At 52.4% G+C, this 57,671-nt stretch carries 43 protein-coding genes and 1 pseudogene (2 of these 44 only partly in view); 16 read left to right on the top strand and 28 right to left on the bottom strand.

The features are described from left to right. From silP to silC, 6 genes are all read right to left on the bottom strand, one after another. Positions 1-1,194 carry the 5' portion of an Ag(+)-translocating P-type ATPase SilP gene (silP, locus tag AM329_RS19515; RefSeq protein WP_001353604.1) on the bottom strand. The gene continues 1,254 nt to the left of window position 1, outside the view, so the window shows 1,194 of its 2,448 coding nt (coding positions 1-1,194); the start codon lies at positions 1,192-1,194; its stop codon lies beyond the left edge, outside the window. Positions 1,195-1,320: 126 nt separating this feature from the next. Beyond that, complete coding sequence (locus AM329_RS19510; protein ID WP_000758224.1) at positions 1,321-1,761, bottom strand: DUF411 domain-containing protein; 441 nt, start codon at positions 1,759-1,761, stop codon at positions 1,321-1,323. Between the two features lie 86 nt (positions 1,762-1,847). Then, positions 1,848-4,994 (bottom strand): Cu(+)/Ag(+) efflux RND transporter permease subunit SilA, encoded by a 3,147-nt coding sequence (silA, locus tag AM329_RS19505; RefSeq protein ID WP_000574029.1) that lies wholly within the window; start codon positions 4,992-4,994, stop codon positions 1,848-1,850. Between the two features lie 10 nt (positions 4,995-5,004). Continuing rightward, a complete protein-coding gene (gene silB, locus AM329_RS19500; RefSeq protein ID WP_000157620.1) occupies positions 5,005-6,297 on the bottom strand; it encodes a Cu(+)/Ag(+) efflux RND transporter periplasmic adaptor subunit SilB in 1,293 nt (430 codons plus the stop codon). Positions 6,298-6,410: 113 nt separating this feature from the next. Next, positions 6,411-6,764 carry a cation efflux system protein CusF gene (cusF, locus tag AM329_RS19495; protein WP_001246155.1) on the bottom strand — a complete coding sequence of 118 codons (354 nt, stop codon included), beginning with the start codon at positions 6,762-6,764 and terminating at the stop codon, positions 6,411-6,413. Between the two features lie 27 nt (positions 6,765-6,791). Next, a complete protein-coding gene (gene silC / locus AM329_RS19490; RefSeq protein WP_000475506.1) occupies positions 6,792-8,177 on the bottom strand; it encodes a Cu(+)/Ag(+) efflux RND transporter outer membrane channel SilC in 1,386 nt (461 codons plus the stop codon). Between the two features lie 189 nt (positions 8,178-8,366). On the opposite strand from silC, the gene silR reads away from it, so the two are divergent. The 4 genes from silR to AM329_RS19465 all read left to right on the top strand — a co-directional run bounded on the left by silR (position 8,367) and on the right by AM329_RS19465 (position 11,694). Next, a complete protein-coding gene (gene silR, locus AM329_RS19480) occupies positions 8,367-9,047 on the top strand; it encodes a copper/silver response regulator transcription factor SilR (RefSeq protein WP_000697968.1) in 681 nt (226 codons plus the stop codon). Beyond that, complete coding sequence (silS, locus tag AM329_RS19475; protein ID WP_001377740.1) at positions 9,040-10,521, top strand: copper/silver sensor histidine kinase SilS; 1,482 nt, start codon at positions 9,040-9,042, stop codon at positions 10,519-10,521. Before silR ends, silS begins: the two co-directional genes overlap by 8 nt. 244 nt (positions 10,522-10,765) lie before the next feature. After that, positions 10,766-11,197, top strand: a complete 432-nt coding sequence (gene silE / locus AM329_RS19470) for a silver-binding protein SilE (protein ID WP_000790485.1) — start codon at positions 10,766-10,768, stop codon at positions 11,195-11,197. 146 nt (positions 11,198-11,343) lie between these two features. Next, on the top strand, positions 11,344-11,694 hold the full coding sequence (locus AM329_RS19465; protein WP_000647571.1) for a DUF305 domain-containing protein: 351 nt from the start codon (positions 11,344-11,346) through the stop codon (positions 11,692-11,694). 168 nt (positions 11,695-11,862) lie between these two features. Here the strand turns inward: AM329_RS19465 and AM329_RS19460 are convergent. The 8 genes and pseudogenes from AM329_RS19460 to AM329_RS19415 all read right to left on the bottom strand — a co-directional run bounded on the left by AM329_RS19460 (position 11,863) and on the right by AM329_RS19415 (position 23,182). Further along, positions 11,863-13,686 (bottom strand): annotated as a pseudogene (locus tag AM329_RS19460) (AAA family ATPase). A gap of 563 nt (positions 13,687-14,249) precedes the next feature. Next, positions 14,250-14,549 (bottom strand): helix-turn-helix transcriptional regulator, encoded by a 300-nt coding sequence (locus AM329_RS19445; RefSeq protein ID WP_001097216.1) that lies wholly within the window; start codon positions 14,547-14,549, stop codon positions 14,250-14,252. 352 nt (positions 14,550-14,901) lie between these two features. Continuing rightward, the gene (locus AM329_RS19440) at positions 14,902-15,828 is read right to left on the bottom strand and encodes a hypothetical protein (RefSeq protein ID WP_000262420.1); all 927 of its coding nucleotides are present in this window, start codon (positions 15,826-15,828) and stop codon (positions 14,902-14,904) included. A gap of 11 nt (positions 15,829-15,839) precedes the next feature. Then, positions 15,840-17,396 (bottom strand): TnsD family Tn7-like transposition protein, encoded by a 1,557-nt coding sequence (locus tag AM329_RS19435; RefSeq protein ID WP_001324699.1) that lies wholly within the window; start codon positions 17,394-17,396, stop codon positions 15,840-15,842. A 40-nt stretch (positions 17,397-17,436) separates the two neighbouring features. Further along, positions 17,437-18,885 (bottom strand): ATP-binding protein, encoded by a 1,449-nt coding sequence (locus tag AM329_RS19430; RefSeq protein ID WP_001049180.1) that lies wholly within the window; start codon positions 18,883-18,885, stop codon positions 17,437-17,439. After that, complete coding sequence (locus tag AM329_RS19425) at positions 18,885-21,008, bottom strand: transposase (RefSeq protein WP_000351437.1); 2,124 nt, start codon at positions 21,006-21,008, stop codon at positions 18,885-18,887. The genes AM329_RS19430 and AM329_RS19425 overlap by 1 nt, the downstream gene beginning before the upstream one ends. Continuing rightward, positions 20,995-21,837: a TnsA endonuclease N-terminal domain-containing protein gene (locus AM329_RS19420; RefSeq protein WP_000090707.1), complete on the bottom strand. Its 843-nt coding sequence runs from the start codon at positions 21,835-21,837 to the stop codon at positions 20,995-20,997. The genes AM329_RS19425 and AM329_RS19420 overlap by 14 nt, the downstream gene beginning before the upstream one ends. Before the next feature lie 142 nt (positions 21,838-21,979). Next, positions 21,980-23,182 (bottom strand): NAD(P)/FAD-dependent oxidoreductase, encoded by a 1,203-nt coding sequence (locus AM329_RS19415; RefSeq protein ID WP_023304587.1) that lies wholly within the window; start codon positions 23,180-23,182, stop codon positions 21,980-21,982. 228 nt (positions 23,183-23,410) lie between these two features. Between AM329_RS19415 and pitA the strand changes: the two genes are divergently transcribed. Next, entirely contained in the window at positions 23,411-24,910 is a 1,500-nt protein-coding gene (gene pitA, locus AM329_RS19410) for an inorganic phosphate transporter PitA (protein ID WP_003861225.1), read from the top strand. A gap of 54 nt (positions 24,911-24,964) precedes the next feature. Here pitA and uspB read toward each other — a convergent pair whose 3' ends face one another. After that, complete coding sequence (gene uspB, locus AM329_RS19405) at positions 24,965-25,300, bottom strand: universal stress protein UspB (protein ID WP_003861224.1); 336 nt, start codon at positions 25,298-25,300, stop codon at positions 24,965-24,967. Between the two features lie 283 nt (positions 25,301-25,583). On the opposite strand from uspB, the gene uspA reads away from it, so the two are divergent. Continuing rightward, on the top strand, positions 25,584-26,021 hold the full coding sequence (gene uspA, locus AM329_RS19400) for a universal stress protein UspA (protein WP_003861223.1): 438 nt from the start codon (positions 25,584-25,586) through the stop codon (positions 26,019-26,021). Positions 26,022-26,116: 95 nt separating this feature from the next. On the opposite strand, the gene rsmJ is transcribed toward uspA, so the two are convergent. Further along, on the bottom strand, positions 26,117-26,869 hold the full coding sequence (rsmJ, locus tag AM329_RS19395) for a 16S rRNA (guanine(1516)-N(2))-methyltransferase RsmJ (RefSeq protein ID WP_032608084.1): 753 nt from the start codon (positions 26,867-26,869) through the stop codon (positions 26,117-26,119). A 7-nt stretch (positions 26,870-26,876) separates the two neighbouring features. After that, the gene (gene prlC, locus AM329_RS19390) at positions 26,877-28,919 is read right to left on the bottom strand and encodes an oligopeptidase A (protein ID WP_032608085.1); all 2,043 of its coding nucleotides are present in this window, start codon (positions 28,917-28,919) and stop codon (positions 26,877-26,879) included. A 206-nt stretch (positions 28,920-29,125) separates the two neighbouring features. Between prlC and AM329_RS19385 the strand changes: the two genes are divergently transcribed. From AM329_RS19385 to AM329_RS19370, 4 genes are all read left to right on the top strand, one after another. Continuing rightward, the gene (locus tag AM329_RS19385; RefSeq protein WP_003861217.1) at positions 29,126-29,968 is read left to right on the top strand and encodes a 23S rRNA (adenine(2030)-N(6))-methyltransferase RlmJ; all 843 of its coding nucleotides are present in this window, start codon (positions 29,126-29,128) and stop codon (positions 29,966-29,968) included. 70 nt (positions 29,969-30,038) lie between these two features. Continuing rightward, positions 30,039-31,391 (top strand): glutathione-disulfide reductase, encoded by a 1,353-nt coding sequence (gene gorA / locus AM329_RS19380; protein ID WP_003861215.1) that lies wholly within the window; start codon positions 30,039-30,041, stop codon positions 31,389-31,391. 171 nt (positions 31,392-31,562) lie between these two features. After that, positions 31,563-31,850, top strand: coding sequence for a hypothetical protein (locus tag AM329_RS19375; protein ID WP_003861213.1), 288 nt, complete (start codon positions 31,563-31,565; stop codon positions 31,848-31,850). A 241-nt stretch (positions 31,851-32,091) separates the two neighbouring features. Then, the gene (locus tag AM329_RS19370; RefSeq protein WP_003861211.1) at positions 32,092-33,741 is read left to right on the top strand and encodes an alpha,alpha-trehalase; all 1,650 of its coding nucleotides are present in this window, start codon (positions 32,092-32,094) and stop codon (positions 33,739-33,741) included. Positions 33,742-33,788: 47 nt separating this feature from the next. On the opposite strand, the gene AM329_RS19365 is transcribed toward AM329_RS19370, so the two are convergent. Continuing rightward, positions 33,789-35,375: an STY4199 family HEPN domain-containing protein gene (locus AM329_RS19365; protein WP_032608086.1), complete on the bottom strand. Its 1,587-nt coding sequence runs from the start codon at positions 35,373-35,375 to the stop codon at positions 33,789-33,791. Positions 35,376-35,521: 146 nt separating this feature from the next. On the opposite strand from AM329_RS19365, the gene AM329_RS19360 reads away from it, so the two are divergent. Both AM329_RS19360 and AM329_RS19355 read left to right on the top strand, forming a co-directional pair. Continuing rightward, complete coding sequence (locus AM329_RS19360; RefSeq protein WP_003861207.1) at positions 35,522-36,055, top strand: GNAT family N-acetyltransferase; 534 nt, start codon at positions 35,522-35,524, stop codon at positions 36,053-36,055. 77 nt (positions 36,056-36,132) lie between these two features. Next, positions 36,133-36,471: a lysozyme gene (locus AM329_RS19355; protein WP_003861206.1), complete on the top strand. Its 339-nt coding sequence runs from the start codon at positions 36,133-36,135 to the stop codon at positions 36,469-36,471. Here the strand turns inward: AM329_RS19355 and AM329_RS19350 are convergent. Both AM329_RS19350 and AM329_RS19345 read right to left on the bottom strand, forming a co-directional pair. Beyond that, positions 36,450-37,052, bottom strand: a complete 603-nt coding sequence (locus tag AM329_RS19350; protein ID WP_003861204.1) for a response regulator transcription factor — start codon at positions 37,050-37,052, stop codon at positions 36,450-36,452. The two genes, AM329_RS19355 and AM329_RS19350, sit on opposite strands and share 22 nt — an antisense overlap. Positions 37,053-37,226: 174 nt before the next feature. After that, complete coding sequence (locus AM329_RS19345; protein WP_032608088.1) at positions 37,227-37,985, bottom strand: SDR family NAD(P)-dependent oxidoreductase; 759 nt, start codon at positions 37,983-37,985, stop codon at positions 37,227-37,229. A 119-nt stretch (positions 37,986-38,104) separates the two neighbouring features. Here AM329_RS19345 and AM329_RS19340 point away from each other — a divergent pair, with 119 nt between their 5' ends. The 3 genes from AM329_RS19340 to AM329_RS19330 all read left to right on the top strand — a co-directional run bounded on the left by AM329_RS19340 (position 38,105) and on the right by AM329_RS19330 (position 41,663). Continuing rightward, positions 38,105-39,004, top strand: coding sequence for a LysR family transcriptional regulator (locus AM329_RS19340; RefSeq protein WP_032608090.1), 900 nt, complete (start codon positions 38,105-38,107; stop codon positions 39,002-39,004). Positions 39,005-39,054: 50 nt separating this feature from the next. After that, on the top strand, positions 39,055-40,080 hold the full coding sequence (yhjD, locus tag AM329_RS19335) for an inner membrane protein YhjD (RefSeq protein WP_003861199.1): 1,026 nt from the start codon (positions 39,055-39,057) through the stop codon (positions 40,078-40,080). A gap of 260 nt (positions 40,081-40,340) precedes the next feature. Further along, a complete protein-coding gene (locus tag AM329_RS19330) occupies positions 40,341-41,663 on the top strand; it encodes an MFS transporter (RefSeq protein WP_032608092.1) in 1,323 nt (440 codons plus the stop codon). A gap of 250 nt (positions 41,664-41,913) precedes the next feature. Here AM329_RS19330 and AM329_RS19325 read toward each other — a convergent pair whose 3' ends face one another. Then, positions 41,914-43,956 carry an AsmA family protein gene (locus tag AM329_RS19325; RefSeq protein ID WP_032608093.1) on the bottom strand — a complete coding sequence of 681 codons (2,043 nt, stop codon included), beginning with the start codon at positions 43,954-43,956 and terminating at the stop codon, positions 41,914-41,916. Positions 43,957-44,021: 65 nt separating this feature from the next. Beyond that, positions 44,022-44,795, bottom strand: a complete 774-nt coding sequence (gene pdeH / locus AM329_RS19320) for a cyclic-guanylate-specific phosphodiesterase (protein WP_003861193.1) — start codon at positions 44,793-44,795, stop codon at positions 44,022-44,024. Positions 44,796-45,025: 230 nt separating this feature from the next. Between pdeH and AM329_RS19315 the strand changes: the two genes are divergently transcribed. After that, positions 45,026-45,955 carry a sugar kinase gene (locus AM329_RS19315; protein WP_003861191.1) on the top strand — a complete coding sequence of 310 codons (930 nt, stop codon included), beginning with the start codon at positions 45,026-45,028 and terminating at the stop codon, positions 45,953-45,955. A 61-nt stretch (positions 45,956-46,016) separates the two neighbouring features. On the opposite strand, the gene AM329_RS19310 is transcribed toward AM329_RS19315, so the two are convergent. The 6 genes from AM329_RS19310 to bcsB form a co-directional block, all read right to left on the bottom strand. Next, positions 46,017-47,507, bottom strand: coding sequence for a pitrilysin family protein (locus tag AM329_RS19310; protein WP_003861190.1), 1,491 nt, complete (start codon positions 47,505-47,507; stop codon positions 46,017-46,019). Positions 47,508-47,729: 222 nt separating this feature from the next. Beyond that, positions 47,730-49,016, bottom strand: coding sequence for a C4-dicarboxylate transporter DctC (gene dctA, locus AM329_RS19305; protein ID WP_015571524.1), 1,287 nt, complete (start codon positions 49,014-49,016; stop codon positions 47,730-47,732). Positions 49,017-49,175: 159 nt separating this feature from the next. Beyond that, positions 49,176-51,182, bottom strand: a complete 2,007-nt coding sequence (gene hmsP / locus AM329_RS19300) for a biofilm formation regulator HmsP (protein ID WP_032608094.1) — start codon at positions 51,180-51,182, stop codon at positions 49,176-49,178. A gap of 120 nt (positions 51,183-51,302) precedes the next feature. Next, positions 51,303-54,785 carry a cellulose synthase complex outer membrane protein BcsC gene (gene bcsC / locus AM329_RS19295; protein WP_032608095.1) on the bottom strand — a complete coding sequence of 1,161 codons (3,483 nt, stop codon included), beginning with the start codon at positions 54,783-54,785 and terminating at the stop codon, positions 51,303-51,305. Beyond that, positions 54,767-55,873, bottom strand: coding sequence for a cellulose synthase complex periplasmic endoglucanase BcsZ (gene bcsZ, locus AM329_RS19290; protein ID WP_003861183.1), 1,107 nt, complete (start codon positions 55,871-55,873; stop codon positions 54,767-54,769). The genes bcsC and bcsZ overlap by 19 nt, the downstream gene beginning before the upstream one ends. A gap of 6 nt (positions 55,874-55,879) precedes the next feature. Then, a protein-coding gene (gene bcsB / locus AM329_RS19285) for a cellulose biosynthesis cyclic di-GMP-binding regulatory protein BcsB (protein WP_057979983.1) crosses the window boundary here: on the bottom strand, positions 55,880-57,671 show its 3' portion. It continues 632 nt past the right edge of the window; the window shows 1,792 of its 2,424 coding nt (coding positions 633-2,424); its start codon lies beyond the right edge, outside the window; its stop codon occupies positions 55,880-55,882.

The following is a 57,671-nucleotide window of genomic DNA, read 5'->3' as shown; positions in this document are numbered from 1 at the left end:
GACCATCTGAACAATTCGTGAGAGCATTGTTTCATCACCGACTTTCTCTGCACGGATGATGAGACTCCCTGTCTGATTAATGGTCCCCCCGATGACAGGGTCACCCTCCGTTTTGGTAACCGGCATAGATTCCCCGGTCACCATCGATTCATCAACGGTTGTTTTGCCTTCGATCACGATACCGTCGACCGGAATACTCTCTCCAGGTCTGATGCGGAGCTTATCGCCAGGCAGGACATCTTCCGCATTAATATCCGTTTCATGACCGTCATGATCCAGCCGTCTGGCGGTTTTGGGGGCAAGGTTCAGAAGCGCAGTAATGGCGCCTGAGGTTTGTTCCCGTGCCCGCAGCTCAAGAACCTGTCCCAGCAGAACAAGCACCGTAATAACTGCTGCGGCTTCAAAATAAACGGCCACCAGGCCATCCATGTTTCTGAACGATGCAGGAAACCAGGAGGGGAAGACGGTTGCAATGACGCTGTAAACCCAGGCTACGCCGGTCCCCATTGCAACAAGGGTAAACATATTCAGGGAGCGGTTACGTAACGACATTCCGGCCCGGGCGAAGAATGGCCAGCCACACCACAACACGACAGGGGAGGCCAGAAGCAGCTGCAGCCATGTGTTGTACTGTGGCGGTACTGTATTCCTCAACTCGGGAAACAGATGAGATCCCATTTCGAGTACCAGAACCGGAAACGCCAGCAACAACCCCAGCCAGAAGCGTCTTGTCATGTCGTGAAGTTCATCACTCGGCCCCGTGGATGCCGTAGCTACGAGCGGCTCCAGTGCCATTCCACAGACAGGACAGCTTCCGGGACCACTGCGGCGTATCTCCGGGTGCATCGGACATGTCCACACACCTTCAGAATTCTCTTTTTCCGCCTGGTGGTGAGGCTGTTTTATCTGATCAGGGCTGACTTCATGATGATCGTGGTGATGGTGATGGGAATGTTCACTGGCATCTTCGGTAAGATAACGATCGGGATGGGCTTTAAATTTACTCTCACAGCTGGCGGAGCAGAAATAAAGTTGATGGTCCTGGTATCGAATGCTGCTGTGCGCCCTGTCGGGCAGGATGGCCATCCCGCACACGGGATCTCTCACCTTATGCAATACGTGGCCCTCGTCCGGGGATAATGTCTGCTCAGAAGCAGTCTGGTTGTTGTGTTGCACTGCATTGTCATTTTTCACAGTAACTCTCCTTATGCATACCGAAGCATCTTCTGTCTTCAGGGTATGTCATGGATGCGATTACCACGAATATCGCCGGCACAGGAGTGCCTGCTACCGGCGTCCCGTTATCAGCCGTTCCGCTGACTATTCGATTCGCTGGAAGACTTTTTTACTTCCATCCGGTGAGAATGCGATAACATCGTAAGCCTCTTTTCGGGCTCCCATCTCCATTCCAGGACTTCCTGCTGGCATACCGGGGGTGGCGAGACCGTATATACCTGAACCAGACTGCATTGCCTTATGTATCGTTGTCGCAGGCACATGGCCTTCAATGATCAAATTACCGGCAACCGCGGTATGACAACTTCGCAGTCCTGCAGGAATAGCATGCTTTTCTTTCAGGGCTGACAGCGCCTGATCATTCATGACGTGAGTTCGTACTTCAAACCCGTCTTTTTCCATCGCCTTGCCCCACAGGGAACAACAGCCACAGTTGTCAGATTTGTACATATCAATCACTTTTTCACTCGCCATCGCGGGCAGTGAAAGGCCGAGAGCCAGCGCCATCAGAACCACTTTTTTCATACTCACCTCTGTATATTATCGATTTAAACCCTGACGTCAGGGTGAATCAGTAAAGAAGGACACCCACAGGGGGTGCCCTTTCAGGTTCAGGACACGCTTTTTTTATGTCTGCGCAGCCAGATTAATTTGTAGGCGGCAGGAATAATGAACAGGGACAGCAGCGGAGCCGTGATCATCCCACCAATCATGGGTGCCGCGATACGGCTCATGACTTCTGAACCTGCACCGGTTCCCCAGAGTATTGGCAGCAGACCCGCAATGATCACCGCCACGGTCATGGCTTTCGGCCGGACACGCAGTACGGCACCATGATAGAGGGCTTCATCAAGGCCTTCCGGTGTGAACGTCTCTTTACGGGACAATTCCGGGTGCGCTTCAATGGCATGACGCAGATACATCAGCATGACCACGCCAAACTCTGCTGCCACCCCGGCCAGAGCGATAAACCCCGTTCCGGTTGCGACAGACATATGGAAGCCCTGCCAGTACAGGAACCATATCCCGCCAACCAGGGCGAACGGCAGGCTCATCAGGATCAGCAGGGCTTCATCAACCCGGCGGAATGCCAGATACAACAGGATGAAGATGATCATCACCGTCATCGGCACCATCAGCTTCAGTTTCTTGTTGGCATGCTCAAGCAGTTCAAACTGTCCGGAGAATGACACGCTGGTACCCGGTCTCAGTTTCACTTTCTGACTGATCGCCGTTTTAATGTCATTAACCACCGACACCATATCCCTGCCGCGCGCGTCAATGTAAATCCAGCTGGCTGGACGGGCATTTTCCGTTTTCAGCATAGTCGGCCCGGAAACGACCTTAATATCCGCAACATCGCCCAGCGTGATCTGCTGCTTCATCGGGGTCAGGATCGGCATCTGTTTCAGGGCCTGCGGGCTGTTCCGGTAATCCTGCGGATAGCGGATATTAATCGGGTACCGGGCCACGCCTTCAACCGTTTCCCCTACCGTCGCGCCGCCGATGGCTGATGAGATGAACAGCTGCACATCGCCCACCGTCATTCCGTAGCGGGAGGCTTTTTCCCGGTTGATATCCACATCAATGTAGCGCCCGCCTTCCAGTCGCTCTGCGAGAGCAGACACTACGCCGGGTACGGTTTTGGCGACCGCTTCGATACTCTGCGCCGTTGCATCGATATCGGACAGAACCGTTCCGGACACCTTGATACCTATCGGGCTTTTGATCCCGGTTGAGAGCATATCAATACGGTTACGGATTGGCGGCACCCAGAGGTTTGCCAGCCCCGGTAAACGGACGGTCCTGTCGAGTTCTTCAATAATCTTGTCAATCGTCATGCCTGGACGCCACTGATCCTCAGGTTTGAGCTGGATCGTGGTTTCAACCATTTCGAGCGGTGCGGAATCCGTGGCGGTCTCTGCTTTACCGGTCTTGCCAAATACAGAGGCCACTTCAGGAACGCTTTTGATTAACTTGTCCGTCGTCTGCAGGAGCGCTGCAGCTTCAGCCGGAGAGACACCCGGCAGGGTCGACGGCATATACAACAGGTCGCCCTCGTTAATCTTCGGCAGAAACTCACCGCCCACCTGGCTCAGCGGCCAGATAACGGTGAAAATGGACAAGGCCGCAACCAGCAGGGTTGTTTTTGGCCAGTGGAGAACCCGCAACAGCAATGGATGATACGCTTTGATCAGTACCCGGTTCAGGGGGTTACTGGTCTCTGCAGGAATTTTCCCCCGGATCCAGAATCCCATCAGAATCGGAATGACGATGATGGCCAGCGCGGCCGCGCCCGCCATGGAGTACGTTTTCGTGAATGCCAGCGGGCCAAACAGACGTCCTTCCTGACCTTCCAGGGTAAAGATAGGAATAAAGGACAGGGTGATGATCAGCAGGCTGATAAACAGTGCGGGTCCCACTTCAACGGAGGCATCGGTAATCACCTTCCAGCGGGTGGCGTTGTCAATCTGCTCACCCGGATGCTGATGATCCCACTCCTCAAGCCGCTTATGCGCATTCTCAATCATCACAATGGCGGCATCCACCATCGCACCGACGGCAATCGCTATCCCTCCCAGCGACATGATATTGGCGTTCAGTCCCTGGAAGTGCATGACGATAAAGGCGATACACAGACCAAGCGGCAGAGAGATAATCGCCACCAGGGCAGAACGTACGTGCCACAGGAACAGGGCACAGACGATGGCCACCACGATAAACTCTTCCAGAAGTTTGGAACTGAGGTTATCAATCGCCCGGTCGATGAGCTGGCTGCGATCGTAGGTGGTCACGATTTCAACGCCTTCCGGCAGGCTGGCCTTCAGCGTCTCAAGTTTATCCCTCACTGCCGTGATAACGTCGCGTGCATTTTTACCCGACCGCAGGATCACCACGCCGCCAGCGACTTCGCCCTGGCCGTTCAGCTCGGCAATACCACGCCGCATTTCAGGCCCGGTCTGCACGCGGGCAACATCCCGCAGATAAACCGGCACGCCGTTCTCGCCTGTTTTCAGGACGATGTTATTAAAATCATCAATGCTCTGAAGATAACCGCTGGCACGGACCATATACTCAGCTTCGGCCATTTCAACGGATGAGCCACCGGCCTCCTGGTTAGACGATTCAAGGGCCTGTTTCACTTCGGGCAGGCTGATACCATACTGAGACAATTTTACCGGATTGACCTGAATCTGGTACTGTTTCACCACGCCGCCAACCGAAGCGACCTCAGCCACGTTCGGGATGGTTTTCAGCTCAAATTTCAGGAACCAGTCCTGCAGAGAACGCAGTTCTGAAAGGTCGTGTTTTCCGCTGCGATCGACAAGGGCATATTCAAATATCCAGCCCACCCCCGTGGCGTCCGGACCGATTTCAGAACTCACACCGGCGGGCAGTTTTCCCTGTACCTGGTTCAGGTACTCCAGCACGCGGGAACGGGCCCAGTACAGATCGGTGCCGTCTTCAAAAATGACATACACATACGAATCACCGAACTGTGAAAAACCACGCACGGTTTTTGCGCCAGGCACGGACAGCATGGTGGTGGTAAGTGGATAGGTGACCTGGTTTTCTACAATCTGCGGGGCCTGGCCGGGATAGCTGGTTTTGATAATGACCTGCACATCTGACAGGTCAGGCAAGGCATCGACAGGCGTGTTAATAATCGTCCATGTGCCCCAGATGCTGAGAAACAGGGCCCCCATCATGACCAGGAAACGGTTGGCGACAGAGCGCCGGATAATCCATTCAATCATCGTCGTCTCCTCAGTGCCCTGAATGCATATTTACAGGCTGGTCAGACATTGCTGGCATACTGCTTTCTGTTTTTTCAGGGTGGCGCATACGTTCCAGTGCGCCCGTAATATTGGCTTCAGAGTCAATGAGGAACAGGCCACTGACCACCACGGTATCGCCTTCATTCAGGCCGGAGCCGATGCCGGACTGTTGCTGTGACTCATGCAGAACGTGGATCTGTTTCGGCACAAACTTGCCTTCATCATCAACAGTAATCACGCGCTGTTCTTTGCCGGTATCGATAACGGCCTGGCTTGGTATCAGCAGCATCTCCTGGCTTCTGGTATTCAGTTTCAGATAGGCATTCATGCCCGGCTTGAGAAACTCATCCTTATTAGAAACCTGGAGACGGACCTGAAGCGTACGGGTTGTCTGATCCACGCTGGGAAGAATATTCCATTTTTCGACATGGAATGTTTTATCCGGATAAGCCGGTACCGAAATTTCAAACTGCGACGTATCTTTCAGCAGATAGGCGATAGATTCTGGCACTGCAGCGCTGATCCAGACCGGGTCCATTCCCTGAATCTGAGCCACCACCTTATCTTTCGAAATATTCATGCCGGTGCGCAGGTCAAATGCAGTAATGACACCATCAATAGGTGCTTTAATGGTAAAACGGGTCTGAATGCTCCGGGTAGAACGCAGTCTCTGAATATCCTCTTCCGGCATACCTGCCAGGCGAAGCCGTTCCAGAACGCCTTTAATTTGCGTGGAAGTACCACCGGTGCTGGATAACAGAAGGAATTCACTCTGTGCTTCCACCCAGTCCGGAATGGTAATATCGATAAGTGGCGTCCCCTTCTTCACATGATCGCCAATCGTCATGGGGTAGACTTTTTCGACAAACCCGTCAGAACGCGCCTGCACAATAACAAACTGATACTCGTTATAGCTGACATTAGCCGGGATTGTCTGAGAATAATTCAGCATTCCTCGCGTGACTTTTTGCGTTTTTAATCCCAGATTCTGAACCTGGGTTGGGTCGATACGGATCCCGCCACTGCTTTTATCGCCACTGTCATCAGCATATTTTGGCACCAGGTCCATATCCATAAAGGGCGATTTTCCGGGTTTATCAAATTTGGTATCCGGTTTCATTGGGTCATACCAGAAAAGCACCTTTCGTTCCGGTGCCTTTTGTTCTGTTTTTTCTGTCTTTTGTGCTGAGTTTACATACTGCCAGGCAGTAACCGATATCAGCCCCCCTGCTATGAGGCTGCTGATAATTATTGCAGCATATTTTATCTTTAAAGAAGCCATACAATTTTCCGCTAAAAAATCAAAACACCTGGCATATGCGCCTGACGGTTAACTCACACATATACCTATGTGAATGTACAGGCGCACAGGATGTAATCGCTCCGGACAGCCAATCAGGACTGCGTCACGTTAATGCTTTTGAGTAAGGAGATATTGCCCTGCTGAATAAACGAGAAATCGACATGGTTGCCTGTTTTCAGGGCATTAATAGCATCGTCTGCATTAACAAAAGTAAAGCGCATGGTCATTGCAGGCCAGCCCACCGCTGGAATTGCTTCATGCGAAATGGTGATTTTCTTAGTATTCATATCAATGTCTTTAACGACACCGGTGCCCTTGATAACTTGCTGTACCGAAGCATCACTGGCAGTATTCATATCGCCATGCTGATGTGTTTCAGCATGAAGACCGGCAGAAAACATGACAGAGAAGGCACCAAATAAAACGGCTTTAAGTGAATTACGCATTTTAATTTCCTGATTAATTAAATAAATTTACTCTACCCAACCGCCACCCAGCGCGGTAAACAGATTAATTTCGTTAACCTGCCGGGAATAGGTAAGATCGAGAATGGTTTGCTGGGTAGCGAAGAGGGAACGTTCTGCATCCAGCACTTCGATGTAACTGACAGCACCACTTGCATACAATCCTCTGGCACGCTGGAGAGTTATCTGAAGTGAATCAAGATAACGCTGCTGTGACTCAAGTTGCTGGCTAAGGCTGTCGCGCAGCGCAAGCGTGTCGGAAACATCCTTAAAGGCTGACTGAATTTTTTGTTCGTAATTAACCACCGACTGTTGCTGGCGAATTTCAGCCAGCTTCAGATTGGCTTTATTCCTGCCAGCATTAAATATAGGAATTTCAATTTTAGGGATAAAATTCCACATTCCACTTCCTGACGTAAACAGGCTGGACAGCTCCGTACTGCTTGCGGAAAGACCACTGGTCAGGGTAATTGAGGGGAAAAAGGCCGCTCGCGCTGCGCCAATATTGGCATCAGCCGCTTTCAGCTGATATTCCGCTTCCATAATATCCGGTCGCTGCAGCAAAATTTGTGAAGACAGATTTGGTGGCAATTTTACTGGGGCTATCTCCCCGCCTTTCATCCCTTTTTCTGACGGAAGTGCGCGGTACGTTCCCAGCACCAGTTGCAGGGCATTGTTTGCCTGAGCCAGATCGCCTTCTCGTTTGGCTATTTCGGCGCGGGTACTTTCGATTTGTCCTCGCGCCTGTTCAAGTGCCAGAACGTTCGTACTCCCGGTCACGAGCTGCTGCTCAACGAAAGCATAGGACTGTTGATAATTTTTCAGCGTTTCCCGCGCAATACGAAGTTGTTCGTACGCCAGTTGCTGGCTGAAATAGCTTTGTGAAACGTTGGATACCAGCAGGATGTGTACGGCCCGACGGGCTTCTTCGCTGGCAAAGTAGTTCTGGCGATCAGCATCACTCATGTTCTTAAGTTTGCCGAAAAAATCGAGCTCATAGCTGAGCTCCAGTCTCGCGTCGTACTCCTGTGTGGTCGGCTTGTCACCTTTCAGACCACCGCTGTATGTTATCCCGGATGAGGCATTCAGCTGGGGATAACGATCTGCATCCGTGACGTTGAACTGGGCTCGGGCCTCTTCAACCTTCAGGGCAGCCATTCTCAAATCACGGTTATTAGTCAGAGCTTCACCGATCAACCGGGTAACCTGGGGATCGACAAAAAAGTTACGCCAGCCCGTATCCTGATAGCCATTTACCGCTGGCGTCAGGCTGTTATGGGACAGTGAAAACTGCTGGGGTACCGGTGCTGCGGGCCGCTGATATTCAGGCGCAAGCGACACGCAGCCTGCCAGGATGAATATCGTGCTAATGCTGAGTAATTTTAATTTGAACATAACGCTTCTCGTCCAGGCAGACCTGGTAAATGGTTCAAATGAAGTCCAGAGTATTGATAGGGGTACTTTACCTAACGCTCTCTGTTTGCCGGGTGACAGGATAATGACAATGTTGTCATTTTTGCTGTAATCCGTTGATAACGATCGTGGGCGCAATAGAATGACATTAGCAGCCAGCCGGGGAGCAAGATGAAAATATTGATCGTCGAAGACGAAATTAAAACAGGTGAATATCTCAGCAAAGGGCTTACAGAGGCAGGGTTCGTAGTGGATCACGCTGATAATGGTCTTACCGGATATCATCTCGCCATGACAGCCGAGTATGATTTAGTCATTCTGGATATCATGCTACCTGATGTGAACGGCTGGGATATCATCCGCATGCTGCGCACTGCCGGAAAGGGTATGCCGGTCTTACTGCTGACAGCCCTCGGCACGATCGAACATAGGGTCAAAGGACTGGAACTGGGTGCGGACGATTATCTGGTTAAACCCTTTGCGTTTGCCGAACTGCTCGCCCGGGTGAGAACCCTTCTGAGGCGGGGAAACACGATGATCACGGAAAGCCAGTTTAAGGTGGCTGACCTCTCGATTGATCTCGTATCCAGAAAAGTCAGTCGCGCCGGAAACCGCATTGTGCTCACCAGTAAAGAGTTCAGCCTGCTGGAATTCTTCATTCGCCATCAGGGAGAGGTTCTTCCCCGCTCCCTGATTGCCTCTCAGGTCTGGGACATGAATTTTGACAGCGACACTAATGCGATCGATGTCGCAGTAAAGCGACTCCGCGCTAAAATAGACAACGATTACGAGACAAAGCTGATCCAGACAGTCCGGGGCGTGGGCTACATGCTGGAGGTCCCGGATGCATAGCAAACCTTCCAGACGCCCTTTCTCACTCGCTCTGCGGCTGACCTTTTTTATCAGCCTGTCCACGATACTGGCTTTTATCGCATTCACCTGGTTTATGCTGCATTCTGTTGAAAATCATTTTGCCGAGCAGGATGTCAGCGATCTTCAACAAATCAGCACCACACTGAACCGTATACTGCAGTCCCCGGTGGATCCGGATGATAAAAAAATAAGCAAAATAAAGGAATCAATTGCCAGCTACCGCAACGTTGCCCTTTTGCTCCTCAATCCCAGGGGGGAAGTGCTCTTTAGCTCAGCTCAGGGGGCGGCACTACGCCCGGCAGTGAATTCAGCAGATTTTAGCGAGCACAGCCGCGCACGGGATGTCTTTCTCTGGACGGTGGAGGATCCTGCGGGACCGATGGATACCGGGTCCAAAATGAAGATGGAAACATACAGGATTATCGCCTCCTCTGGTCAGGCGATATTTCAGGGCAAACAGCAGAACTATGTCATGCTGACTGGCCTATCCATTAATTTCCATCTCCATTACCTCGATGCGCTGAAAAAGAACCTGATTGCGATTGCCGTCGTGATAAGCCTGTTGATTGTTCTGATCATTCGAATCGCTGTCCGTCAGGGGCACCTGCCCCTTCGTAATGTCAGCAATGCCATTAAAAACATCACCTCCGAGAATCTTGATGCGCGACTGGAACCGACACGCGTTCCCATTGAGCTGGAGCAACTGGTTATCTCGTTCAATCATATGATTGGAAAGATTGAGGATGTCTTTACCCGCCAGGCCAATTTCTCTGCCGATATCGCGCATGAGATCAGAACGCCCATCACCAATCTGGTGACGCAGACTGAAATCGCACTGAGTCAGGATCGAACACAGAGGGAACTTGAGGATGTCCTCTATTCCAGTCTTGAAGAGTATAACCGGATGACCAAAATGGTCAGCGATATGCTGTTCCTGGCACAGGCAGATAATAATCAGCTGATACCTGACAGGGTCATGTTTGACCTCAGAGCGGAAGTCATGAAAGTCTTCGAGTTTTTCGAAGCCTGGGCCGAAGAACGCAATATCACGCTCAAATTTAACGGGATGCCCTGCCTGGTTGAGGGAGATCCACAAATGTTCAGAAGGGCGATCAATAATCTGTTATCCAATGCCCTGCGTTATACCCCGGAGGGACAGGCAATCACCGTCTCAATAAGAGAGCAGGAGAGCTTTTTTGACCTTGTGATTGAAAATCCGGGGAAACCAATCCCTGAAGAGCATTTATCAAGGTTGTTTGACCGTTTTTATCGGGTGGATCCGTCCAGACAACGAAAAGGAGAAGGCAGCGGCATCGGCCTTGCGATTGTGAAGTCAATCGTGGAAGCACATCACGGAAGAGTGCAGGTGGAATCGGACGTACACTCAACGCGTTTTATCTTATCCGTGCCCAGACTGGAGAAAATGATTCCGGACACCCAGTGCTGGGAATAAAGATTTAAATGACAAAGATGTCATTAGCCTGTCATGCAGCAAACAGAAGCCATTCGATATAATTAGTGCAACTTATCAGGAAGGCTGGATTGCTTTATCAATATCCGGCGTCAGTGGACGCCAGGAAATGAATATCCAGTCCCCTCCCGGAGAAATAAACACTTCCGAACCTGTTTCAGTTATGGAACTGAAAACACCGGTTGTACTCCCCCGGACATCACTAATTAAGAAATGGAGAGTTATCATGAAAAATATCGTATTAGCATCCTTGCTGGGCTTTGGCTTAATTTCTTCGGCCTGGGCCACTGAAACCGTGAATATCCATGAGCGGGTCAACAATGCACAGGCACCTGCTCACCAGATGCAGTCTGCTGCGGCTCCTGTCGGGATCCAGGGGACTGCACCTCGTATGGCCGGTATGGACCAGCATGAACAGGCCATTATTGCTCATGAAACCATGACGAACGGGTCGGCGGATGCGCACCAGAAAATGGTGGAAAGTCATCAGAGGATGATGGGAAGTCAGACCGTTTCCCCTACCGGGCCGTCGAAGTCATTAGCGGCAATGAATGAGCATGAAAGAGCTGCAGTTGCCCATGAATTTATGAATAACGGTCAGTCTGGCCCACATCAGGCCATGGCCGAAGCGCATCGTCGCATGCTCAGTGCAGGCTGACGGCGAGGGAAGTATCTGTGCTGTCCTTATTTCCTTGATAGATTTTTCCGTAACCGGATATATGGCAACATCTTTGCCCCCTACAGGGGCATTTTTATCAGATTCTGCTACAGTTAACGGGCATCAACGCTAAAAGGATATTTTTTATGAAAGCCAGAAACACTTTATTTGCAGTATTAATGTTATCCCTGCCAGCGATTTCAGCAGAACATTCAGAAATGAAAATGACTGATATGTCTACCTCGGCTTCGTCACAGGAATATATGGCTGGCATGAAAGACATGCATGACAAAATGATGGCTGCCGTAAATGAGTCCGATCCCGACAAGGCTTTTGCGAAAGGCATGGTAGCGCACCATGAAGGGGCAATAGCAATGGCTGAGACCGAGCTCAAATACGGAAAAGATCCGAAAATGAGAAAGCTCGCGCAGGACATCATTAAAGCTCAAAAAGGTGAAATTGAGCAGATGAATAAATGGCTTGATAGTCAAAAGTAAACATTGTAGAAATGTCACGACAAGCGTGATTTTACATCGTTCCTGGGCGCGGGAGTCGGTTAATCTTTATATAATTCAAACCCGATTAATTTCGGGTTTTTACTACTCTGTACTCCGGTCCTTTGTTGAGGACCGGAATATATGCACCTGAGATGCTTATTTAATACATTATCTCGTCATGGATACAATGTCGCTCAGGATCTCAACCAGCTCGCTTCTCTCCTGCGTTCCGTCATGATAGGTTGATCTTGAGATGATTCTTTCTGATGTCATCTGAGGCCAGAATTTATCTAGTACATTATCGGGTTTCATTCCCACAGCCCGGCCGATTATTTTTTTAGCGTCACAGGTGTCCGTAAACGTGACGGCTACACCAGTAATTTCCTCGATAAGATCCGGGCACAGATAGTTTTCTATCTCACGTTTGCGCGTAGCGAAAAATACCTTACCGGCCTCCTCTACTTCTTTTTTACGCTTCTGGATGGACAGAACCTGTGCAGGGTCTCCCCCAATATCGGAGTCCAGAAATACGCACCAGGGAAGCCCCAGATCTTTGGCCAGATTCAATGTAACCCAGTGTTTGACGCTACCACACCCTCCTATGAGGACTGGCACTATTTTCACGTCCTCCAGAGAGGCTGGCAGCGCACCTGACTGTTTTAATGAACTGGCCGCATGCCTCAGGAAAGTAACATCCGACTTTCCCTCTACCAGAACAATCCCCTGCGCCCTTTCCATACCGGTCTCTGGCAGCACCCCCAGGCTTTCAGTGGCTTCCTTCAGCACTGCGTCATCCGGCATTTTTACTACGGGTTCACCCGCCTCATTTCGGGTAACATAACGTACGCCTTCGACAGGGATTAATCCGGCCAGCGCCGGGACATGGGTGGTGACGATAATCTGACGGTGCGGCTGGCCTGCCAGTGCCAGTAACGCTTTCATCAGCATCATCTGATAGTTCGGATGCTGTGACGTTTCAGGCTCCTCTATGGCATAAATCACATTTCTGGGCGTCCCCGCGACATTCTTTTCAGCCTCAGCCCGAAAAAAATTCAACAGGATAAGCCTCCTTATCCCGCTGCCGCGCTTATTGATGGGGATGCCATTTTCCCCGTCCAGGGTGAAATTGAAGGTCCACTTGGGTTTCTCCTTAAATCGTGGAGTCAGTTCACTGGCGAGTTCGGGGGCCATTTCACGTAATTTATCCAGCGTTCTCTGTGCGACATCCAGGACGCTGTCCTGAATCTCATTTTCCAGCGCTGTAATTTTGTCCTGCAGCGCAGCCTGAGCGTCTTTTACGGCCTGCTGTAAGGGGTTTTTAGCTTCGGAATCCCCGTCGCTGCTTTCCCTGTCGGCTTTGAAAATCGCATACGTGGGCAGCAAATCGAGGATCTTACCCATAATGATTTTGTGTCGGTTCCGAACTCTTATCGACATCCAGCATAATTTCCGAACAGTATAGGGGGCTGCGGCTTCCTGATGGCCTGACGCCATAACGATGCAGTGCGTTTATCCGCCACATTTTTTTCAACTTCTTTTCCCACCGCCTTGAGCTCAGAAATTTTCATGCCCAGTAAATTTCTCAGGGGCTCCTCATCCGGGTGGATGCAGCGGATGCAGGTCTGCTCCGGTTTTCCTGAGGTCGTTGCTTTAAACGTTTTGACGATTTCAAAATTGCCGTCCTCATTCAGCAGATGTTCTGAGGCGAGCGTGGTCTGCACCCTGTCGTCGATCATGATAAAATCGGGCAGGTCATCAAATTCACAGGCTATTTCAAAACGGCCGTCCCCTTCTCTTAGGCTGAAACAGTTCATGTCATTCTTGTCAGCCTTCATTCCTTCTGTTTCAAAAAAAAATAGCCAGCGCTTCCAGAAGCGTTGATTTCCCAAAGTCATTACGACCGACAATACCCGTCATGCTTTCATCAATAATGATTTCAGTAGAGTTTCTGTAGCCTCTGAAGTTTTTCAGTTTTAATTTTCTGAGCCGCATATGAAGTCCTGTGTGTAAGAAAGCGTTTTGCTGCAACCTGAATACAAAATATATTTTCAAATGCCTGCCAACAAGCAGGGATAACCGTTATTCAGAATATCTTAACGACATTTCGGGATTATGATCTGGTCGCGCTTTCAGAACTTTACTGCCCCTCAAAACACCGGAAACTAACTTGTGGTTGGTTACATGGCAAAGTTAAAACTCCAGAATCACGGGTAATGATTTCAATGCTTATTATATTTTTTGGAATTGACTCATGAGCTTTATAATTTAAATGATAATAATAACCATTCTTTTATGCGTAATATTTGCTACTGACACTGATGAATTTAAAAGAAGATAGATTTTCATTTACGGATTATTTCCTAAATTCATCGATAATGTGATCGACATAAAATTTTCACTGAAGAATGAAGAGATAATTTAAGGCCGAGCGAAATAGCTCAAAATGGTGTATTTAACATAACAGAAGAAATGAAAGGCTCTATCGCAACCTGATACTTCAGGCCGCTAAGGGGTTAATCTTGTTGAAGAAAAATTAGACCGGGAAGCGCCAGGCGTCACCATTTCTCCCGCCTGGCTGGAAGTGAAGAATAATTGTGCATAGCTCCGTATTCGGGCTTTGCATCTGACAATGGTTCCCTGGATGAAAGTACGATCTCCACTCCAAGGACGCTGAACACCCTAAACAAACGCTCAAAACCCGCACTTGCAGGGTTGGCCTCTAGTCGGGCATAAGTTTGCTGTGTTATACCCAAACGTTCAGAAACATCTTTTTGCGTCAGTCCATTGGCTTTGCGAAAGCCGATTAAAACAGGACGTAACTGATTCAAAGTCTTCAAAGCGTATTGAGTGTTCATAAGTGACCTTCCGTATCGACGAGTTAACAAGCATAACGCAGGGATTTACAGCATATAGGCTGTAATGCTCATTAACAGACTATAGGCTGTAATACGAATCCTGCCAAGATGCGGCATCTTTCAAATACAAGGCCGTATTGGGTAAGCAGTACACCGTTATATAGCACCCCTTGCCCCTTTGCTGGAGAGGGACCCACGTGATCGCAGGTCTTTTAGACGTTGTTGCTAACCGGCATCATACACAGGTGGTAACCCCCAGGGAAACTCTATGAGTGATAATTTATTCCTGCCCCAGTCAAAATATAAAACCTTATCTAACTAGCTTTCTTAGTATTTTATAAATGAAGTGAAATTAGCGAAGAAGTTTTACATTGTAAAGTGAGCAAAAATATTTACCATTCAACTGGCAAAATTTACAATCTGCAGCCCTTAGCCTGAGAAAATGCACATTAACAGAATAATCATCAAGTCCGATAGAGGCATAACTTACGTCCTCAAAAATATCAGAAATAAATGAGTTGAAATTACAAAAATTAACTTCACTTAACATCTTGAACACCGCAGAAATATATCTATCATGCATTATCTTGACTTCGATAACCTTAGATAAACTTGAATGCGACTTACATTTGAAGAGATCAAAGAGAAAGTAAATCAGCATATTTTTATTGTCCGAAATCCATTTTAAAATTTTATTACGTGCACATGGTAATATATACACTGGATTTTTGAAAGGGTTTGAAACGTCAACCACAAGGGAACAATAACCATGAGGATTTATTCCACTTATAATTAAGTCACTAAGTCCTTTCACTGCATTCAAATAGTTATCAAAACAAACCTCATATAAACTGGTACTATGAACTGCACATTTAGATTCAAACAACCATCTATGACGCAGATAACCAATGCCTTTAGAGTGTATATCTTCAACAATACATTTGTGACAGTAACGAATGTTTGAGATGTTTACCAATGGATATGAATTAGTTATGTGAAAATTTTTCCGACAGGCATCTTCAATAGCGTTAAAATACCCGTAAACACCAGAAGATAACGACACTATATTGGAAGTTAGTATATAACCATTTCTAGTGGCAAGAATGTCATATATATCCTGCAAGCTATGCAATTTGTACATATCAATCAGTTCGAAACGAGGAAAGGCATCGTACCTTAGTGCGCCATGCTTTGATATTATGTTCCTGCAATTGGATAAGTTATACATTATCTGTGAACGCAGAAGAAAACTGTGCCACAATTCATTTTCGTAAACCATATAACTCCCTCTTATTTAATTAGTTCCATTTTTCTGAGAAGTATCATTGTCATTGGTAGTTTATCTCTGTATTTCAAAAGCCAGCCATGCCCTCCCAGTAAAGCATCTAGACTTGTAAGTGACATCGAGTACTGCCCCTGAGATAAAACATCATTTATTAATGATGATGAGATAATATCTCTCTCGCTCCAGTCTACTCTTTTATTTTTATAGCATCGTATTGTTTTAGGAAGACAGGAATTAAGCCAGTCACATTCATGTTTATTTAGCCAATAGAAACTTGCATAACAACTTTCTTTGACTAACTTTCGTGTTATAGAAACGGATTGATTATGTATAAATCTTAATATTTTCTGCTTATGACGCCGTCTTAAAGAATCTTTTTTACATTTTTTACGCCATGAGCATAAACCGTAACAAGATGAAATTACAGAGGATACAGCTCCTTCCGATAATGAGTTTTTCTCAGCTATGGATGCCAGACTAAACCCCCTTACAGCCATAGACTTGATAAGCAATTCAGTGAATATATTAATTTTTGTGTTTCGCTTAAACGCCCTCAGGTATTTTTTATAAATAAGTGTTTTAATGTAACATCTGCTGCGACTAAATTCCTTCCCAAGGTTGCTAACACTAGTATTATTTTCAACTATATGAAAACTGTATTTCTTATGACTTTTAAAGATTTCTTTCTTTTTATTAGTACGACTTCCTGCATACGTTGGCCAGCAAGTATTTAACAAACAATAACAAAGCAAAAGATGCTTTGTGGGATGCTGACAACATTTGTCTTTGAGTATAGGCTCCCAGTAATGATAATCAGTTAGGGATGTTGGTATAAGTCCCGATGAACCCTCCCCAAATAACTGGCACTTAGCATAAACATGTGCGTAGAATACATTTTTCTTTAAATTTCCATCCAATGATAATAAATTCAACTTTTTAAGTACATCCATGTAATTGGGGTGTGTAATATCTTTTCTTCTGATTATATTTAGGGACTCATAACAAAACTTAGCAAAATCGAAGTCTATCTCATTGCTAAGTTGTTCTGTATACGAAACAGGAGGCATCAGTCCAATACGTATGTGCGGTGAAGAAGGGACATGGATGCTTTCAAGCGCTACCGGATGCCGATGGCAGGTTGTAACCCCATGAAGCTGATGCGCCAGATGCCAATAAGTAACACCATAATGAAAAGTATCTTCACGAGCGCAAACCGGGCAAAACTTCAATAGTGTGCGCTGCCCTAGTGAAAAATTACTAAGGCGGCACAATCGATTAAGCCTGGCAGGGGTCGTGTTGAAATCCATAATTTCATTACGACTGATTGGTAGTGCCCAGGCAAAAAGAGGGAGTAAAGTCTGTTCATGCCAGAGCTGATCTGCACTTTCGGATGTATGAAGAGAAATAGCCTTTAATCCTGAATTGAGAATTGGATGGACGTTCATATCAGGTTTGTTGAAAATGATCGTTAACAGAGAAGATGGGGACATACCGTACACGGTAGTTGTCCGACAAAACCGGCTGAACAAGGATTCATCAGGCAAAACAGGCAACATTCTCATTTCCCACACCTCTCTTTGACCGTTACGAACTGTTACCTCATTACAATTTATTAAGTGGATCTATATTTATAAGCCCGCAACGCTGAAGAGCATCGTAGGTATTTTTCTTTTCAGCTGTTCTGTTGATAACAAGATCGTGGTCAAGAGACAGTATTTTCTCGTCGAAATTGCGCAAAACCTCGTCTATTTTTCCTACGAATTCCTTGTGCTGTGGCCTGTCTATATCCCCAGGGATCAAAGACTTTAGGGACTTCTCTGCCATGATTTTAGCCGAAGCATCACCCTCATTAGATGCAGAGAGCCATTTAGCTTCCTCATCTTCAGTCGCGGCCCCCGGGAGTGGAGTATCCTTATATTCCTCCGTATGACTCACGAGTACCGGTACAGAGGCCGACAAGACTGCGCCAGTGATGATTTCATTGCCGCTACCGATAACCTTTAATTGTGCCCCCCGATAAATCATCTGAGCCAATCCAATATTGCCTTTAGATAAAATGAATAATTTTTCGTTTAACTCATCATTTAATGGAGTTTCAACATTTGTCCATTGTAATGGCCATAAATAATGAATAAACGATTGCCAGTCTTGTGAATCGTATCTAACATTCTTAATTTTCATGTAACCACCAGACTCTGCCCGCCTGGCAATTCTCATTTTCTTTGTCAGCGTCTCGTCAAAAGGATGATTTCCACAAAAAACCATAGATACCCCCATGGAATCTACAATTTCATGTAAAAAATCAATCAACTTACTCTCACCCCCGGTTCTTGAAAATTTAAGCCTCTGCATTTCATCAATAACAAGGATACCCAAAAATGATGATTTAATTCTTTGTGCAATCTGGCGAGCCAGAGCACCATTTCTAATCTCAGGTGTAGTTCGTTCAATACCAATTGCATCATCTAATTTTTGTAAAATCTCTTCACAAAGGTCTCTCACACTTGAATTGTATGGACAATTAATCTTTACCCATACAATTTGCTTACTGAAGCCGGGAAAAACTCCTTTATAGCTGCTGTGTTCTATAATCTGAGGGAAATGATCCATGACTTGCTCAATCATGGTAGTTTTTCCAGAACCACTCATTCCAACTATCGTAATAGTTTCAGCCTGGGATTTAAAATATCCACTTTCTGGCTCAATATCAGGACGCTCATTTCCATAGTAATGAAGATATTGAATTGTTCCGCTTTTTAAAGGATTACGAGCTGCATAGCTTTCCCTAAGTGCCCGTAAGATCATCTTATAAGCCTGGATAAGATTGGTTTGAGGGCAACGGAATTTCTTTATACGTTCGACATACTGCTCTCTAACATTCGCCGGGGCAGTCCAGCGGATTTTTTCGTCAATTTCGGGGAAATAACTCATTTCCAGAAGTACTTCATCTTCCGTAAGCGCTTCAGGAAGTGCTTCAATTAAGGGATTGCCACGATACTCAGGTAACTCCTGTTCTTTATATATCGCTGAAACGCGCCGTATAAGATTCATTATTCTGCGTCCTCAGTCTTCTTCTTACCTTTTAACCATCTTTGTTTCTCCTCCCGGCCAGGCAAAAGCAGAACATTACTGGATGAAGGAAGTAGGGGTTCAGATCTTCCATTAGCAACATGAGTTCGTCCTAATGAATCAAGTTCATTTTTCCTGTTCTTTTTAATATCTTTACCATGTACCCGGCGAGATTCGTATATTTCATTTAATCTTTCGTTACCTTTCCTGTTAAATTCATCTTTATTATTGATATTGCTGAGCGAATCCAGAGTAAATAAATTAATTTCTTTTTGAGTATCTACCCAATCAGCCATTACATCTGTATCAAGATGAGCTTTCCCTTTAAATACATCTCTTTTCTTAAGTAGGTAATGTTTTTTGAAAATGCTATTTTTGTCAAATCTTACATATATATAATCTACGCAATTGTCATCTATTCTTGCTTCACAAGTGGTTCTTCCAAATACTCTGACACCTGATGCAATTTCAGGATCACATTCATAAAAAAGATTATTGTACTGAATCCCACCGGCGGTAATGTTAGCGTTCACAGGGATTAACAATCGTGCGATCACTTCGTCGGCCCCAACGGCTCTTGCGCTGAATCTCCCGTGCTTTAAGCTTATCATCCAACTATTTTTTGGTGATATTACGAGATCATTTTCAATCAGTAAGGGATTGATATAAGCCAGTTCCTCATACGTTCTCTGATTATGTGCAAGTATCTCCCGAATCAGTAAAGACGTGACCTCCTGAATCGTTAAACAAGCCCTGGATTGCGGTGTTGGCTCTCCTTTAACAATCTTTCCCCTTCGTGTTGTTCCAATAAGCCTATGAATAACCTCATCATTCAGAATGCCGAAACAGCGTTCAACAATGCTTTTTCTGTCGCCTCTACCGACTGGCGCAAACTCAAGTTTTGTCAGGGGGGTCATCTCTTCCTGAGGTTTAAGACCAATCATCTCCCCGTTGTCACACATCAATGTTAATGGAATGTGAGAACAAGGCCAATCATCATCAGTAATAGAGATTCCAAATAATCTACAATATTCTTTTTTTGGCATAAAGCAATTTGCTAACGCTTGTCGGGCGGCTCGCCATGAAGCATGGTATAAAGAAACATGAAGGCCAACAATCATTCTTGTTGCACGATCCACCACTGTATAAATAGTAGGACGCCCAATGACTTTTCGTCTGTTTAAACTCGAAATAAGATGTACATCAGCGACAGTTGAGTCTATTTCGAAAACATCACCCGGCAAAACAGTTGTATTAGCCACACTACCTAAAAGCGCCCGCATTTTGAGGTCTATTTCTTTTTTCGTGTTCTTCTTATTTATCGAGAAATCTTTAGTGAAGAGTTTTTTATTCCAGTATGAAAATTGTTTTAAAGAAGGAACATATGGAGCTCTATTTTCTAGGTTTGCTGTTTTAATTTCATCCCTAAAATACAAATCAATATGTCTCTCTAATGTTTTCTTTATCGTATCTCCGTTAACTTTATAATGATACGTAATGAGAGATTTTCTAATATTATTTATATCTCTTTCATTAAGAATGAAAACACGTGATCGTTCATTAGGTAATGCTCTGTTTTTTTTGGAATTCCCAAGTTTAATTTCATGTTTGATTCTACTTTTCCCAGCGGCGCCACAGTTCGAGAATGCGGGTAGCAATGCATAAATATCCTGCCCATGTCGCCAATACAACGCCAGAAGCGTTCTGATAGTATATTGTGATATTTTTTTATTTCTTGAGTAATCCATTAAAAGGTGCGACTTTTTATGTAATGCATAGTCGAACAGAAACATTCTGTCATCTACAAGATCTTTAATGATATTGTAATTTTCATCTCGCCTTCCTCTGTCTTTATCTGTTAATTCTTTCTCATCTACTAACATATATGAAGGATATATATAATCTTTACAAGTTATGCTATTTGATTCAATATAATATTTAAACATTGAAAATGAGAAAGGGATTGGCTTACCCGTTCTTTCTGATTTTATTTTAAACAAAATTAACAAATCGACCTTTCTGTCAAAATCCAAAACACGGTAAAGTCCCTCTGCAAGCAAATCAGTGCCTTGAGAGAGCCAGACTGAATTCCTAATAATATCCATTTGCGTTCAGTCCTATATAGTGGTCATTGGAAATTATCTTTATCAGACCGGTTTCGAGTATTGGATATGATAAATCAACATTTATCATTTTTAATCCAATCATTGCCTGCAATAACATCATCGCTTCTTGTGCATCTACCCCAAAGATTGATGAAATCATTGCACGTAGTCCTACTATGGGATAAACATCTGGTTTAAGCTTCCATAGGATTTTATCAAGAGGATATTTATCATAAAATTCAGAACCATCTCTTAATACAGAAGTAGCCCAGCAAATGTTTTTACCGACGACGTTATTGAGTTCCGAGCCAACATAAATTTGAAACTCAACATCAATCAACTGCCAAAACATCCTCTCTATTTCAAGTTTTTGGGCTTCGCGTTCAGGTATGCTCTCGTTATGTTTTACTGCTATAGCTTTGTATCGAAGTCCGCCTTCAGGAGTTCTCAAGGTCAGTAAAAAATCGGTTGTCATAACATTCAGAACTTCGACAGGTACTCCTCTTACTCCCCTCACCATAGGATGTTGAAAATGTAGATGATTTGCTATTTGTTGGGTAAGCCGGAGAGGAAAGAGTGGGAATTGTTCCCGGATATCAATCACCGAGTCATTAAACTCAGCCAGATAGAAAAAGTTACTTTCGACAGAAGAAAGGAGATGATGGTTTCGAAACGTCTTAAGGCCAAAGACTATCGAACGGTTTCCACGGGATTTAACGTCCTGAGCTCTAAGCCAGGGCTGATAACTTTGGCCATAGCCCACTCCTATGCCGTCACCTAGCGCATTTTCATAATCCAAATAGGATTTGAGACGCCTACCCCTAGCCATGATCGTACCCTAAAAACGACATTGATACGTACCTATATGTGTATTTTATAGTCTCCAACCCTATAACCACACATTCAGTAAGTATACAACATTAGCGTCGTTTTTTGAGAATGGTTACAACTTTAGTGCTTTGTGTACAACTTTATTGTCCTCGGACATCAGCCAGCGCTTGCGCGCATGCCCAGGCACTGGCCCACGCCCACTGGAAGTTATACCCGCCGAGCCAGCCGGTCACGTCCATCACTTCACCAATGAAATAAAGACCCGGCACGTTGCGGGCTTCCATCGTGCGGGATGAGAGTTCGTTTGTATCCACGCCGCCCAGCGTCACTTCCGCCGTGCGGTAGCCTTCGGTGCCGTTTGGCTGTACGCGCCAGTTCGTCAGCGTCTCCACCAGCGTTTCCTGCTCGCGGCTGTTGAGCTGCTTGAGCGCAACATCCGGAATTTGCCCTAACACCTGCAAGCACTCCACGAGACGCTTCGGCAACTGCATCGCCAGGGTATTTTTCAGGCTTTGATTCGGGTGCGCGGCGCGTTGCTCGTTGAGGAAGGCGTCCAGATCGCAGTCCGGCACCAGGTTTACGGAGACAAACTCCCCCGGCTGCCAGTAGCTGGAGATCTGCAATACCGCCGGCCCCGAGAGTCCACGATGGGTAAAGAGCAGGTTTTCGCGGAACACCGTGCCGTCTTCGGCCGTAATGACCGACGGTACAGACACGCCGGAGAGTGTCTGAAGCTGCTCCAGCAGCGGCTTATGCAGCGTGAACGGTACCAGCCCGGCGCGGGTGGGCAGTACCTTCAGGCCAAACTGCTCGGCAATTTTATAGCCGAACGGTGAGGCGCCCAGCCCCGGCATCGAGAGGCCGCCGCTGGCGATCACCAGGTTATCGGCGCTGACGGTCTCACCGTTGAGTTGCAGCGTGTAGCCCTGCTCGTCACGGGCGACGTCCAGCACTTCGGTGCGCAATCGCATTACTACGCCGCCTTTCTCGCACTCGGCCACCAGCATATCAACGATTTGTTGCGCGGAGTCGTCGCAGAACAGCTGTCCCAGCGTCTTCTCATGCCACGCGATACCGTGTTTACCCACCAGTTCGATAAAATCCCACTGGGTATAGCGCGCCAGCGCAGATTTGCAAAAATGGCGGTTCTGGCTCAAATAGGCCGCAGGCTCGACATAAAGATTAGTAAAGTTGCAGCGCCCACCGCCAGACATCAGGATCTTGCGGCCAGGCTTTTTTCCGTTATCCAGCAGCAGCACGCGACGACCCGCTTGTCCGGCCATCGCCGCACAAAACATACCCGCCGCACCGGCGCCAATAACTACGGCATCAAACCTTTCCACGTCAAAATCCTCTTCGTTAACTGCCGCGGATTGTAAAGTTTCCTCAGTGGTCGCACCAGCGTAAAAAGATATTACAAAGCCATTTCATTGATATTTAAAGATTATCCTTTCAGGCACATTTCTCAAATCAGGTGGTATGTCAAAAAAAGTCTATATTTCACTTTGCCCGTTGCGCATTTGTCCTGGATAATGCGCCGCGTTCATGTCCTCAAAATGGCGTAACGTCCTATGCTACATTTGTTTGCCGGCCTGGATTTACATACCGGGCTTTTATTATTGCTTGCTCTGGTTTTTGTGCTGTTTTACGAAGCGATCAACGGCTTCCACGACACTGCAAACGCAGTAGCAACGGTTATCTACACTCGCGCAATGCGATCGCAGCTTGCGGTTGTTATGGCGGCGGTATTTAACTTTTTTGGTGTCCTCCTGGGCGGACTGAGCGTTGCGTATGCCATTGTGCATATGCTGCCAACGGATCTGCTGCTTAACGTGAGTTCCGGTCATGGCCTGGCCATGGTGTTCTCTATGCTGCTTGCTGCGATTATCTGGAACCTCGGTACCTGGTATTTCGGCCTGCCGGCATCCAGCTCTCACACCCTCATCGGCGCGATTATCGGTATCGGGTTAACCAATGCCCTGATGACCGGGACCTCCGTCGTTGATGCGCTGAATATCCCGAAAGTTCTCGGCATTTTCGGCTCTCTGATCATCTCCCCTATCGTCGGTCTGGTGGTGGCGGGTGGCTTGATTTTCATCCTGCGTCGCTACTGGAGCAACACGAAAAAACGTGCGCGTATCCACCTGACGCCAGCAGAGCGTGAGAAGAAAGACGGCAAGAAAAAGCCGCCGTTCTGGACGCGTATCGCGCTGATCATTTCCGCTATCGGCGTCGCCTTCTCTCATGGCGCGAACGATGGTCAGAAAGGTATCGGCCTGGTGATGCTGGTTCTGATTGGCGTCGCACCGGCGGGCTTCGTGGTTAACATGAACGCCTCCGGTTACGAAATCACCCGTACCCGTGATGCGGTAAACAACGTTGAGACTTACTTCCAGCAGCATCCTGATTTGCTGAAGAAAGCGACCGGCGTGGACCAGCTGATTCCTTCTCCGGAGTCAGGCGCAACGACGGCACCGGGCGAGTTCCATTGCCATCCGGCAAACGCGATTAACGCGCTGGAACGTGCGAAAGGCATGCTGGCCGATATCGAAAGCTATGACAAACTGGCTGTTGAACAGCGTGGTCAGCTGCGTCGCATCATGCTCTGTATCTCCGACGTGACCGATAAAGTCGCGAAGCTGCCAGAGGTTAATGCTGACGACCAACGTCTGCTGAAGAAACTGAAAGGCGATATGCTCAATACCATTGAGTACGCGCCAATCTGGATCATCATGGCGGTCGCGCTGGCGCTGGGTATCGGTACGATGATTGGCTGGCGTCGTGTGGCGACCACCATCGGCGAGAAGATCGGTAAGAAAGGCATGACCTATGCGCAGGGTATGTCCGCGCAGATGACGGCAGCGGTATCTATCGGTCTGGCGAGTTACACCGGTATGCCAGTCTCCACCACCCACGTACTCTCTTCGTCCGTGGCAGGTACAATGATTGTTGACGGCGGCGGTTTGCAGCGTAAAACCGTGACCAACATCCTGATGGCCTGGGTGTTCACCCTCCCGGCGTCCATCCTGCTGTCTGGCGGTCTGTACTGGATTTCGCTGAAGCTGATTTAATCGGCTGAAGGCGACAAAAAAGCGGGTCAGGAAACTGGCCCGCTTTTTTTATGCTCAGTGCCAAATCATCAGCGCAATCATACTCACCACAACCAGACCACAGAGGGCGCTGGTCAAAATGAACTGACGACGCAGGCGCTCGCAGCGACGGATAAACTCTTCATCGTGGTGATCGCGGTAGCGTTGGTAGTAGATATACCCCACCAGACGCATCTGCTTGCTGGGCTGTCCGTGCGAGGTGAAGAACCCTCCACCGTCCACATACTGATAAAGCAACGGATCGCAACCACGAAGTACCACTAACAGCGCACGTAACGATGAGAAGTAGCGCGCCATATTCACTATGCAAACCACGCATAACGCCCAAAACAATGCGACGGTGCTAATCATACATCCTCCCCGGCGTCCGCCCACGAAGCAAGGCTCCTGAGCTACCGCACCCCAATGCCCTGACAGACAGTTCAGTGAAAGAATGACCAAAAGTCGATCCGGTTCGCGTTTTAATATCCGAACGGCTCATTAAATAGTGTAGGAGATCCGTTAATTTTTTTGCCACAAGGTTAATCGTTATCAACACCAAAGCTTGAAAAATATGTTTAACTGGGCCGTAATGAAAGCATCAGACGACGGCTTTCCCATTTAGTCATCGATAACTTAAGGAAGGAGTAACACTATGGCTTACAAACACATTCTTATCGCGGTAGACCTCTCCCCGGAGAGTAAAGTGCTGGTTGATAAAGCAGTATCCATGGCACGTCCCTACAACGCGAAAGTTTCGCTGATTCACGTTGATGTGAATTACTCCGACCTCTACACCGGTCTGATCGACGTGAATCTCGGCGATATGCAGAAACGCATCTCCGAAGAGACTCACCACGCGCTGAGCGAGCTTTCTACCAACGCGGGCTATCCGATCACTGAAACCTTAAGCGGTAGCGGCGATCTGGGCCAGGTGCTGGTTGATGCGATTAAGAAATACGATATGGACCTGGTGGTATGTGGTCACCATCAGGACTTCTGGAGCAAACTGATGTCTTCCGCGCGCCAGCTGATTAACACCGTTCACGTGGATATGCTGATTGTTCCACTGCGTGACGAAGAAGACGAGTAAGTGCGTTAAATTCCCCTCACTAACCCTCTCCCAAAGGGAGAGGGAATAGATCGAGGATGTAGGCCGGGTAAGGCGAAGCCGCCACCCGGCTTTTTCTATTCCGGCGTACCCGAATAAATATCAAACCGGTGCCCTTTCGTGGTCACCGCGTTAGTGGTCGCAACGTCCGCCAGCGGCGGCGCATAGTCCGGCCGCTTCACCACCACACGCTTCGTCGCCAGCTGACGAGCCGGTTCCAGCAGGCCATCGGCATCTAAATCCGGCCCCACCAGCGACTGAAACACCCGCATCTCTTTCTTCACCAGCGCGCTTTTCTGCTTATGCGGGAACATGGGGTCGAGATAAACCACCTGCGGGCGCGGGGTGATGTCGGTGAGCGCCGTCAGGCTGGAGGCATGAATAAGTTGTAAACGTTCCTGTAACCACGGGCCGATTTCCGGGTCCTCATAGCCCCGCGTCAGCCCGTCGTCGAGCAGCGCGGCGACAACCGGATTACGCTCCAGCATCCGCACCCGGCAGCCCACCGAGGCCAGCACAAACGCATCGCGCCCCAGCCCCGCCGTGGCGTCCACCACGTCCGGAAGATAGCTCCCTTTAATGCCAACCGCCTTGGCCACCGCTTCGCCGCGACCGCCGCCGAACTTACGCCGGTGCGCCATCGCGCCGCCGACAAAATCGACAAAAATCCCGCCAAGCTTTGGCTCATCGCGCTTGCGCAGCTCCAGATGTTCCGGCGTCATCACCAGCGCCATCAGGTTGTCTTCATCATGTTCCAGCCCCCAGCGGGCCGCCAGAACAGATAAGGCGCCGTCCCCGGCGCCTGTTTCATTTACTAAGCAGATCTTCACGTAGCAATCAGCCTTTGATTCCGTAATGCTCCAGCATCGCATCCAGCTGCGGCTCGCGGCCACGGAAGCGTTTGAACAGCTCCATAGGCTCTTCTGAACCGCCGCGGGTCAGGATGTTGTCGAGGAACGACTGACCGGTTTCGCGGTTGAAAATCCCCTCTTCTTCGAAGCGCGAGAAGGCATCCGCCGCCAGCACGTCGGCCCACAGGTAGCTGTAGTAGCCTGCGGCGTACCCGCCTGCGAAGATATGGCTGAACGCGTGCGGGAAGCGTCCCCAGGTTGGCCCTGGAATAACGGCAACCTGCTTTTTAATCTCAGCCAGGGTTTCGAGGATTTTCGCCCCCTGCTCCGGGCTGAACTCGGCGTGCAGGCGGAAGTCGAACAGGCCGAACTCCAGCTGGCGCAGGATAAACATCGCCGCCTGGTAGTTTTTCGCTGCCAGCATTTTATCCAGCAGTTCTTTCGGCAGCGGTTCACCCGTTTCGTAATGACCGGAGATAAACGCCAGCGCGTCCGGCTCCCAGCACCAGTTTTCCATAAACTGGCTAGGCAGCTCGACCGCATCCCATGGCACACCGCTGATACCGGCGACGCCAGCGGTTTCGATGCGGGTCAGCATGTGGTGCAGGCCGTGACCGAACTCGTGGAACAGGGTGATCACTTCATCGTGGGTAAACAGCGCAGGTTTGCCGCTCACCGGACGGTTGAAGTTACAGGTCAGGTAGGCGACCGGTTTTTGCAGGGAACCATCCGCTTTACGCATCTGGCCCACGCAATCGTCCATCCACGCCCCGCCGCGCTTGTTCTCACGCGCGTAGAGATCGAGGTAGAAGCTGCCGCGCAGTTCGTTTTTATCGTCATACAGCTCAAAGAAGCGCACGTCCGGATGCCAGACGTCGATGTCGGTACGCTCTTTCGCGGTAATGCCGTAGATGCGTTTCACCACCTCGAACAGGCCGTTAACGGCTTTGTTTTCCGGGAAGTACGGACGCAGTTGTTCGTCGCTGATGCTGTAGAGATGCTGTTTCTGTTTTTCGCTGTAGTACGCGATATCCCACGGCTGAAGCTCGTCTACGCCGAACTCCGCTTTCGCAAAGGCGCGCAGCTGAGCCAGTTCTTTTTCACCCTGAGGACGGGCGCGTTTCGCCAGATCGGTCAGGAAGTCGAGCACCTGCTGTGGGTTCTCGGCCATTTTGGTGGCGAGGGATTTATCCGCGTAGCTGTCGAAGCCCAGCAGCTGTGCCAGCTCGTGGCGCAGGGCGAGGATCTCCGCCATGACCGGGCTGTTGTCCCATTTACCCGCGTTCGGGCCCTGATCGGAGGCGCGGGTGCTGTAGGCGCGGTACATCTCTTCGCGCAGGGCCTGGTTGTCACAGTAGGTCATCACCGGCAGATAGCTTGGGATATCCAGCGTTAACAGGAAGCCTTCCTGCTCTTTCGCTTCGGCCTGGGCTTTTGCCGCCGCCAGCGCGCTTTCCGGCATGCCCGCCAGTTCAGATTCATCGGTAATCAGCTTCGTCCAGCCCATGGTGGCGTCGAGGACGTTGTTGCTGTACTGATTACCCAGCTCGGACAGGCGCGCAGCGATTTCACCATAGCGAACCTGTTTTTCTTTTGGCAGGCCAATCCCGGACAGTTCGAAATCACGCAGGGCGTTATCGACCGATTTTTTCTGCGCCGTGTTCAGTTCGGCATAGTGGTCGCCGTCGCGCAGGTCGCGGTAGGCTTTGTAGAGCCCCTCATGCTGGCCGACCCAGGTGCTGTACTCAGAGAGCAGCGGCAGGGTTTGCTCGTAGGCTTCGCGCAGCTCCGGGCTGTTTTTTACCGAGTTCAGGTGGCTCACCGGGGAGAAGATGCGCCCCAGCACGTCGTCCACTTCGGCCAGCGGCTGACACAGATTTTCCCAGGTGTACGGCCCGCCCTGCGCGACCACGCTTTCTACCGCCGCGCGGCAGTTGTCCAGCGATTGCGTAACCGCTGGAACCACATGCTCAGGGAGGATTTTAGAAAACGGTGGCAACGAAAAAGGCGTCAGTAATGGATTGGTCATAAACGCTGTCCTGTTGAAATAGGTGAATGAAGCGCGCATCCGGCGCTGTGCATATTGTTCAGTAATGGGGTTAAGTGTAGAGGATTTCAATGCCAGACGTGGGGGAAAAGAGCCCGGTGGCGCTGCGCTTACCGGGCCTGCGGGTAATCTGTGCCGTTCTGCTGTAAACTGTGGCAAATCGTCAATTCAGCGGAATATCATTACCCATGCTCAGTTATCGCCACAGCTTCCACGCAGGCAACCACGCCGACGTCCTCAAACACACCGTTCAGAGCCTGATCATCGAATCGCTTAAAGAAAAGGATAAACCGTTCCTTTATCTGGACACCCACGCGGGCGCGGGCCGTTATCAGCTGAGCGGCGAGCATGCCGAGCGTACCGGTGAATATCTGGAAGGGATTGCGCGTATCTGGCAGCAGGACGATCTGCCTGCCGAGCTGGAGCCGTACATTGGCGTGGTGAATCACTTTAACCGCAACGGCCAGTTGCGTTACTACCCTGGCTCCCCGCTGATTGCCCGCCAGCTGCTGCGCGAGCAGGACAGCATCCAGTTAACCGAGCTGCACCCGAGCGACTTCCCGCTGCTGCGTTCTGAGTTTCAGAAAGATAACCGCGCCCGCGTGGACAAAGCCGATGGCTACCAGCAGCTGAAAGCCAAACTGCCGCCGGTTTCCCGTCGCGGCCTGGTGCTAATTGACCCACCGTACGAAATCAAAACCGACTATCAGGCGGTGGTGACCGGCATTAACGAAGGTTACAAACGCTTTGCGACCGGCACCTATGCTCTGTGGTATCCGGTAGTGCTGCGCGCGCAAATTAAACGCATGATCAAAGACCTCGAAGCGACGGGCATTCGCAAAATCCTGCAAATTGAGCTGGCGGTGCGCCCTGACAGCGACCAGCGCGGCATGACCGCGTCTGGCATGATCGTCATTAACCCGCCGTGGAAGCTCGAAGCACAGATGAACAACGTGCTGCCGTGGCTGCACAAAACGCTGGTGCCAGCCGGTACGGGTCACGCCACCGTGAGCTGGATCGTGCCGGAGTAATCGCAGCCATCGGTGGAAACTATTGATTTCAGGTATACAATCGCGGCAATTCACGATTAAGGACAACGCTATGACTAAGCATTATGACTACATCGCAATCGGCGGCGGCAGCGGCGGCATCGCCTCCATCAACCGTGCAGCCATGTACGGCCAGAAGTGTGCGCTGATTGAAGCCAAAGAACTCGGCGGCACCTGCGTGAACGTGGGTTGTGTACCGAAGAAAGTGATGTGGCATGCCGCGCAAATCCGTGAAGCTATCCATATGTATGGCCCGGACTACGGCTTTGACACCACCATCAACCACTTCGACTGGGATAAACTGATCGCCAGCCGTACCGCCTACATCGACCGTATTCACACCTCGTACGATAACGTGCTGGGCAAGAATAACGTCGACGTGATCCGCGGCTTTGCCCGTTTCGTGGATGCGAAGACGATCGAAGTGAACGGCGAGACGATCACCGCCGATCACATCCTGATCGCCACCGGCGGCCGTCCGAGCCACCCGCACATTCCGGGCGCGGAATACGGTATCGACTCCGACGGGTTCTTCGAGCTGCCTGCTCTGCCAGAACGCGTTGCCATTGTGGGCGCAGGTTACATCGCGGTTGAACTGGCCGGCGTGATTAACGGCCTGGGGGCGGAAGCGCACCTGTTCGTGCGTAAACACGCGCCGCTGCGCAGCTTTGACCCGCTGATCGTCGACACGCTGGTCGAGGTGATGAACGCCGAAGGCCCAACCCTGCACACCAACGCCGTGCCAAAAGCGGTGGTGAAAAATGCGGACGGTAGCCTGACGCTGGAGCTGGAAGATGGCCGCAGCCAGACCGTTGACTGCCTGATCTGGGCGATTGGCCGTGAACCGGCCACCGACAACTTCAACCTGGCCGCAACCGGGGTGAAAACCAATGAAAAAGGCTACATTGTCGTTGATAAATTCCAGAACACCAGCGTACCGGGCATTTATGCCGTCGGTGATAACACCGGTGCCGTAGAGCTGACGCCGGTTGCCGTGGCGGCGGGGCGTCGTCTTTCCGAGCGTCTGTTTAACAACAAGCCGGACGAACATCTGGATTACAGCAACATTCCGACCGTGGTCTTCAGCCACCCGCCAATCGGTACCGTCGGCTTAACCGAGCCGCAGGCGCGTGAGCAGTACGGCGATGATCAGGTGAAAGTGTATAAATCGGCGTTTACCGCGATGTATACCGCGGTCACCTCGCACCGTCAGCCGTGCCGCATGAAGCTGGTCTGCGTGGGCCCGGAAGAGAAGATCGTCGGCATCCACGGCATTGGCTTCGGCATGGACGAGATCCTGCAAGGCTTCGCGGTGGCGCTGAAGATGGGCGCAACGAAGAAAGACTTCGATAACACCGTGGCAATCCACCCGACTGCGGCGGAAGAATTTGTGACCATGCGCTGATCGGTCTGATCCGCAACAAAACCGGCCAACTGGCCGGTTTTTTTATGCCCTGGGCAGGTAAACCCAACGGGTGCACAAACGGTAACAAAATAACCCGCTACCCGCGGTGGAATTAACTAATCTTAGAAAGCGCTACGCGTTCGCCTGTTACTACGGAAAAAGATTAGAGATATGAAAATGCACGTAAAGATCACCGCAAAATTGATGGCCAAAATGCACCTTGTTCTCGCGCTGGTATGGGCGATACTGACTATTCCTACCCTGCTGTGGTGGAAAAACAGCATTCTGTGGGTGTCGTTAATGAGCATTTACGCCATCGTGATTTCCCATCTGGCTGCGTACAGCGCCGCCCATGCAGAAAAAGCGGCCAGCAAGGCGATGGATAAAAGCGAAGGCGCCAGTCAGAAAGCCAATCAAACCGCCAACAGCCTTCAAGGCAATGCGCGTCAGGCACATTAATCCCTGCGTAAATGCAGAATACCGAATGCTCTGAATTTTATTCCTGCTCTGTTTCCAAAGATTCTGATTTAATGATTTCATAATCAAAGGGATATCTGATTTTCAGCGTGTTTAAATCCATTTTGAAAGCGTGATCTACCGCACACTTCGCACCGCATTAACCGAAGCGAATGTCTACGCTTAAAAGATAGCCGGGAAAAACCCGTATTTGTTACGACAAAAACCGGAGGTCCTGAACACCATGTTCAACCAGAAACTACAGACTGCCGAGGATATCGAGTTCGATATTGCAGAAGAGCTGCGCTATGAAACCGATCCCTGTGAGTTAAAACTGGATGAGATGATCGAGGCAGAGCCGGAACCGGAAATGATTGAAGGGCTGCCGGCGTCCGATGCCCTTACGCCCGCTGACCGCTACCTTGAACTGTTTGAACACGTCCAGTCGTCGCGGCTGTTTGCGGACAGCAAAACCTTTCCCGACTGCGCGCCGAAGATGGATCCGCTGGATATTTTGATCCGCTATCGCAAGGTGCGTCGCCACCGTGATTTTGACCTGGCGCGCTTTGTAGAGAATCACTTCTGGCTACCGGAGGACTACAGCAAAGAGTACGTCTCTGATCCCGGCCTGTCCCTGAAAGAACATATCGATAATCTGTGGCCGGTGCTGACGCGCGAGCCGCAGGATCACATCCCGTGGTCGTCGCTGCTGGCGCTGCCGCAGGCCTATATTGTGCCCGGCGGGCGATTCAGCGAGACCTACTACTGGGACTCTTACTTCTCCATGCTGGGGCTGGCAGAAAGCGGTCGTAACGATCTGCTGAAATGTATGGCCGATAACTTCGCCTGGCTGATTGAGCGCTACGGCCATATCCCGAACGGCAACCGCACCTACTATCTCAGCCGCTCCCAGCCGCCCGTTTTTGCCCTGATGGTGGAGCTGTTTGAAGAGGACGGCGTGCGCGGGGCGAAGCGCTATCTTGAGCACCTCAAGATGGAGTACGCCTTCTGGATGGACGGGGCGGAATCGCTGCTGCTCAATCAGGCCTATCGCAGTGCGGTTCGTATGCCGGATGGCTCATTGCTCAACCGTTACTGGGACGATCGCGATACGCCGCGGGATGAATCGTGGATTGAGGACGTTGAAACTGCCCGTCATTCTGGTCGTCCGCCGAACGAGGTGTACCGTGACCTGCGTGCCGGGGCAGCCTCAGGATGGGATTACTCATCCCGCTGGCTGCGCGATCCTGCGCGGCTGGCCAGCATCCGCACAACACAATTTATCCCCATCGATTTGAACGCATTCCTGTTCAAACTGGAGAGCGCTATCGCCAACATCTCCGCGTCGAAAGGGGATAAAGAGACGGCTGATCTGTTCCGCCAGAAAGCCAGCGACCGGCGCGCGGCGGTAAACCGCTATCTGTGGGACGAAGAGAACGGCTGTTATCGTGATTACGACTGGCGGCGTGAAGCCCTGGCGCTGTTCTCTGCGGCCAGCATTGTGCCGCTGTATGTGGGCATGGCGACGCATGAGCAGGCTGAACGGTTGTCCGATGCCGTTAAAGCCCGTCTGCTCACGCCGGGCGGTATTCTTGCCACCGAATATGAAACCGGGGAGCAGTGGGATAAGCCGAACGGCTGGGCGCCGCTCCAGTGGATGGCGATCCAGGGGTTCAAGCAGTACGGCAACGACTCGCTGGGAGATGAGATCGCCTGGAGCTGGCTGCACACGGTGAACCATTACTACAAAACCCATCATAAGCTGATTGAGAAGTACCACATCGCCAGCAGCACGCCACGCGAAGGTGGCGGGGGGGAGTATCCGTTGCAGGATGGCTTCGGCTGGACGAATGGCGTGGTGCGGCGGTTGATTGGGTTATATGGTGAACCTTGAGCCTTGCCCCTTACCCTAACCCTCTCCCCTGAGGGGAGAGGGAAAAGTTAACGAATCACCTCATAAATGGCAGTCTGGATGGACTGCCATTTTTTTGTGCTGGCATCGGGCTGCGTCTTCGCGCGGCGCGTTGCCATATCGGCGTCGTGCTGCTGGCGTTTCACCACCGCAGGGACGGTACAGAATGCTTTCAGGTACTGCTTACGCATAGGCGTCAGCGATTCCCCGTTCGCCATCGCATGGCTAAGCGTATTAATAAAGCGTCGGCAGGGCTTTTGCTCTGTCATTTGCAGGCGGTAGCGCAACATTACTTCCAGCACATCGTCGTAGCCTGCCGACAACGCCTCCTCCGTCCATGACATTTTCCAGTCCATCCCGCCCTGCAAAAACAGGAGCGCCACCCGGGTATCGTTGCGGCTAATCGCTGAACGGAAGTTGTTTTCATCCCAGGTGACACCCATCCGCGTCAGCGTTTCTCGCGAGGAAGGCGTTTCGCGCATCTCCTGCACCGGTGCGGGAGATGCCGTACTGGCCACAGCCGGCTGCGGTTTACTGCTGTTCATCAGCCAGAATCCCCCCACGACAATCGCGATAACCATCACGCCAACCGCTCCCCACAGCACGCCGGAAATCAGCTGTTCGCACTGCTCTGGCGTACGCGTGGCACGCTGAGTCGGTTTTTCTATACTGTCGCGCACTTCAAAAAGATCGCCGCCTGTGGTGCGGTCCATTTTTTGCGCCTTTTCCCAGAACGCGTGCAGCTCGCTTTCGTCCACCGCCATCAGCGCCGCCGGGTTAACGCGTGTCCGCCCTTCCTCAAACGCGCGCTGAACGGAGCGGGTGATCTGCGTGTAATAGCAGTCGAGCAGCTGGATTTGCGCTCCGCTTAACGGCTGCTGCACGGTGATGCTGTTGCGGATTTGTCGAATATCTTCGAGGAAGGTTTGCAGGGTTTTGCGGGGCTCTACCAGCAGCGTCAGCATGTCCGGGGCGTTAAACAGCGGCGCGTAGTAGCGGCTAAATTCTTTTTTATCCACCAGCAGCTGGGCCAGTTCGCTGAATAACATGCCGCTCAGAACATCATTAATTTCACCGTTTTTCAGCCAGCGACGCACGCGTTCAGCGTTAAACAACGTCTTAAGATGATTATTCAGCCGCACCGGATCGGGCCACGCCTGCTGTATCAGCCCTTTAATCATCAGCTCAATGGCACGCACCTGTTTCTGCGCCTGAAGCTGGCTCTCCTTCTCTGGCACCCTCCCGGTTTCGTAGGTCAGGAGGGGCTGTTGCAGACGCAGATATTCAAGGGAGGTGACGAAGCGCATCGCCGCAATCAGCTGATTTTCGCTGACATCCTGCCCGCTTTCATACTGGGGAACACGCTGCTGAAGCAAGCGTAATTGCAGCGTAAAGGCCGTCATTTCCGCATCATTCAGGTTCAGCTTCCTGGCTACAGCGCCCCACCCGCCCAGCCCCAGGCGGGCGCTATCCAGTTGCTCCAGAAACCAGCGTGGATCTTTTCCTTCAGAAACATGTACATTCAACAGAAGTAAAATTTCAACAGACGCCTGACGGATCGCCGCCAGACAGTGTTCAAACTGTTCGCGGGTATGATGCGATGAGCTAATCATCATTGTTTTCCTTGAGAGACAATGAGTACCGCTAAAGCGGCATTAAAAGCCGTTTTTCTTTTTATTTATATGAGGTTAAACATACCTGACTTTCTGTTGAAATAAAGTGACAACCTTATAATCATTTGCAATGTCTCCGGAGGATCGTCATGCCCGCCTTAACCACCGCGCGTCTCACCTGCTCGCCGCTGCAAGAGCAAGACTGGCCCTTTTTTCTGTCGCTACAGCAAAATCCTGAGGTAATGCGTTTTGTCGCCCCTGCGCGTAGCGAGGCGGACATTCGGGAAGCCTTTGAGTCTCGTCTGTTGCCGTGGACGCCGGGCAGTTCGCACTGGCTCTGCCTTATGGTGCGTGAGACGGCCAGCCAGACGCCGCTGGGCGTAACCGGATATGTGCACCGGGAGGCAGATTGTGCTGAAGTCGGTTTTCTCTTTGCGCCTTCTGCGCAGGGGAAAGGTTACGGCTTTGAATCTCTGCGGGCTGTGTGTGATTTTGCGCTGACTCAGGGCAATATCCGTCGGCTCACCGCGACCGTGACGGCGGGAAATATCGCCTCCAGGCGACTGCTGGAAAAAACAGGTTTTCAGCTGGAAGGTGAGTTGCGCGAGAGTTATTTCCTTTCAGGGCAATGGCATAACGACTGGCTATTCGGTTTACTGAAAAAGGAATTCCCGTTCAGTTAAACCTGATCAACAGCCATTTGGCGGATATTTCCCCGGCGGCGTTTCCTCTATAGTCGCGTCATTAAGAGGAAACGCTTATGACGGGTTATGCAATGCAGATATCTTCTGCTGCAATCGCATTAATTAAAAAACAACAGGGTCTTTCCCTGGAGAAATACCGTGACGAAAAGGGAATATGGGTTATTGGTTATGGTCACGTAATTCGCCAGTGGGAAAAATTTAACGGTCTCATCACGCCGACTGAGGCGGAGAATTTGCTTTGTAATGATATTCAATTATGTGAGGCGCTGCTGCGGGAAATGAACAAACGCCCATTAACCCAACAGCAGCATGACGCACTGATATTAACCCTCTTCAGTTTTGGGGAAGAGTCCCCTCTGCCAGAGAAGATCCTTCAGGCCGTCGCCCGGGTGTAGTACATCGCGGCTTGCGTCCGGTTTTTGACATCAAGACGCCGGAAAAGCGTCTCAAGATGGGCTTTTACCGTTGCCGCACTGATATTGAGATTACGTCCAATCTCTTTATTGGACTCTCCGGCCGCCAGTAACTTCAATACCTCACGCTGGCGCTCGCTTAACACTGCCAGTTCATCCTGAGAGGTGTGCTGCTTCAGCCACTCGCCGGGAAAACAGACCATTCCTCGCGATACAGAATCCAGCACTGCGGAAAAGCGTTCGGGATTCGCATTGCGGGGAATTATCGCCACCACGTTGCGCTGAAACATTTGCTCAACCCAACGCCGCTCTTTTTTCGTTAACACCAACACCACGCGCGACGTTGGAAAGCGATCCATAATCTCTTCCAGTAAAGCCACACCATTATCACGAATTAAATACCCATCTATCATGACGATAGCGGAGGGTGACGCGGATAATTGCGCCCATAATTCATCAGTCTGACGAGTTCCTGTCATATCTATTTTCGGAATTAACTTCTGCAAACTATACATCGCTCCATGAATAAATAATGACTGCCTGTCAAACATGATTACTCGCATCGTTTTACTCCTCTGAGAATAGCGAAGGGGGATTCTACAGAGGCATTTTTTAAGAAAAAACTCAATGAATGGAGAGGTTACAAATCACCCAGCTCTCTTTATATCTTCCAGCATTTAGACATACCTGTTTTAAGGATTTCCTTAAGAGGGTTCCTTCCCCCTTAAGACTGAACATTACAGAAACATACCGCCTGAAACTTCAATACGTTGCGCATTCATCCAGCCCAGTTTGTCACTGAGCAACGCCGCAATGGCGTCACCAATATCATCGGGCAGGCCCACGCGTCCCAGCGCTGTCTGCGAGGCCAGCAGCTGGTTAAGCTCCGCATTATCCCGCACTCGCCCGCCCCCAAAGTCGGTTTCAATCGCGCCGGGCGCGATGATATTGACGGAAATTCCGCGCGCGCCAAGCTCTTTTGCCTGATAGCGGGTCAGCACCTCCATCGCCCCTTTCATTGCCGCGTAGGTTCCTGAACCGGGCTGAGTAAAACGGGCCAGTCCGCTGGAGACGTTCAGGATCCGCCCTCCGTCTTTTATGAGCGGCAGCAGCTGTTGCGTGAGGAAAAACGGCCCTTTGAAGTGAATGTTCAGCGCATCATCAAACTGCGCCTCGGTCGTCTCGGTATAGGGTGCGTATAACCCTGTACCTGCGTTGTTCACTAAATAGTCAAAAGTGTCACGTTGCCAGACGTGTTTAAGGGTATCTTTCACCTTTTGAGCAAAGCGCGAAAAGCTTGCCGTATCGCCGACGTTAAGCTGCAATGCTGCCGCTTTTCCGCCTTTTCCCTCGATTTCGCGCACAACTTCCTGCGCCTCCTGCTGGCTGTTGTTCCAGGTGAGGATAATGCCTGTCCCTTCCGCGGCCAGCTTCAAAACGGCATTTTTACCCAGGCCGCGGCTACCGCCCGTCACTAAAGCAATACGTTCACTCATAATTCACCTCGTTTCGGCTGTGATGAAGATTGAGAAAGAGCTTATTAGATGGTAGAAAATCAATAAATAGTGCCGTGAGCGCTTCACTGTTTCATTCTTAACAACAATGACAAACATCTATGGATAAAATACACGCAATGCAGCTTTTCCTTCGGGTCGCGGAACTGGAGAGTTTTTCCCGCGCGGCGGAGACGTTAAGCCTGCCGAAGGGGAGCGTATCGCGACAGATCCAGGCACTGGAAAACGCGCTGGGCACGCAGCTGCTGCACCGCACTACCCGCCGCGTCAGCCTGACGCAGGACGGCATGGTTTATTACGAGCGCGCCAAAGATCTGCTGATGAATCTGGACGAACTGGACGGCATGTTCCTGCACGACCCTTCAACCATCAGCGGTCGGCTACGTGTGGATATGCCCGTTGCCATTGCGCGAAATGTCGTCATTCCGAAACTGCCTGCATTTTTACAACAGTTTCCCGGCATTGAACTGGAGCTGAGTAGCAGCGATCGTCTGGTCGATGTCATCCGCGAAGGATTTGACTGCGTGGTTCGCGTGGGAAACTTAAAGGACTCCGGGCTTATCGCCCGCCCGCTTGGGAAACTCTCGGTGATTAACTGCGCCAGCCCGGATTATCTGACGCGATTCGGCTACCCTGAGACGCTGGACGATTTGGCTTCGCATGCCCTCATTCACTACTCCGCCACGCTGGGCACCCGTCCGCAGGGTTTTGAGTATTACAACGGCAGCGCGACCCGGTGGGTAAAAACGGGAGGCGTATTGTCGGTTAACAGCACAGAAACCTACCAGGCCGCCTGTATCGCCGGGCTTGGGATTATTCAGGTCCCGCGCGTCGGGGTGCGTGATGCCCTGCGCACGAAAAAACTCGTTGAGATCCTGCCGCAATATCGGGCTGAACCAATGCCCGTCTCCCTCATTTATCCCCACCGCCGTAACCTCTCCCGTCGGGTGCATGTGTTTATGGAGTGGCTTACCGAACTCACAAAAGGTTACGTGGACTAGTCGCAAGCTATAATTCAGTAACATCCAGCTCAACGAAAAGGAAAATGCGCGTGACGCCGGAAAATAACCCGCAACGACCGACTCAACATTTAGATTATGAACCCATCAAAAAGATGGATAACGAGCCTGAAGCGCCGAAAGAGCCTGGAACGGCCAGCAAAGCGCTGGGCACCGTGACCGGCATAGCCGAAAAAATTCAGCAGATACCCGCGATTGCTCACCTGATACGCGCCGCTGAGCGCTTTAACGACCGCATGGGAAATCAGTTTGGCGCGGCGATTACCTATTTCTCGTTCCTGTCGATGATCCCCATCCTGATGGTGTCATTTGCCGCCGCCGGTTTTGTGCTGGCGTCTCACCCGACGCTGTTGCAGGACATCTTCAATAAGATCCTGACCAACGTCAGCGACCAGACGCTCGCCACAACGCTCAAAAGCACCATCAACACCGCCGTGCAGCAGCGTACCACTGTGGGTATCGTCGGGTTGCTGATTGCGCTCTATTCCGGGGTGAACTGGATGGGCAACCTGCGTGAGGCTATTCGCGCCCAGTCGCGTGACGTCTGGGAGCGTAGGCCGCAGGATCAGGAGAAGATATGGGTGAAGTATCTGCGCGACTTTATTTCGCTGATTGGGCTGCTGGTGGCGCTGGTCATCACGCTCTCTATCACCTCGGTCGCCGGTTCCGCGCAGCAGATGATTATCTCCGCGCTGTACCTGGATTATATTGAATGGCTGAAACCGGCCTGGCGCGGTATAGGGCTTGCCATCTCCATCTTTGCTAACTACCTGCTGTTCTTCTGGATCTTCTGGCGTTTGCCCCGCCATCGGCCGCGCAAGAAGGCGCTGATCCGTGGGACGTTGATTGCCGCCATTGGCTTTGAAGTGATCAAAATTGTGATGACCTATACGCTGCCGTCGCTGGTGAAGTCGCCCTCCGGCGCGGCCTTTGGTTCGGTGCTGGGGCTGATGGCTTTCTTCTATTTCTTCGCTCGCCTGACGCTGTTCTGCGCCGCGTGGATCGCCACGGCTGAGTATAAAGATGACCCGCGCATGCCGGGTAAAACCCACCGCTGATGTCCTGTCGGGCTGATATTTCAGCCCGATCCGCCATTTCAGCATATAAATCCAGTCCGTAACTTTTATTTAACGCAAAACCAGTTTTAATGACTGATATTTAAAAAGTGTGAAGCATTTCATAGAAGTGTTTTCGCTGGTCTGAAAATTATCCGCTTTATGTTGCTTTTATGACCACACCACGCCTTTGTTACAGATTGAAATGTCGCTTTTGCTATGCCTAATATGGCCCTTCGTTCGTCCAAAAATAAGAAAATATTATGCAAGCAACAGCCACCACACTTAACGAAGGGGCGGAACACGTTCCGGTCAACTCGCGCAATAAAGTCGTCGTCGCATCGCTGATTGGCACCGCCATTGAGTTCTTCGACTTTTATATTTACGCCACCGCTGCGGTCATTGTCTTTCCGCATATTTTCTTCCCTCAGGGCGACCCGACGGCAGCCACGCTACAGTCTTTAGCCACCTTTGCTATCGCCTTCGTTGCGCGTCCGATTGGTTCAGCGGTCTTTGGGCATTTTGGCGATCGCGTTGGCCGTAAAGTGACGCTGGTTGCCTCGCTGCTGACGATGGGGATCTCCACCGTCGCCATCGGCCTGCTGCCGACCTATGAAACTATCGGCATTCTGGCGCCTGCGCTGCTGGCGCTGGCGCGCTTTGGTCAGGGTCTGGGGCTGGGCGGGGAATGGGGCGGCGCGGCACTGCTGGCGACCGAAAACGCTCCGGCGCGCAAGCGTGCCCTGTATGGCTCTTTCCCGCAGCTGGGCGCACCGATTGGGTTCTTCTTTGCTAACGGCACCTTCCTGCTCCTCTCCTGGCTGCTGACCGATGAACAGTTCATGAGCTGGGGCTGGCGTATTCCGTTCGTCTTCTCTGCTGTGCTGGTGCTGATTGGCCTGTACGTGCGCGTGTCGCTGCACGAGACGCCGGTCTTTGCTAAAGTCGCCGCGGCGAAAAAGCAGGTTAAAGTTCCGCTGGGGACGCTGCTGACCAAACACCTCCGCGTGACCGTGCTGGGCACGTTCATCATGCTGGCGACCTACACGCTGTTCTACATCATGACCGTTTACTCCATGACCTTCAGTACTGCCGCCGCGCCGGTCGGCCTGGGCCTGCCACGTAACGAAGTGTTGTGGATGCTGATGATGGCGGTCATCGGATTTGGTGTGATGGTGCCTATCGCGGGCCTGCTGGCGGATAAATTTGGCCGTCGTTCAAGCATGATCGTCATCACCTCCCTGATTATTCTGTTCGCGCTGTTTGTCTTCCCGCCGCTGCTGGGTTCAGGTAGCCCTGCGCTGGTGATGGCGTATCTGCTGATTGGCCTGAGCCTGATGGGGCTGACCTTTGGCCCAATGGGCGCACTGCTGCCGGAGCTGTTCCCGACTGAAGTGCGTTACACCGGCGCGTCGTTCTCCTATAACGTTTCGTCGATTCTGGGCGCCTCGGTAGCCCCGTATATCGCCACCTGGCTTCAGGCGAACTATGGCCTGTTCTATGTGGGTGTCTATCTGGCAGCAATGGCAGCGCTGACGCTGATTGCGTTGCTGCTGACGCATGAGACGAAGCATCAGGCGCTGTAAGTGAATGCCGGGGCGAGGCGCGGGGATGCGCCGAGAGGGCGGGTCGCCAGGGTGGTGGCGACTGAGCCACCCTGGCACGTTCACCGGTCATGTCGTGACAGAGTAGCAAGGAACATAACGTGAACGGAATGACCACCAGAGCCGTATGTTCCCCCTCACCCCAGCCCTCTCCCTCAAGGGAGAGGGGGCCGTCTGTGCAGGCATTATTTTGTGGGGATCCCTCAACCCACAGGGAGAGGGAGAAACGGGACTACTTCTTCATCTGCGACAAAATCGTCCGACACTGATTCGCTTCGCCTTCTGACGGCGAAATCAACGCCAGCAGCGCCGCCGCAGGGGTGACCAGCGTAGCGAGCGCGGCGGCGACCGCACCACGCGCAATCAACGGCCCAGCCTTCACGCCCGCCTGCGGATCTTTGAAGGTTCCGCGAACGTACAGCGGCGAGCGCAGGGTGATGATACGAATGCCTTTACTTTCCGGATCGATGGTTAAATCGAGCTGCTCGGACGCCATGCTGGCGGTACCGGTGACGTTGATAACCGCGTTTTCCGTGTCGAAGGCGAAGATCTGCGGACGCGCCACGCCGTTGACCAGATCCAGATTTGCCGCCGCGCAGTTAACGCGTACTTCGTCGTCACCGAAGATTTGCCCGATGATAAAGTTCCCGACGTTCAGCCCCAGGATCTCCATCAGGTTACGGCTCACCAGCCCGTCGTTCATCAGCAGTTTCAGGTTGCCGTTTCCGCTGCCCAGCAGCGCCGCTACGGAGTTACCCGTGCCGCGAATATCCGCGTCGCCGTTCATCTCACCGAGGGTTTTCTGCATCAGCTCCACGTCCGGCATCAGCTCTTTCAGCTTCAGCCGACGCGCCTGGATCTCCGCCCTTCCCTGCATCGGCTTTTTATCCCCCTCCAGGTGGATATTCGATGAAATGGTTCCCCCGGCCATGCCAAACTTCAGCGGTTGCAGGCGCAGGTCGGCGTTTTTCAGGATGATATGGGTCGAGAGGTTGCTCAGCGGCAGCGTGCTGCCATGCTCGATTTTACGTCCTTTGAAGCGCACATCCGCATCCATCACGTCCCATTTGTCGGTTTCGAAGCGGTCATAGGGCAGCACTTTACCCGCAGGCTGAACGTCCTTTTTAACCTCTTTAGACTTCGTGCCTTTGCCCGAATCTACGCCAATCAGCGGACCAAGATCGGCCAGACGCAGCTGGCGGGATTCAACGTCCCCCTCCAGTTTCGGGCGCGGTTTACCGGTGGTGTAGGTCAGCGTGCCGTGGATATCGCTGTCGCCGATGCGGCCGTTGAATCCACGGTAGTCAAAGACGGACGATTTTTCGGTGTTGATTTTGGCAACCAGGTGCCCGTCCGTTTCAAACGGCGGAGTATCCGGCAGCAGTACGCCGGTGAGATCGTACAGTTCCCCCAGCGAATCACCGGCAAACTTAAGCTGGAGGTCGACGCCGCCCATGTTCATCGGGTCGTTAACCGTGCCCACGAACGCCACGCGGGTATTGCCGGAGCGAAAATCCGCCTGCACCGGGAACGGCGTGCCCTCGCTCCTGAGCGCCAGCATGCCGCCGATTTTGCCTTTACCGGTGAGCGGCTGGCCGTTGTAGCGCCCTTTCGCCGTCAGGCCAAAGACGTAATCGCCCGCTTTGCTGTCATCGCCTTTGGCTTTGCTGCCCGTTACTTCGCTAAACGGCAGCGGCTTGCCCAGCGGATCGACGAGGATCTCCACGTCAGCCTTACTCACTTTATCGTCAATGGCGATCCGCCCCCGATCGAACAGAATATTGTCGAGGCGGAAAGACCACGAAGAGGGCTGCGCATTCTGATCTTTATCGCCGGTGCTGGCGAGATCGAACGTCCAGTTGTTGTTTTTCTCTGACAGGCGAATCAGCCGCGCGTCGGGCTGCTGGAGTTTGATCCACGGCAGATACACCGTTTTGGTTAACAGGGCTAACGGCGCCAGCGTGGCTTCCACTCGCGGCAGGTGGATCATGGTTACTTCTGGGATGTCGGGCGGGTTACCGAGAATAATATCGTCGGCATGAACGTGCGGCCAGGGCACCCAGCTCCGCCAGCCAGTTTCCTCTTTCTGGCGCTCCCACACGATGCCCAAATCGCCACGTATTGCGAAGGGGCGGTTCAGCTCGGTTGAGACTTTCTGGTTGATGGTCGGTTTGAGGCGGTTCCAGTCAAACGTGGCGATAATGATGATTAAGACCACGATCAGCAACAAGAAAATCCCTGCTGTCCAGGAAATCACCCTGGTTGTTTTTGTCATTGTTGTCCCCTTTCCTGATGAACTTGCCTCTAAAACTATAGTTCAGACAAAGGGAAGCGGGCAGATCAGAGGCTGGTTATCACCTTTTCCAGGGTATCCATGGGGACAGGACGAGAGAGGAAATAACCCTGTGCCGCCGCTGCCGGGGAATTTTGCACGTCGCGCCACTCCTCCAGCGTTTCTACGCCTTCCACAATGACACCCTGGCAATAGCGGTTCATCAGTTGCAGGAGCATCGTAAACAGGTTCCGTCCCTCCGGCGTCTGGCGCAGCATGATAAACAGATCGCGGGCCACTTTGATGTAGTCATAACGCACTTCGCTCAGGGCGGAGAAATTGGCCATACCGGTACCGAAATCATCCAGCCACAGCGGGCCAAACTCACACATCGAGGCAAACGAGGAGTCCTGCGGCAGCTGAACATGTTCCACCAGCTCGAAGCGCATCCACGGCAAGGTAGCAATCAGCGCCTGCAACGTCGCATTCTGACGTAACGCCATCAGGGTGGGGCCATCCACGTTCACCGACGCCAGAATACCGTGCTGCTCGAAGAACGCCTGCTTCGTCGCCAGCATTCTCAGCTGCTCTTCCAGCACGTCGATACGCTGACGCACGGCAACCTCCGCAAAATAGCGGTCCGGTGCAATACGCTGTGAAGGATTCGATGGATGAGTGACGACCGTTAACACCTCAATCGCCATTAACCGACCGTCGGTACGGTAGATGGGCTGATAAGTGTACGCTCGCTCACATTGCAGCCAGTAGCGATGCTCCTGCAAGTTCTCAATACTTGCCTCAGGCGTAGTGCTCAGCCGCTGGATAACCTGCTCTGACTTCATTTCGGATGTCCTGTTGTATGGGATAGCCTTTCTGGACTCGTCACTGAGTTATCGGCCCGCCAGGTGAGAACTTTATGTTCAATTCACCGGGAAAATGAAATTAAGATGACAGAAATATGCCGGAATACGCGCTGGCTCAAAAAAAATAATGGAACGTCGTTTTAATATAGTTGACCATAAAAAACACACAGCGCACACTACCCTTAATTACTTTGTTCAGGTTCACGACTATGTCTAAAAAAATTGCCGTGATTGGCGAATGCATGATTGAGCTGTCCCAGAAAGGCGCGGAAGTCAGCCGCGGTTTTGGTGGCGATACATTGAACACCTCCGTTTACATTGCCCGTCAGGTCTCCCCCGACGCGCTGAGCGTGAGCTACGTTACCGCGCTGGGAACGGACAGCTTCAGCCAGCAGATGCTGGAAGCCTGGCAGGGTGAAAACGTTGGGACCTCGCTGATCCAGCGAATGGAAAACCGCCTGCCGGGTTTGTACTACATCGAAACCGACAGCACCGGCGAGCGCACCTTCTATTACTGGCGTAATGAAGCGGCCGCCAAATTCTGGCTGGAAAGCGAGGCCGCCGCTGCCATTTGCGAAGAACTGGCGACCTTCGATTATCTCTACCTGAGCGGGATCAGCCTGGCGATCCTGAGCCAGGAGAGCCGTGAAAAGCTGCTGTCACTGCTGCGCGAATGCCGTGCCAATGGCGGTAAGGTGATTTTCGATAACAACTACCGTCCACGTTTGTGGGCCAGCCGCGAAGAGACGCAGCAGGTCTACCAGCAGATGCTCGAATGCACCGATATCGCCTTCCTGACGCTGGATGATGAAGATGCTCTGTGGGGCGAAAAACCGGTTGATGAGGTCATCGCCCGGACGCAGGCTGCCGGGGTCAGCGAAGTGGTGATCAAGCGTGGGGCGGAGTCTTGCCTGGTGGCGGTTGCAGGTGAAGCCGTGACAGAGGTCCCGGCGGTGAAGCTGGCGAAAGAGAAAGTGATCGATACCACTGCGGCGGGAGATTCTTTCAGCGCGGGGTATCTGGCGGTACGTCTGACGGGAGGTACGCCGGAAGCGGCGGCGCAGCGCGGTCATTTAACGGCCAGCACGGTGATTCAGTATCGCGGAGCGATTATTCCGCGCGAGGCGATGCCTGCTTAAGGACTGGGCGGGCTGATGCCCTCACCCTAACCCTCTCCCACAGGGAGAGGGGACGCAGGGCTTACTGGCCCTGCGGAATATCGCTCGCATCCTGATGTAAATCATCGGCTGCCGTTTGCGCTGGCTGCGGCGCCGTCGCCATGATGGCGTTCCAGGTGGCCTTCAACTCTTTCATGTCATATTCCGGCTCACCTTTCGGCTGTAACAGAATCAACGCCATATCCTGCGACAACTGCTGGCGCAGATCCTGATTCAGCATCTCCACGGTCAGACCGTTCAGGAAGTCCTGACGCAGTTTCTGATACTGCTCCGGCGCGATATCCACCACCTGATTCTGCAAGGAGCGAATGCGCTGGCTGATTAAGATATCGGTATCGGCGCGGGCATAGGTGGCGAACAGTTTCTGCAATTCAAGGGATTTCTGCGCCACCAGCGCGTTAAACTCCTCTTCAGACAGGCCCTCTTTACGCACTTTAGCCAGCTCTTTCGCCACCACGCCGAGATTGGCATTGAGCTTATCGCCCGGCGATTCCACGTTAATGGCGCACTGGGCGCGCTGGAACAGCACACGGCAGTCAAAGCCCAGGCCAATATCTTTCACGTTGTTCTTGCTGAGCGTCTGCTGAACGTGCCAGAACAGCGCTTCACGCGCGAGATCCGCACGCCAGTAACGCAGCAGCGCAGAAGACTCGCGGATCGGCTGCCAGGCCGTATCCCACATCATTGAAAGACGATCCTGACGCACGGTATCCGTCATGATGCTGACCGTCTCAGGACGCAGCGGGGACAAGGTAGGAACAGGGGCAGGCGTTTCACGCTTCCCTTTCAGATCGCCAAAGGCTTTGTTGATCTGCTCTATCACCGCACGGCTGTCCACGTTGCCCACTACAATGAGGGTCATGGCATCCGGGGTGTACCACTGCTGGTAGAAAGATTTCACCTGCTCTGCATCCACCGGCTGTTTCAGCGGTTCTGCCGGGTCGTGGCCAAGCAGCGTGGACCCTTTCAGGCGGTAGCGCCACCAGCCTTCTTTGGTATCCGTCGGCCAGGTCGCCACCATGTCGCTGTTGCTCAACGCATAGTTTACGGTCTCAGGCGTAATCGCCAGTTTGCCGGTGGCATCGGATAGATAGGTAAGCGCTTCTTTAAGCAGATCGTTACGGTTGTTGGGCAGGCTCAGGTTAAACATGGTGTAGTCATAGGAGACCACAGCCGGGGGCAGCGGGCGTTTCGGATCGATGGCCTGTTGCCATAAAGAACGCACCTGAACCGCCTGCAAACTGCCGCTCTGGGTGAGCGCCAGTCGAGGAATAAAGTGGCTTAAGCCGGTCTGCTGGGTGCTTTCAGTGAGGGAGCCGGTATTCACAGAAAGACGGATTTCAATGCGATCGCTCGGACGTTGCGGAGTGGATAATACCTGCCACTGGAAACCGTTCGCCAGTGTTCCCTGTTGCCAGGCCGGGTCTGGCTGGAGCGCATCTGCCTGCACATAACTGGCTGCTGCCATCATCAGCAAACCGCCGGTTAAGAGTCGAATTTTTGTGCCCTGCATGTGAACCCCTGATCAACATTCCTGGTTAAAGAGAGTGTCTCGCGACGTGAGCACTCAAAGATGACGATGAAAACCTTCCGATTAGACAGCGTGTTCAGCTAAACGTCACGGGCGGAAGTGAAATATACCCAAAAAAAATCTTGTCGAATTATGACAGGTATGAACGGTTATTATGCGCAGGTGCCCGCATCCCCACAAGGGAATACGGGCATTTATGAGGGATTAAGAGGATAAACCGGGGGTTTTGTCCTCAGATGTGCGGTTATTCAGCGTATCGTTAAGCTTCTTGTGATCCAGCTCTTTCACCCACTTCGCCACCACAATCGTCGCCACGCCATTGCCGACCAGGTTGGTTAACGCACGGGCTTCAGACATAAAGCGGTCAATACCGAGGATCAGGGCCAGGCCCGCCACCGGCAGATGGCCCACCGCCGAAATGGTGGCCGCCAGCACGATAAATCCGCTGCCCGTTACGCCCGCCGCCCCTTTTGAAGAGAGCAGAAGCACCACCAGCAGCGTAATCTGATGGAAGATATCCATGTGGCTGTTAGTGGCCTGGGCAATAAAGACCGCCGCCATCGTCAGGTATATCGAGGTGCCATCCAGGTTAAAAGAGTAGCCCGTAGGAATAACCAGCCCCACCACTGACTTACGGCAGCCCAGCTTTTCCATTTTATCGAGCATACGCGGCAGCGCGGACTCCGAAGAGGATGTGCCGAGGACAATCAGCAGCTCTTCACGAATGTAACGAATAAATTTGAAGATGCTGAAGCCGGTCGCACGGGCGATGGAGCCGAGCACCACCACCACAAACAGAATACAGGTGATGTAGAAGCAGACGATCAGCTGGCCCAGCTGTACCAGCGTGCCGACGCCGTATTTCCCGATGGTGAAGGCCATCGCGCCAAAGGCGCCAATCGGGGCCAGACGCATAATCATGTTGATGATGCCGAAGATAACCTGCGAGAAGCTTTCAATGACGTTAAAAATCAGCTGGCCTTTGCTGCCAAGACGGTGCAGGGCAAAGCCAAACAGCACGGCAAACAGCAGTACCTGGAGGATGTTTCCGCTGGCGAACGCGCCAATCACGCTGCTCGGGATCACGTCCAGCAGGAAGGCAACAATCCCCTGATCTTTCGCCTGTTCAGCGTAAACCGCCACCGCTTTCGCATCCAGCGTGGCCGGGTCAACGTTCATGCCCGCGCCAGGCTGTACCACGTTGACAATAATCAGGCCGATAATCAGCGCGATGGTACTGACAATCTCGAAGTACAGCAGGGCAACCGCTCCCGTACGCCCGACCGCCTTCATGCTTTCCATGCCAGCGATACCGGTCACCACGGTACAGAAAATGACAGGCGCGATGATCATTTTGATGAGCTTAACGAACGCGTCGCCAAGCGGTTTCATCTGCGCGCCCAGCTCCGGGTAGTAGTGACCGAGCAGAATACCGATGGCGATGGCTGTCAGGACCTGGAAGTAAAGACTTTTGAAGAGTGAGGTTTTCATAGGGTGTCCCTGGAAAGAAAAACTACAGGCTTTGTAAGGTTATGGTTAACCTGCGGCTTTAAAATAACACCCACATAACAGGACAGAAATAAACGGGGTTCAAATTTGAAACACAAATGTTAAGAACTTTGAGCTGGCTCGCACAAGCCAGCAACAAAATTACACTTTTGCGTTATTGCCAGCGTCGGCGAGATAGCGTTGCTCAAAGATATCCGTCGGTACGGCGCGATCAAACAGGAAGCCCTGTCCGCTCTCTACGCCCGCCGCAGCCAGCCACTCACGCTGGGCGTCGGTCTCAATACCCTCGGCAATGACGTGCAGATTCAGGCTGTGCGCCATCTGAATAATGGCCTGCACCAGGCTGCAATCCTCCGGCAGCCCTTCCACAAAGGTTTTGTCGATTTTCAGGACGTCCACCGGCAACGTTTTCATGTGCTGGAGCTGACGCAGGCCGGAATACCCCATACCGAAATCGTCCAGCGCAATGCGGATCCCGGCATTACGCAGCGGTTTCAGGATGGCGACAGCGTCGTCAGGATTATCGATACAACGGCTCTCGGTGACTTCCAGGATCAACGTGTGGGGCTGGATGCGGTAGCGATGGATCAACTCAAGCATCTCCGGCACCATGGTCGGGTGCATCAGCTGTAGCGCAGAGAGATTCACCGACAGCGGCAGCGTGATGCCCCGTTGTTGCCAGGCCGCAAGCTGGCGGCAAGACTCTTCCAGCACCCAGTAGCCGACGGTGACCATCAGGCCGCAGGACTCGATACGTTCGATCATCCCTTCAGGCAGCTCCCACGTACCGTCCGGCTGTTGCATACGCAGCAACGCTTCGGCGCTGGTCACTTCACCCGTGCGCAAATTGACCTGCGGCTGTAGCCAGAGCGCAAACTGGCGATTGTCCATCGCCGTCAGAATGTCGCTCTCTTCCGTCAGGCGCTGCTGGGCTTTTTCCATCTGCTCCGGATCAAAGAACTGGATCTGGTTTTTCCCTTTCCGGCGCGCGGTGAACGCGGCCGAGAAAGCCCGACGATAAAGCTGCTCGGCGGTCAGCCCCCCGGAGTACATCGCAATACCGATGCTGGCGCTCGGGCGAAGCTGGATACCCTGAATGGGCAGCCGCTCATTAATGACAGTGAGTACTTGCTGACCTAGCGTAATGGCGTGCCACGGCTCTTTAACACCGTGCGCGATCACCACCAGGTCATAGCCGCTGACCTGGGTGAGCACCATGCGCGGCGCCAGAACGGATTTCACCTTTTCCACTAGCGTTAGTAACAGCATTTCGCGCTGGCTCTCTTTCAGCACGCCCGCCGTGTCCTGCAAGGTTTCGCAGGCAATCACCATCAGCGCGGTGGTCTGCTGGCGGGCGACGGTCTGCTCCAGCAAGGCCATTAAAAACGCTTTGTTTGGCAGATCAGATACCGGAAAACGGGTGGCGTTGCTACTGAGCTCTTCCTGCTGACGCAGGACACGCTGCTGGTTGATATTGTAACTGCGGACCAGCATGCCAATTTCATCGTCGTGATGCAGGCGCGGCAACGGAAGCTGATGCCCCATGTGCTCCTGTGGAGAGAGGTCGTTCAGCTCCCGGGCTATGCGGCGCAACGGATGCACAATTAACCGGTTGATACACCACGTCAGCGCCACGCTCAGCATTAATGTCAAAAGTAAGTAAGTGGTCACTAATGTAGCAACCCAACTCATGACGAATTTATACATGCGGTACGAGTCGGCCTGTAGCACCAGGTAGGCCAACGGTTGCGGGTTAGCCGGTCTTTCCAGGGAATAGAGAGGCAGGGAAATTTGCACCGGCAGTTCAAACAGGCGCATCACCATCATCGGGACGGAACGCTCCGGGATAAAGCTCATCCGCAGCGCCTGGAACTGGTTCGGCAGTACAACATCCGCGCGGCTCACGATACCAGCGGGCTGAATGCGCTTCAGGATGGATTCCGCCTCGGGGATATCCCCTTTCAGGATCGAGGCTGACAGGGGTTCCCGCACCGAGCGGGCAATACTTTCCAGTTGCGAAGCCGTGTTGTAGCGATTCTGCTGTACGGAGTGGAACAGCAAAATGACGCAGAAGATGAAGACAAACAGCATTGTGACGGCAGACACCATCGCCATCTGTTTGATCGTTAAGGAACGGCTGACACGCAAAATGACTCTCCACAAAACTCGAAGCGCAGGGCGCACCAGGGTGTAAACCTGGTGCGTCCGAGTATACCCGATAGCTGCACTTTTAAGAGAGACTTACAATTAGATTAAGTAAAAATCCGATCACCAGTCTGCATAAGGCACCAGCGGTTCCGGTGGTAAGTCCATATCACCCTGCCAGCCCGCGGCAGAATACCGAACGTAGAGCAGCGCATGGCTCGGGGTATAGTCTTTTGCTTCCTGAATATCGACGCCCAGACCGACAAACCAGTTGGACGTCACGCGGCGTTCAACAATCGCCCTTGCGGTATAACCCGTGCCTGACGAGCTACTTCCGGTTTCCATCACACCTTTATCGGTATAACGGCCTGGCTCATTGTCCGGGATCAGCCCCTGTAACGGATAACGCATCACATCTTTTGTTTTTGAATGAGACCAGGAGACGGAGCCGCCCAGCTCCCATGACCAGTTCTCTGTGCGTTTACGCCAGTTCACCGGTAAGGCGAACGACACATACTCCTGGGGACTGTAGTAACCGCCCTGGCCCAGCGAATAGCCACTTAAATCCTTATCGTAATGCCAGAGCATGTTGGACACGCCCACCGTCAGGCGTTCGTTGTTCTGATTGATGAGCTTGTAGTAATAGCCGGTCATCCAGCGGACGCGCCAGTTATCTTCGACATTCTTCCCGGTGAGGCTGTCGGCACTCAGGCTTGACCAGATACCGTTAGCTTCGCCTTTGTCGTAGCTCATGCTCACGCCGCCACCGGTGGCACGCACGCCGCCCCAGGTGGTGTCGGTATTGGGATCTTTTTGCCCGGCGAAGGCCAGCACCGAGCTGGAAATCGGACGGCGATGGGCGTTCAGGGTGTAGCCAATCGGCCCTAAATCGTTGCTGTAGCTCAGGCTGCCCACCACATCGACCACGTCGAAGCCCATCGGCGTTGTACCGATATCCCACGCCCAGGTTTTGTTCTGCCAGCCGACGGCCACGCTGGCGCCGTTGGCCGACTGGTTCGTGCTGCCGTGACATGGCGTTTCGGCACAGGTACCCCATGTCGGATCGTAAGTTCCGTTATCGGTGTCAAAGGAACCGGCGTTCATATTGACCAGATCGCTACGGAAGAACATACGTCCATCCGACAGCGGCGCATCAACCTGGAGCATGGTGGTGTGCGCTTTCAGGTCGGAATAGCCTCCCGTGCCGCTGGAGCCCCAGTAGTCGTGTTGCAGCGTGACGTTCAGATCCTGCTGACGATAAAGATCGCCTGCATCGCTGCGCACGCCGCGCTTCAGCCAGTCATCTTTCTCATCGTTACGCGTGAGTCGCGTAAAGCTGTCGTTATCGGTGGGACGGGTCGTTGTGATGCCCGATGAGACCATCGCATCTTTCCAGGTGTCCAGCGCCTGCTGAGGCTGACCATTTTGTGCCTGGAAACGGGCGGCATCGCGCATCACCAGCGCACTTTCCATCGAAGGCGGCTGCGATTTGGCCTGCGGAAGAATGGCGTTGAAGGTCTTTTCTGCCGCGGCAGGATCACCCAGTCCGGCCTGCGCCATGGCAAGCCGGCGCTGCATATTGATGGAGAGCGGTTCGCCGTTCTGTGCCGCGGGCAGTTTCGCCAGCGCCGCGCGCGCCGCGTCCTTGTTGCCCTGAGCAAGATAGACCTCGGTCAGGCCGAGGATCGCGTCTTCGTTCTGCGGTTCGCGTTGCAGAATGGTGTTGTAGTCGGTTTTCGCGGCCTCATGATCGCCCCGCTGTTCAGCCCAGTCCGCCAACGTCAGGTCGATACGGGTGGACGGAGGCTGCTGGCGAAGCAACGTTTCCGCCTCCTGCTCTTTTCCACTGTCGCGCAGGCGGTTGGCGGTTTCCAGCACCTGGTTACTTTGCAGGCGGTCCGCCAGCGCCTGAATGTTACCGTTCCACTTGTCGCGCGGCAGCGTGTTCAGATGCGCCAGCGCCGCCCGGTCCTGATCGTTACCGGACAGGTACAGCCCGCTGGCGTAAACCTGATCCGGATCGCCCGGTTTCTGACTTGCCAGCTGACGCATCAGGTTATCCGCCTGGCTGCGCTGACCCGCGCTATACAGATCGCGTGACAGTCGGTAGGTGATCCACACGTCGCCCGGGGAAAGCGCAAGGCGTCGGCGCTGAATTTCTGCGGCCTGCGCATATTTCCCCTCGCTTTCCAGCTGTTCAGCCTGGGCTGACAGCTGCTCGTTCGTCAGGCTACGTTCAATATCATCAATGCTGCGGCGCTGGCTGGCAGAGAGCGACTGAATAAACTGCGTCGCCTTCTCCGGAGACTGCGCGCGATAAATATTGGCGAGACCGCGCACCGCGTTGCTGTTGCCGCTGTCCATCCGCAACGCCTGGCGGTAATAGCGCTCGGCCGCGTCGTTATCTTTGCGCGCCGCCGCCGCATCACCGAGCCCCAGAACCGCGTAGCTGTCAGTATTGTCGATATTGCGCGCCTGCTGGTAATAGCGTTCGGCCTGGGTCGTATTATTGGCTTTCAGGGCGTTATCCCCCTGCTGGATCAGCAGCCAGTATCGGTTGACCTTCAGCAGGCTGTCCCATTTGCCCCGGTTATCGCTCTGCGGATCGAGGGCGATCGCCTTTTCAAACTGCGCAACCGCACGCGCGCGATCGCCTTTCTGAGAATAGGCCTGCCCCAGAGCGCCTACGGCTTCACTGTCAGCGTGGTTGGCGCTGACTGCTTTTTGCAACTCCGTTACCGCTTTACTGCCCTGCCCGGCATCCACTGCGGCTAACCCTTCGGCTTTGGCGCGGAACGCCGGATCGGCGAGCTGTTTTTGCTGTGCTTCAAGCTGGGTGCGCGCCGCCGTCACGTTATCGCCATCGCTGAATACGCTCAGGTATTGTTGCAGCGCGGTGACGCTGGCGCTGCTGACCGGCTGATCTTTGATCTGCTGGTACCACATGTCCGACGCCTGACTGCGGCCATTATTCGATTTGGCCATCTCCTGCAACACCGCGAACCCTTCATCACGCCGTCCGCTCTGGAACAGAAGCTGTGCCAGCGAGGACTGTAGCGGGACGTTGCCCGGACTGCTGGCGTTTATTTTCTTAAGCTGATTAATGGCCAGGTTGCGGCGGGCTGGCTCTTTCGCCACCACGTTCCAGTACTCCGTCGCGATGTCGCCGCTGGGCGGCTTACCGTCAAACAGTTTGTCATACGCAGCAATGGCTTCCTGCGTGTGCCCGGTGGTGGCAAGCAGGCGAGCCTGCTGGAGGGCCTGGCGACCATCCGGCGTGGAGAGCAGCATGGTAGTACGGGAGGACTGGTAGGCACTGGAATCGGCTGCCATTCCTTTCAGGCGATCCAGCTCTTTTTGCGCGCCCGCCGTATCGCCCTGTCGTAACAGGTAGCGGAAGCGCGCGGCAATCACATCCGGGTTGTTGGGATCGATCAGCTCAAGGCGATAGAGCGACTGGCGCACTAAATCCTCACGCTGGGTGGATTCCCCCAGACGGACCTGTTCCAGCAGCTGTCTCTGCTGCGGGGAGTTGGCGGCCTGGGCCAGGGGCATTAGCGCCAGGCCAAGCGATAAGGTGAGTAGATTCAGTGTGAACGTGCGCATTCCTGGCCCCAATCCGGTAGTAATTCACCTTGCACGGTGAAACGAAAACGATGCTGATCCCATCCTTGCCCAAAGAGGGTCAGAACGTAGCTGTAATAAGCATTGTTATCGGGAAAACGATCGGCGACGTGCTGGCGTTGCACCGCCTGCGCGTCCCGGTTTTGTAAAAACGGAAGGAGAGAGGCAGAAAACCCTACCGGCCCATCTCCGGTGCGTTTCCCGGTTGCTACATCCACTTTCTCCGGCGGCAAGCCTTGTTTGATTGTGGTGGTCGCCATGGGCTTGAAACGCGCCAGTAGCCGGGCTTTCTGCGGATCGTTATCGTTCATCATCCCTACCCACAGATAGACGCGAATCGCATCGTAGCTGCCGATCAGGGATGCATCCTGCGACAGCTGCCAGCCGCCCTTTTTTTGGTATTTCACCCAGTTCGGGGAAAATCCTTTAGGCGCGGTCTCCAGCAGCAGACGCAGGTTAGTTTCACGGAGCGTCGTCCACGGCGCGCCAAAACGGGTGAAATAGCTCGCAAGCTGCGGCGGCAGGTAGCTGGGGTTAAAGCGCCAGACACTCTCTTCGGCAAAACCGACTTTACCCGGCAGCAGCATAGAACCCAGCCCCGGCACCTTCACCACTTCCTCACTGGCAATGCGCGTCAACAGCGCCTTACCCGTGCGCGTGTAATCGGGATTTTTCCACAGCCGCCCGGCTTCCAGCAGCGACCAGGCAATCCAGATATCGGCATCAGACGCGGAGTTAGGGTCGATAACCGCCCAGGTTTCGTCGTCCTTTTTTCCCCACAGCCAGGCCGGGAGATGTTGGGCTAAATCTCCCTCGGCAAGGTTATCGCGCGTCCATGCCAGCAGCAGATCGAACGCCTTGCGATCGTTTGCCGCGAGGGCAAAGAACAGCCCGTAGCTTTGCCCTTCGGAGGTGGTGATTTTGCGCGCGTCACTGGGATCAATGACCCGCCCACTTTCGCTCATATAATCCTGCTTGAACGTCTCCCAGGCAGGCCAGCGACAGGCAGCGTGAAGATTCGCCGCCGCCAGCATCAACGCTGCGACTACACACCCGCGAAAGATTTTCATCACCGCTTACTCATGGTCCGGGTTAAGACGACGACGGCTGATGATTCGCAGCAGACGCCACAGTACCCACGCCAGCAATACGACGCTGAGCGCAGCCAGCACGGCCAGCAGCACCGGGTGGTTAGACAGGGCGTACCACAGGCGTTCGAACCACGGCAGATGACCGACGTAGTAGACATCCCCCACGCGCAGGCTGTTTACCCCCGACTCACGGATCACCGAGACGGAACCGAACATTGCTGCCCGTTTACCGCTGTCGTTCATGGCCGTGTTGAGCAGCTCATAGCCGCGTGGGCTGTCCGCCAGCAGGGCGATAACGCTGCGCTGGTCGTTATACGGCGACTGGAAGCCGACAATCGCGGCCATCGGACCCGTTGAACTTACGGTCGTCCTGATATTGGCCTGACGATCGCCGCTGTCCGGCATGATGCTCGGGAACTCGGTCTGACGCAGCGGCGTGTTGACCCATGACTGAGCCGCCTGCACCAGCAGATCGACGCGCTTCTCGTCTTTCAGCTTGTCCGGAATGTTGCCGATGACCATGATATCGGCATCTTTGTTCTGGATCTGACTACCGTCATCCGTCACCGTCACGTTGATAGCCGGCAAGCCGGTTTGCGCCCCAACGGTGCCCATGGTGTCCAGCAGCGTGGCAACCTGACCTTCGTTGGCCGCTTTTGGCATCACGACAATCGATTCAGAGAGATCAGCCATGCGGCTGAACGGGAAGCTGGCGTTAGCAAAGGCACGCAGATCCGGCATCGCGATAAAGTGGTAATACTTCGAGAAGTCGATCGTGGAATCATCGCCAATCACCACGTGGTTTTGCACCGGCTGGAAGGTAATACAGTTTTCCACCGATCCACCCGGCATGGGGTTCATATACTGGAAGTTAAACCGCAGCTGGTTCACCGCACCGAGCTTCAGCGCCGGGATCGACACATCGGTTTTGCCATCCAGCAGCCCCTGCAATACAGGCAGACGAAGCATCAACCGGTTTGTCTCCTGGCTGCTGGTCAGGCTGAACGATTGCAGGAACTGGTTGTTGAGGCTGATATCCATGCGCGAGCTGTCTTTGGTTGCCGGCGCGGTGTAACGGTAGTTCAGGTTGATATCAATGCCGTTGGTGCGCAGCAGATAGAGATCCGGCGGCAGGTTCAGCGACAGGCTGACAGGAGAAGGTTCAAGCCCGGTTGACTGCAATTGCTCTTCATAGGTTTTCAGCTCGCCAAAGGTGATTGCCCGGTCGGTACGTACCCAGTTCGGCGCATCATAAGGCTTACGCGCCAGCAGCGGTTTCACCTCATCCACCACAACGCTGTTACCGCGGAACAGGATATTTCCCTGCGCAATGCCCTTCGCCGCCTGCACCAGATCTTTGTCATCACGGCCGAAGATCACCAGCAGCTTCACGTACGGATTGTCCGGATGGCTGATCATCTCGATGGTGGGTGCTTTCACCTCCGGATGGTCACGCAGGAATGCCGGGCGTTTGGCGTTGGTGGCAAACACAATCGCGTTTTTGTCTGGCATTTTGTCGTACATGACCGGGAAACTTTGACCACGCCAGCCGGAGCGGGAACCAAACCAGGATGCCACGATAGAGGCCGCCAGCTGTTCGGTCACATCCGGCGAGCCGGCAAAGACCATCGGCAGGTTCAGCGGACGGTTATCACGCGGGTCGAAGAACGGCACCGGGAAGGCGGAGAGATCGTTTTTCAACGCCAGCGGCTGATAGGTCATCTGAAGCGAAGAGTTACGACCGACATCCAGCCACAGGGTGCTGCTGGCCGGGTTT

The organism is Enterobacter cloacae complex sp. AR_0002 (assembly GCF_001922365.1).
Lineage (GTDB): Bacteria > Pseudomonadota > Gammaproteobacteria > Enterobacterales > Enterobacteriaceae > Enterobacter > Enterobacter hormaechei_C.
Note: the sequence above shows the minus strand (reverse complement) of the source record. Positions and strands in the feature narration are given on the sequence as shown.

What these genes read in the sequence shown, in the direction of transcription:
- AM329_RS19510 (WP_000758224.1), bottom strand. Translation starts at nt 1,761, where the DNA reads ATGAAAAAAGTGGTTCTGATGGCGCTGGCTCTCGGCCTTTCACTGCCC.
- silA (WP_000574029.1), bottom strand. Translation starts at nt 4,994, where the DNA reads ATGATTGAATGGATTATCCGGCGCTCTGTCGCCAACCGTTTCCTGGTC.
- silB (WP_000157620.1), bottom strand. Translation starts at nt 6,297, where the DNA reads ATGGCTTCTTTAAAGATAAAATATGCTGCAATAATTATCAGCAGCCTC.
- cusF (WP_001246155.1), bottom strand. Translation starts at nt 6,764, where the DNA reads ATGCGTAATTCACTTAAAGCCGTTTTATTTGGTGCCTTCTCTGTCATG.
- silC (WP_000475506.1), bottom strand. Translation starts at nt 8,177, where the DNA reads ATGTTCAAATTAAAATTACTCAGCATTAGCACGATATTCATCCTGGCA.
- silR (WP_000697968.1), top strand. Translation starts at nt 8,367, where the DNA reads ATGAAAATATTGATCGTCGAAGACGAAATTAAAACAGGTGAATATCTC.
- silS (WP_001377740.1), top strand. Translation starts at nt 9,040, where the DNA reads ATGCATAGCAAACCTTCCAGACGCCCTTTCTCACTCGCTCTGCGGCTG.
- silE (WP_000790485.1), top strand. Translation starts at nt 10,766, where the DNA reads ATGAAAAATATCGTATTAGCATCCTTGCTGGGCTTTGGCTTAATTTCT.
- AM329_RS19465 (WP_000647571.1), top strand. Translation starts at nt 11,344, where the DNA reads ATGAAAGCCAGAAACACTTTATTTGCAGTATTAATGTTATCCCTGCCA.
- AM329_RS19445 (WP_001097216.1), bottom strand. Translation starts at nt 14,549, where the DNA reads ATGAACACTCAATACGCTTTGAAGACTTTGAATCAGTTACGTCCTGTT.
- AM329_RS19440 (WP_000262420.1), bottom strand. Translation starts at nt 15,828, where the DNA reads ATGGTTTACGAAAATGAATTGTGGCACAGTTTTCTTCTGCGTTCACAG.
- AM329_RS19435 (WP_001324699.1), bottom strand. Translation starts at nt 17,396, where the DNA reads ATGAGAATGTTGCCTGTTTTGCCTGATGAATCCTTGTTCAGCCGGTTT.
- AM329_RS19430 (WP_001049180.1), bottom strand. Translation starts at nt 18,885, where the DNA reads ATGAATCTTATACGGCGCGTTTCAGCGATATATAAAGAACAGGAGTTA.
- AM329_RS19425 (WP_000351437.1), bottom strand. Translation starts at nt 21,008, where the DNA reads ATGGATATTATTAGGAATTCAGTCTGGCTCTCTCAAGGCACTGATTTG.
- AM329_RS19420 (WP_000090707.1), bottom strand. Translation starts at nt 21,837, where the DNA reads ATGGCTAGGGGTAGGCGTCTCAAATCCTATTTGGATTATGAAAATGCG.
- pitA (WP_003861225.1), top strand. Translation starts at nt 23,411, where the DNA reads ATGCTACATTTGTTTGCCGGCCTGGATTTACATACCGGGCTTTTATTA.
- uspB (WP_003861224.1), bottom strand. Translation starts at nt 25,300, where the DNA reads ATGATTAGCACCGTCGCATTGTTTTGGGCGTTATGCGTGGTTTGCATA.
- uspA (WP_003861223.1), top strand. Translation starts at nt 25,584, where the DNA reads ATGGCTTACAAACACATTCTTATCGCGGTAGACCTCTCCCCGGAGAGT.
- prlC (WP_032608085.1), bottom strand. Translation starts at nt 28,919, where the DNA reads ATGACCAATCCATTACTGACGCCTTTTTCGTTGCCACCGTTTTCTAAA.
- AM329_RS19385 (WP_003861217.1), top strand. Translation starts at nt 29,126, where the DNA reads ATGCTCAGTTATCGCCACAGCTTCCACGCAGGCAACCACGCCGACGTC.
- gorA (WP_003861215.1), top strand. Translation starts at nt 30,039, where the DNA reads ATGACTAAGCATTATGACTACATCGCAATCGGCGGCGGCAGCGGCGGC.
- AM329_RS19375 (WP_003861213.1), top strand. Translation starts at nt 31,563, where the DNA reads ATGAAAATGCACGTAAAGATCACCGCAAAATTGATGGCCAAAATGCAC.
- AM329_RS19370 (WP_003861211.1), top strand. Translation starts at nt 32,092, where the DNA reads ATGTTCAACCAGAAACTACAGACTGCCGAGGATATCGAGTTCGATATT.
- AM329_RS19365 (WP_032608086.1), bottom strand. Translation starts at nt 35,375, where the DNA reads ATGATGATTAGCTCATCGCATCATACCCGCGAACAGTTTGAACACTGT.
- AM329_RS19360 (WP_003861207.1), top strand. Translation starts at nt 35,522, where the DNA reads ATGCCCGCCTTAACCACCGCGCGTCTCACCTGCTCGCCGCTGCAAGAG.
- AM329_RS19355 (WP_003861206.1), top strand. Translation starts at nt 36,133, where the DNA reads ATGACGGGTTATGCAATGCAGATATCTTCTGCTGCAATCGCATTAATT.
- AM329_RS19350 (WP_003861204.1), bottom strand. Translation starts at nt 37,052, where the DNA reads ATGCGAGTAATCATGTTTGACAGGCAGTCATTATTTATTCATGGAGCG.
- AM329_RS19345 (WP_032608088.1), bottom strand. Translation starts at nt 37,985, where the DNA reads ATGAGTGAACGTATTGCTTTAGTGACGGGCGGTAGCCGCGGCCTGGGT.
- AM329_RS19340 (WP_032608090.1), top strand. Translation starts at nt 38,105, where the DNA reads ATGGATAAAATACACGCAATGCAGCTTTTCCTTCGGGTCGCGGAACTG.
- AM329_RS19330 (WP_032608092.1), top strand. Translation starts at nt 40,341, where the DNA reads ATGCAAGCAACAGCCACCACACTTAACGAAGGGGCGGAACACGTTCCG.
- AM329_RS19325 (WP_032608093.1), bottom strand. Translation starts at nt 43,956, where the DNA reads ATGACAAAAACAACCAGGGTGATTTCCTGGACAGCAGGGATTTTCTTG.
- pdeH (WP_003861193.1), bottom strand. Translation starts at nt 44,795, where the DNA reads ATGAAGTCAGAGCAGGTTATCCAGCGGCTGAGCACTACGCCTGAGGCA.
- AM329_RS19315 (WP_003861191.1), top strand. Translation starts at nt 45,026, where the DNA reads ATGTCTAAAAAAATTGCCGTGATTGGCGAATGCATGATTGAGCTGTCC.
- AM329_RS19310 (WP_003861190.1), bottom strand. Translation starts at nt 47,507, where the DNA reads ATGCAGGGCACAAAAATTCGACTCTTAACCGGCGGTTTGCTGATGATG.
- dctA (WP_015571524.1), bottom strand. Translation starts at nt 49,016, where the DNA reads ATGAAAACCTCACTCTTCAAAAGTCTTTACTTCCAGGTCCTGACAGCC.
- bcsC (WP_032608095.1), bottom strand. Translation starts at nt 54,785, where the DNA reads ATGCGCACGTTCACACTGAATCTACTCACCTTATCGCTTGGCCTGGCG.
- bcsZ (WP_003861183.1), bottom strand. Translation starts at nt 55,873, where the DNA reads ATGAAAATCTTTCGCGGGTGTGTAGTCGCAGCGTTGATGCTGGCGGCG.